Source organism: Butyrivibrio sp. FC2001 (assembly GCF_000424125.1).
Lineage (GTDB): Bacteria > Bacillota > Clostridia > Lachnospirales > Lachnospiraceae > Butyrivibrio.
Map to the genome: position 1 here is coordinate 297977 of NZ_KE384132.1, position 57671 is coordinate 355647.

Sequence of the window (57671 nt, forward strand, 5' to 3'; positions counted from 1 at the left end):
GTTACCAGAGGTCGTGGCGTGTCTATTCACAGAAAAGACTGTGTCAATGTACGCGCTATGCAAAACGAAGACAGAACAAGGCTCATAGAAGCCAAGTGGGAAAGCCACGCTCTTGGCGAGAAGTATGTAGCTACTATCAATATTTTTGCTAATAACAGACCGGGACTTCTTGCGGATGTTTCAAGAGCTCTTACTGAGAAAAACGTTGATATTCTTTCAATGAATACCCGTACCAGTAAGCAGGGACTTGCGACTATGGAAACATCCTTCCAGGTTTCAAGCAGAGAAGAGCTGGGGGAGATTGTTGATAAGATTAGAAATATTGACAGTGTCATCGATATCGAGAGAACTACAGGCTGATGCAGAATTCATTTTTATGAATTCTCATCCTGTTCTCGATACCGTGCTTTATGAAAGGTATTGAAAATGGCAAATAGGGAGATAGGAACTGCGGCAGTTGGATCCATGTGCCTGGGAATGGTACAGACTAACTGCTATTTTGTTTTTAAAGAAGATGGAAATGATCATGGCGTTGATACTGTGCCTGAAAGCGAGAGGGAATTTACGCCTGTGATATTTTTTGATCCGGCTGACCACGGTGCCATGATATATGATGAATTAAAAAAGCGTGGCTTTAAGGTTGAAGCCATATATCTGACCCATGGACATTTTGATCATATAAGCGGCGTGAAGGAACTGCAGAAGCTGTCCGGAGCAAAGGTATATGCCTATGAGAAAGAGGCTAAGCTCTGCGAGGATCTGGATTATAATCTTTCAAATATGTTTGGAACAAATGCCAGCGTAAAACCTGATGTACTTCTTACTGATGGGGAGATGTGTGAATGCGCAGGGCTGAAGTTCAAGGTTATTGCAACGCCCGGACATACACCGGGAAGCTGCTGCTATTATTTTGAGGATGACAGGATTCTTATTAGTGGAGACACCTTATTCGAAGGATCGGTTGGCCGAACGGACTTCCCCGGTGGATCAGCGGCAACTCTTGTAAGATCCTGTCATGAAAAGCTCTTTGTTCTTCCTGATGATACCGTTGTTTATCCGGGACATGGCGCTGAGACCACCATCGGCTTTGAGAAAGAAAATAATATGTATTTATAAAAAAGGTACCAATGCATGATCCAAGTAATACTGAATAAAGATAAGTTCAAATATGATATTCATTCGCTGGTTAAGGCGTTTTATCCCAAAGAGGATGTAAGTGTTCTTACTTATGCTGAAGCAAAGGATAAGGAACAGGAATACATTTTTAAAATCGAGATATGCTTAGAAGAGGAAAAGGGACAGATTTCCATGAAGATAATTCATGGAGACGGAAGTGAAGTGAGCGCCGTTACGGAATGCTCTGATGGTGAAACGGAGAGCTCAGGTTCTACCAACGGCTCTGCGGCATCCCTCTCAACTCCTAAGAATGCGTTAAAACAGATGATGTACAGGGAGCTTTCTAAGGAAATCGGGCATGACCTTCCCTGGGGATCACTTACAGGAATACGTCCCACCAGGATTCCTATGCAGATGCTGGAAGCCGGCAAGGAAGAAAAAGAGATAAAGGCCTATATGCAGGATACATTTTTTGTTTCCGATGAGAAGACGGATCTTGCTTATGATATAGCCCTTAGGGAAAAGAAAATTCTTGATGACATTAACTATGAAAACGGTTACAGCATATATCTTGGAATTCCGTTTTGTCCTACAACCTGCCTTTATTGTTCCTTTACATCCTTCCCAATCGTTACCTGGAAAAAGAAGGTAGATTCCTATATAGACTGTCTGTTAAAAGAAATAGACTATGTGGCAGATGCTTTTAAAGGAAAAGTGGTCAATTCTGTTTACATAGGAGGCGGAACGCCGACTACTCTTGAACCTGAGCAGATGACAAGACTTGTTACCTATCTCAGGGAAAAGATTGATATTTCTGAGTGCAGGGAGTTTACAGTTGAATCCGGAAGACCTGATTCCATAACAAGAGAAAAGCTTCATGACATGAAGGAATGCGGTGTTGACAGAATCTCAGTTAATCCGCAGACCATGAGTGATGAGACATTAAAGCGAATCGGAAGACAGCACACTGTAGCCCAGTTTATAGATGCCTATAATATGGCCAGGGAAGAGGGCTTTGATAATATCAATATGGATATTATCCTTGGACTCCCCGGTGAAACAGAGGAAGATGTTAAGCATACAATGCTTGAGATAGAAAAGCTAGGACCTGACGATCTTACTGTTCACAGCCTTTCCGTAAAGAGAGGTTCAAGACTGGCTGAGCATATAAGAAACAATGGTTTCTTTGTGGCAGGTGATACCGGGAGAATGATGGAGATAGCAAAAGAGGGCGCTTCAAAAATGGGGCTTACGCCATACTATCTCTACAGACAAAAGAATATCTCCGGAAACCTTGAGAACACAGGCTATGCCCGTGAAGGAAAGGCCGGAATATACAATATTCTTATGATGGAAGAGGTTCAGTCAATCGTTGCTCTTGGTGCAGGAACCGTAACAAAGCGTGTTTATGGTGATGGCAGGATTGAGCGCTGTGATAATGTTAAGGATGTCACTCTTTACATGAACAGTATCGATGAGATGATTGAACGAAAGAAGAGGTTATTTTCCTGAGGGGGAAAAGCAATTGGGGAAGTGAACTTAAATGGAAAATAATAAAAGATATGAAATGATGACTAAAACGCCGGTTCCGCAGCTCATATTAAAGTTGGCCGTGCCGACGATTATCAGTATGCTTGTAACCGGAATTTACAACACAGCTGATACATTCTTCGTTGGTAAGATTTCAACACAGGCTACTGCAGCGGTTGGCCTTGTGTTTACGATGATGGCTCTCATACAGGCTACAGGATTCTTCTGCGGACACGGCTCCGGTAATTTCCTGTCAAGAATGCTTGGCGCTGGAAAGACAAAGGAAGCGAACGAGATGGCTTCCACTGGCTTTGCCATTGCTATAATACTTGGTGTGATAATAGCGATTGTAGGCAATATATTTGTTGACGACATCGCCATGATGATAGGCTCGACACCTACAACACTTGCGGACACCAGGATATACATGAGAATAATACTGATAGGCGCTCCCTTTATGACCGGGCAGTTTGTTATAAACAATCAGCTGAGGTTCCAGGGAAGCGCAGTCTATGCCATGATCGGTCTTATGTGCGGCGCAGTTATGAATATGGGGCTGGATCCGCTTCTTATTTTCGTATTCCATATGGGCGTAGCAGGTGCTGCTATAGCGACCATAATGGGGCAGCTTACAAGCTTCATCGTTCTTCTTATTGGAAGTAGTAAGGGTGAAAATATCAGGCTTTCATTCTCTAACATCAGGATAAATACCTATTACATAAAAGAGATTATAAACGGCGGAGCACCGTCTCTTTTCAGGCAGGGACTTGCAGCTGTAGCATCACTTCTCATGAACAAGGCTGCAGGAAGCTTTGGAGGAGATGCAGCTATTGCAGGAATGTCTGTTAACACCAGGGTAATGATGATGATGTCCTCAGCACTTATTGGCTTTGGTCAGGGCTATCAGCCTGTATGCTCCTTTAACTATGGTGCGGGACTTAAAAAACGTGTTAAGGAAGGATATTTCTTCTGCCTTAAATACTCCACGATTTTCCTGTGTATCCTGGGAACTCTGTGCTTTTATTTTGCACCACAGATTATTTCTGTTTTCAGAAATGATCCTGAGGTTATTGCGGTTGGTACCGTGGCACTTAAATGGACATCTGCAACAATTCCGCTTAGCGGCTGCATAGTTATGACTAACATGATGCTTCAGTCCATAGGAAAGGGCTTTAAGGCATCTATAATGGCTTCCTGCAGAAACGGTATTTTCTTTATTCCGCTTATTCTGATCCTGCCTCAGATTTTCGGACTTTTCGGAGTTGAGATCACACAGGCAGTGGCAGATATGTTTTCAATAGCTGTGTCAATTCCGCTTGCCTATTCCGAGATAAGATATTTTAAGGAATGATGCAAATTTAGACTTTAGTTTGCTTTGTGCTATGAGAAGATTATATAGGAATCATATAATCTTAAAATTGTATAAAAAATTAACTATTAACTGAATATTCGATTTTTATATGATATTATATTGTATAGAGTTAACCACTGATTTACCCATGCTAAAAAGCAGGAGGAGGAATTATGCAAGGCTATACTAAGATTGAGTATTCAAGAAATACTGATGTAATTCTTCGTAACACAAAGGGACATTTTATTACTCCCAATGCACATGTTAATTATTTCATTGACCTTTGCGATACTAAGGCCAGAATGAAAGAGGCAAGGGCAGCCGGTGAGGCATTGGCTGAGTTTTATATTGCTTCAGAGGTTATTGATACGATTCTTTGCCTTAACGGTATGGAGGTTGTTGGTTCCTATTTGGCAGATGCGCTTACTCAGGCAGGAGTTATCTCCAAGAACGCTCATAAGACCATGTACATTACAGGTCCTGAGTACAATGTAAGCGGACAGATTATGTTCCGTGACAACAATAAGCACATGATAGCTGACAAGAAGGTGCTTATTTTATCTGATTCAGTTACTACAGGTGGAATGCTGAGAAACGCCATCGAGTCCGTCAGATTCTATAAGGGCGAGGTTGTGGGAGTTGCAGCTTTCTTTTCAGTAGCTACCCAGATTGAAGGATATCCTATCAGGTCACTTTTCTCCACAAGAGACCTTCCTGATTATGCTAACTATCCGCATGATAATTGCCCTCTTTGCAAAGAAGGAGTACCTGTGGATGCTATCTGTAACGGATTTGGATATTCTACACTTTAAAAGCAGTTTTATTTAAGTATATTCGTATATTTTGTATGCTTGATGAATCCCCTAAACGTTGATAGAATCAATGTTTAGGGGATTTTTCCCTTTATAAAAGAAAAGCATTGAAAGGGGAGTATCTTTTAGATACAGGTATGAAATGAATTGCAATCCAAACGATCAATTTAATTCCCGGAAAAAATCACCTTTTAAAAAGGTATTGCTGGCAATTGTCATAGCTCTTACATTAATTATCTATGGCACGGCATTTTTTGTATTTTTTAAATTTGTAAAGCCGATAATAATCGGTAATATCATTGCGGGTGAAGAAATTGCAGAGATAAAAGCTGATAATTCTGATGATACGAAAGGAAATCAGAATGATGCCAATACCTTTGTAGAGGTCCCTTCACTTAGTGATATAACTGTAGAATCAGATCCTGTAAACTTTGATGAAATATGGGATGAGGGTGATGCAGATACGGTTTTCTACAATGAGGAGAATACACCCACATATATATGGGCGACCCATGCAACTGCTATCTATGCAAAGCTTGAGTATGGTTATCAGGATAAACTGATAGGACATATTATTTCTGATAGTGATGTTGACGACTGGAAAAGCTTCCTTGATAATTCATGGAGCATTTATGACAGGGATTCCGCAAAAGAGACAATAGAGCGCATGACAAATCATGGGCACAAGGAAAGCTTCAGAGAGTATGTAAAATCAGACTCAGATGTCCAGGAAGCTATAAATGCAATAGCAAGTGATTTTGGAAGTCTTAATACAATAGAGGATGCGGATAATGTAACTGAGGACTATCTGAAATCAAAGGGCATAAGATCGTTTACTATGGGGAAGATAAGAGGAGCAGCTCTAGCCTATAGCAGATTTGGTGAAAAGGGTCTTGATGGCTATGATTACCTCAGACTTATGAGAGTTACCTATATAAGCTTTAAATGTGGATACCTTTCACAGAATGAATATATGAAGCTTGTTGAGATTTTCAATGACAGGCTTAGGGTAACATATAACGATTTCAAAGAAATACATGAGACATATTATTACGGCGAAATGTTCCGTAATGAATACAGCTCGGAAGATGAGAAGAATCAGGCAATCAGGGATGCAATTGCAGGGCTTGATAAGGATGGTTTCTACGAAACTGCAGATAAAGAATATGAAATGGTAGATAACCATGATGATGAATACTATAAAATGGTTGGAAAAGCCGATGGATCAAACAATGTTTATGAATCAGACATTGAGCTTTCGGATAATCTTGAGGACTATACTTTTTCAATAAATGGCAGAGTTTATAAGCTTCCGCTTTCATATGATGAGATAGTAGACGGAGGCTTTACCCCGGATACAGACGGTAACTACCTGGTTCCTGCGGGAGAATCCTATTACTTTAAGGGCAGCTATATGGGCAATGAGTATTCCAAGCTTGACTTTGCAGTTTTGAATAATACAGACCATGACCAAAAGCTTGCAGATATCCCGATTATTCTGGTAAATGGTAATCAGTTCAGATGGAATCAGTACAGAAAGTATCCCTATAAAATCGCTGGAGGCTTGGAAATCGAGTACTCTACAATTGATGATGTAGAGAAGATGTTTGGACCCTTAACTGTTCCGGAAGACAGCACAGAGGATGTTCTCGGAACTACAATGTATTATTATGAATACAATTTTGGCAGCGGCTGGTACAGATTCATCGTTCAACCAAACGGAGAACTTGCCGGAATAAGAATGTGTAAATATTTGGAGGAATAAAAAATGGATACTTTAAGCATTTTACAAGACCTGGCAATTATCATAATTTCTGCCAAGTTAATGGGCATTGTTGCCAGAAAATTCAAGGCGCCTCAGGTTGCCGGAGAGATTATTGCAGGTCTTTTGATCGGCCCTACACTTTTGAATGCTGTTACTACCAATGATTTTCTTTCAGGGATGGCTGAAATCGGTGTGATCTTACTGATGTTCAGTGCAGGTCTTGAAACTAACATCGACAACCTGAAAAAGTCAGGCATAAAGGCTACAATCCTTGCATGTGCCGGAGTTTTAATTCCGCTTGTACTGGGGACAATTCTGTATATGTGTTTCTACGGCTTTTCAGGCGTAGGAACCACCGGATTCATGCAGGCTCTGTTTATAGGTACTATTCTGACTGCCACATCAGTAAGTATCACCGTTCAGGTTCTTAAGGAGCTTGGAAAGGTTTCAACAGATGTCGGAACAACTATTATGAGCGCCGCCATCATTGATGATGTTATCGGTATTGTCGTTCTGACAGCGGTTCTTGGACTACAGGATCCAGGTTCAAATGTGGGAATGGTTTGTGTTAAGACAGTTCTTTTCTTTGCCCTTTCAGTTATTGTCGGAATCATTGTATTTAAGATTATGAAAATAATGGATACAAGATGGCCACATACAAGAAGAATCCCGATCATGGGCATGGCTATAGCATTTGTTTTTTCATATGTAGCCGACAGATATTTTGGTGTTGCGGATATTACAGGAGCATATGTTGCAGGAATTGTCCTTAGTTCACTTGAGGATTCGGAATACATAGACAGAAAAATGGACATCAATTCATATATGATCTTTGGACCTGTGTTTTTTGCCAGTGTAGGTCTTCAGACTAATCTCAAAGAAATAGATATGACTATAATGGCATTTTCACTTGCCTTCGTATTAGTCGGACTGCTTGGTAAGGTTCTTGGCTGCGGAACGGTAGCAAAGATTCTTGGCTACAACTTATCGGATAGTGCAAAGATCGGTGTGGGTATGATGACAAGAGGTGAGGTCGCTCTGATAGTTGCTCAAAGAGGCCTAAAGGCTGAGATCATAGACAGCAGATACTTTACAGCTGTAATTCTTCTGATTATCACCAGTTCAATACTTACACCTATTATACTGAAAGCGCTCTACTCACATGATGAAAAATCTATGGCCTGAATCTTGCAGATACCTTACGAATTCTATGTGGCTTTAACTGAGTTAATATTATTGCTATAAATACCAGAGTACATCCAAGGATTTCTCTTGCGGTTAATGTCTGGCTTAATATCAGCCATCCGAATAATGTGGCGAATACAGATTCCATGCTCATGATAAGAGAAGCGATGGTAGGGCTGAGATTCCTTTGGCCTACGGCTTGCAGAGTGTAACCTATAGCACTTGAGAAGATGCCGGTATAAAGGATGGGAATCCATGCCCTGAAGGTCGAAAGGGATAAAGCCCAGGTTGCAGGATTGGGAAGCAGCTCAAAAACAAAACCAAAGATGCAGGATAAAGCTCCGGCTACAAAGAACTGCGTGCAGGACAGTGCAACAGGACTCATGATCGGAGCATAGTGGTCAACACAGAGTATTTGCACCGAAAACATGAAGGCGCATCCAAGAAGCAGGATATCAGCCTTTGAAAGTAATGCTATACCGGACTGAGTTAGAGCGTCAAAGCTCGGAAAACAGAGATAGTAAAGCCCTACAAGTGCAACGATTACAGCGATATATACAAGCTTGGAGTTTTTCTTACCAAGGAATATCCCGAGTATCGGAACAAGAATGATATAAAAGGCTGTGATAAAGCCGGCTTCACCGCTTCCTGCACCGGCTGCAATTCCAGCCTGCTGGAAGGTGGACGCAAGAAATAAAGCCGCGCCGCAGATGATGCCGCCTATCAGTTTGCTCATTTGAAGCAAAGATCCCCTTTTCCTCTCGTGACCGATCATGGGCAGTAAACAGAAGCCGCCGATAATGAATCTGATTCCGTTAAAGGTATAAGTTCCGATGCTTTGTCCGGCAAGTGACTGCGCAACAAAGGCAGCACCCCATACGATAGATGCAAGGATAAGGAATCCTGCACTTATTAGTTTAGTTGTATTTCGTTCTGATTGTCTCATGACAATTACCTTATTACGTATGAATACATACGTCAATCTGATATTTATGTGTTATTTACAGAATGTAATAAGGGCTCCGGCGGTGCCCATATCGCATAATAATACATTCTCGGAAGGAATAATAACTTCCGAGACATACTCTGTTTTGTATTCTTCAAGAGTCATAGAAGCTTTGATATCAAAATCGGGGCAGGAGGCAGCGTAGCCCGGCTGGATCTTGTCTGCTTTCGGGATATAATCTTTGACGTAATGATTGTAGATATCATCAGGAGAAGAGCATAACCAAAGGCAGTGATTTAAATCCGGAGTAAGCTTTTTTACAACACGTTTTAGCTGCTCGCTTTTTTCAAGATCAATGATGGGAAAGCCTGTAGTTTTTATTTCATATACAAGATTAGTAAGCAGTCTGTAATCACTTCTGGATAAAAGAGCAGAATAGTGATTTATTAAAAAGTCGCATATTTCATATTTTCCACAGTACATTATCTCAGTTGAAACAACGCTTGTTGGATCATACTTACTGGTCGTAAGCGCATTTATTGAAGGGAAGAGAGTGTTATCGCGATAGCCCTTCCCGGTTTCTAATATTTTTCTTGCTTTTTCAGTTAAATACTTATATTCCACATTCTCCATACTTTTATTTTATCCCATATTTTTGTATTGACATAATCATTTTTCGGGTTTATATTTAAATCAACATATGAACAAATGCTCATATGTAATAATGAAAAGGAGAACTGATCAGATGACCAGACTTTCATGCAAACTGGATGAGCTTCCGGATGAGGAAGAGATGTATGACCTTGCAGAGCTTTTTAAGGTCTTCGGTGATTCCACCAGAATCAGAATATTGTTTGCGCTATTTGCATCTGAGTTTTGCGTAAATGATCTTGCTGAGACTCTTGGAATGACACAGTCTGCAGTATCTCACCAGCTTAAGATCCTGAAGGTGAATCAGCTTGTGAAGAGCAGACGTGAAGGGAAGCAGATGTATTATTACCTGGCTGATGATCACGTAAGAACCATAATTTCCATGGGACGTGAGCATATAGAAGAAAAATAAATCATTAAAAGAAAAGAGGAAAGAACTATGAAAAAGACCTACAAATGTGAAGTTGATTGCGCTAACTGTGCAGCAAAGATGGAAGAAGCTATTAACAAGATCGATGGTGTTAAGAATGCAAGAGTTAATTTCATGACTCAGAAGCTTACACTTGAGGCTGATGATGAGAGATATACAGAGATTCTTGATGCTGCAGTTAAGGCCTGCAAGAAGGTTGAACCTGATTGTGAGATTGAGATCTAAATTTATATAAATAGTTAACAGCATTACGAGGCAGACATTATGACTAAGAAAATGAAGAAAACCAGAAACAGAATAATAGCAGTACTGATTGCTTTTGCAGCTCTTTTGGTTGCAGAGCATACGGGCCTTTTAGATAAGCTTCCCTGGCCGGCAGTTTTTGTTATATATCTTATTCCCTATCTTGTGATAGGATACGATGTTTTAAGGAAGGCCTTTATCAATATATCTCATGGACAGGTATTTGATGAGAATTTCCTTATGATGATTGCGACCTTTGGAGCCTTTGCAATTGGTGAGTATTCAGAAGCACTGGCAGTTATGCTGTTCTATCAGATAGGCGAGCTTTTCCAGAGCTACGCTGTTGGTAAATCAAGGGCATCCATAACTGAGCTTATGAGTATTGCTCCTGAATATGCCAATGTGATTCAGGATAATGGCGATATCGAGGAGACAGATCCTGAGGATGTTCAGATTGGAACAATGCTGCTTATCAAGCCCGGTGAAAAGATTCCGATCGACGGTATCGTAACTGAGGGAGATTCCTTCGTTGATACATCAGCGATTACAGGAGAGTCTGTTCCAAGAAGAGCTTCTGAGGGAAGCGAAGTAATTAGTGGCTGCGTTAATAAGGACAGCGTTCTTAAGATCCGCACTACCAAGAACTACGAGGATTCAACAGTTTCCAAGATTCTTGAGCTTGTTGAAAATGCAAGCAACAAGAAATCAAGGATGGAAAATTTTATAACAAGGTTTGCGAAGTACTACACACCTGTTGTTACAATCGGCGCTGTTTTACTTGCGGTTATTCCGCCGCTCCTTGGTATGATGCCTCTTTCTGATTCAGTAAAAAGAGCATGTATTTTCCTTATAGTTTCATGTCCCTGTGCACTGGTTATATCCGTTCCTCTTGGATTCTTTGGAGGAATCGGAGCAAGCTCCAAAATGGGTATTCTTGTTAAGGGAAGTAATTATCTTGAAGCAATTGCCGAAGCAAGCACACTCGTTCTTGATAAGACAGGAACCATAACAAAGGGAGAGTTTAAGGTAACAGAGATTCTTCCTGTAAATGAAAACGTTACAAAGGAAGAGATAATATGCATTGCTGCAGGAGCTGAGAAGTTTTCAACTCATCCTATAGCAAGATCCGTGATGGAATATCACGAGGAGATGCATAAAAAAAACAACGAGAGCCTTGGAGACGATAATACTGTGCTTTCAGACATCAGGGAAGTTCCCGGGCACGGCATTACAGCAAGCCTTCAGAATGAGACCATCTATGTCGGTAATGCAAAGCTTCTTAGAGACAATAACATAGAATTTAGTGAATCCGATAAGCCCGGAACCATTATTTATGTGGCAAAGGGAAAACTTTTTCTTGGAACAATCATAATATCTGATACAATAAAAGAAGGTGCAGCAGAGTCTATTTCACTGGCTAAAAGAGCCGGAGTTTCAAAGGTCGTAATGCTGACCGGAGATAACGAGGATACTGCTAAGGCTGTAGCGGATAAGGTTGGAATAGATCAGGTTTATGCACAGCTGCTGCCCGCTGATAAGGTGGAAAGAGTAGAGAAGCTTCTTGAAGATAATAATAGCGGCAAGGTTGCATTTGTCGGTGACGGTGTTAACGATGCTCCTGTTTTGATGAGAGCCGATGTGGGAATTGCCATGGGAAGTATGGGTTCCGATGCTGCTATTGAAGCTGCGGATATTGTCCTTATGGATGATGACATCAGCAAGATTTCCGCAGTAATTCAGATCGCCAGGAAGACACTGAGAATAGTAAAAGAAAACATAGTCTTTGCTCTTTTCGTGAAAATATTGATACTGTTTCTTGGCGCAATTGGATTTGCTACCATGTGGATGGCAGTTTTCGGAGATGTTGGCGTAGCTGTAATAGCAATTCTCAATTCCATGAGGGCCATGAAATGGACGAAAGAGGACATGAATGGCAAAGTCAGAGCTTGAACTTATCCAGTATTTAATGAGAATTATCAGTCATAAGAGCGGTGATGTCTGCAAGGTTACTTACACTCCTCAGAAGATTGCATTCCCTAAGAGTGCAGAAGGAGAGACAACTCTTCCAAGATCCACACCGGAGGAGCAGGGCGTAGACAGCGCCTTTATTGAAAAGCTATTTAGGACTTTATATAACAACAACAGCTGCCATATGCATAAGATCATGGTAGTGAGGAACGGATATGTAATTGGTGAATGTGCCTTTAAGCCCTTTGATATGGATTACTGGCATGTTACCCATTCCATGTGCAAAAGTGTAACAGGAATGGCCATAGGTCTTCTTGTTTACGAAGGGAAAATTAAATTAGACGACAAAATTGAAGATATATTCGGAAAGAAAGGCCCTCTGCAGATCTTCTTTTCCAAGGGACTTACAGTCAGACATCTCCTTACAATGAGTAGCGGTGTCGAGTTTAATGAATCGGGATCAGTCCTTGTTAATGACTGGAGAAAACAGTTCCTTGAATCACAGACGAAGTTCACGCCGGGAACAGCCTTTGAGTATAATTCAATGAATTCATACATGCTCTCGGCAATAGTGACGGAAGTTACAGGCGAGAGCATGTTTGATTATCTAGAGCCAAGAATTTTCGAGCCTCTTGGAATAAAGAGGGTATATTGGGAGAGCTGCCCCCAGAATATCAATAAGGGCGGCTGGGGAATGTACCTTAGAGCAGAGGATATGGCTAAGCTTGGTCAGCTGTATCTGAATAAGGGCATGTATGATGGAAAGCGGATTCTTCCTGAAGAGTGGGTTGAGGAAGCAACACAGGCGCACATGGCAACCGGTGAAGTGACAGCTCCCGGTTATGGCTTCCAGCTATGGACCAGCAGCTCGAGACTTGGTGCTTACACCTTTAACGGAATGCTCGGACAGAATGTATACATATTCCCTGATGTAAACATGATGGTAGTTACAAATGCGGGAAATGAGGATTTGTTCCAGAAGGGCAATATGTCTCAGACAGTTCACAGGCTGATGTCAGAGCTTGAGGTTCAGGATGCACCTATACCTGTTACACAGGAGGTAAGATGTAAGCAAAGCAGCCTTGGAGAATTTATAAGGATGGCTGAGGACATACCTGAATGCAGAACTGTTATTGCAGGCGGAGGCTGGAATAAAAAGAAGAAAAGAAATACCTGTGGCATGAGCCCTAAATTTAGATATCATCTTATGAAGTGCATTGATGGCGTAACCTATGACATGGATGATAAGGGTGTTGGCTTTATGCCGATACTGCTACAGATTTTACACAATAATCACACCGATGGAATTAAATCAGTCGGCTTTAAACTGGATGAAAGATCCGGTTCGTTTTTCCTTCTTATCACAGAGGGCAAAACTGTTCATGAGATAAAGTGCGGCTTTGACGGCTTCAGGGCAGTTACAGAGATAGATGAGCATGGTGAGATATATGCGATTTCAACTGTGTCAGAGTTTTCTATAGATGAATACGGAAGACCTGTACTTAGAAACGAATTCTATATGCTCGAAGATTCTACCTGCAGAGTTATGAACATATACTTTGGGAAAAGAGAGCCGCTGGAGCATGATACCGGATTCACCCTGGAAAAAACAGATGTTCCGGAAAATATTGGTATTAGATTCGACGAGGTTCCGGGAAGCGGAATGCTCATGAGAATACTTAACCAGTTCGGACATTTAGAGCTGGGAAAGGGAATGAGCGGTTTTGTTTTAAACAGGCTTTCTGATTTTGGAGCGATAGATGCGTTGATGATGGCCATCACTGTTGCTGTAAGACCTAAACTGCATGGCAGAATACATGACAAAGACGGCAGTCTGGGGTATGATAATATAGATGAGCTTCCGGAGGAGGCTTATCTTATCGCAGATGAAGATGATGCAATTATGGAGGATGATTAAATATGGCAAATGAGATTTTTGAAAAAGTTAACAGCTGCGTAGAAGCAATCAGAAAGGTTACTGATTTTCAGCCCAGAGTTGCCATTACTCTTGGCTCAGGACTTGGCAACTATGCAGAGCAGATAGATGTTAAGTGTGAGATTTCCTATTCAGATATTCCGGGCTTTCCTGTTTCAACAGTTCCCGGCCATGCAGGAAAATTCATTTTCGGTTATGTAGGAAAGGTACCTGTAGTCTGCATGAAGGGCAGAGTACATTTTTATGAAGGCTACGATATCAGCGATGTAGTGCTTCCTGCAAGAGTTATGAGAAAGCTCGGCGCAGAAATACTGTTCCTTACAAATGCTGCCGGTGGCATAAACTACACATTTGATTGTGGTGACCTTATGCTCATTAACGATCATATTTCAGTGTTTGTAAGAAACCCTCTTATCGGACCTAATATCGAAGAGTTTGGAACAAGATTCCCGGATATGAGCTGTGTATATGATAAGGAGCTTCGTGAGATCATTCTTGAGACAGCACTTAAAAACAAGATTCCGCTCAAGCAGGGTATCTACGCTCAGCTGACAGGGCCTTCCTTTGAGTCTCCTGCCGAGATACGCATGCTCAGAACTCTCGGAGCTGATGCTGTCGGCATGAGCACGGTTGTAGAAGCCATCGCCGCAAGACATATGGGAATGAGAGTATGTGGTATTTCATGTATAAGTAACCTCGCTGCGGGTATGTTAAATGAACCCCTTTCTCATGAAGATGTGCAGAAGGCTGCAGACAAAACCGGACCTCTTTTTGAGAAGCTTGTAACCGAGTGCGTTAAGAAATTTTAATCAAAACCATGGAGAAGGATAGCGGGATGAGAATCAGATTTTACAATGCAAAAATACTTACAATGAAAGATGGACAGGATATCTTCGAGGGTGAGCTTTGGGTAAGCGGAGATAAGATCATCTACTGTGATACTAATGAACAGATAGAGAACTACTACAAGGAAAATCCCAACACAATGCTGGTGTTTGACAGAGAGATAGACTGTAAAGGTAATCTTCTTATGCCCGGCTTTAAAAATGCGCATACTCATTCCGGTATGACGCTGCTTAGGTCAAAGGCTGATGACCTGCCGCTTGCAGACTGGCTTAATAAGCAGATTTTCCCTGTAGAGGCCAAGCTTACTGCAGAGGATATTTATCACCTTACAAAGCTTGCAATACTTGAGTATTTGGATGGTGGTATTACATCCATTTTTGATATGTATCTTACACCTCAGTCAATAGCTGATGCCTGCAGAGATGCAGGTATGAGATGTGCTCAGGTCAGCGCCGTGAATAATTTCAGCCAGTCACCTGAGCTGGTTGAGGAGATGTATAACACTCTGAATGGAAGGGATGAGTACAACTCATATTTCATTGGCTTTCATGCAGAATATACCTGCTCTAAGGAGCTTCTTGAGAAAATAGCAGCGCTCTCACATAAGTACAAGGCACCTGTATTTACTCACATTTCAGAAACTGCAGGTGAGGTTGCAGGATGCAGGGAAAGATATGGTATGAGCCCTGTGGAGTTCCTTGACAGTCTTCAGATGTTTGATTACGGCGGAGGCGGATATCACCTTGTTCATACTGATGAGAAGGACATGGATATCCTGAAAAAGCGCGGACTTTATGTTGTAACAAATCCCGGTTCAAATACAAAGCTTGCAAGCGGAATTGCTCCTATTAACGATTACTTAAAGAGAGGAATTCCTGTAGCGATTGGTACTGACGGACCTGCAAGTAACAATGCTCTTAGCATGTTCAGAGAGATGTTCCTTGTAACAGGACTTGGTAAGCTTCGTGAAAATGATGCCGCATGTATTGATGCTATGGAAGTTCTTAAGATGGCTACAGTTAACGGCGCAAGAGCAATGGGACATAATAATGCAGATGCTCTTGAGCAGGGCAAGCTTGCTGACATTATCATGATTGATCTGCACAAGCCTAATATGCAGCCTGTTAACAATATCGCCAAGAACATTGTCTATAGCGGTGACACCTCAAATGTAATTCTTACAATGATCGGTGGAATTATCAGATACGAGAACGGTAATTATAATATCGGTGTAAGCCCTGATGAGATTTACGCAAAGGCAGAAGAAATCAAGCAGAGAATAAGTAAAGAACTATAAATATTATCGAGGAGAGTGTATGACAGCTGGGATGATTTTGGGTATTATAGGAGCATTTATCCTTATAATATTTCTTCTGGGGGTAAAAAATTCAAGAGATGAAGGCAGACGCTTTAGAAAGAAGTGCGCAGACGAATATGGTTCTGCGCCTTCGTCTTGTATAAAGAGGGAAAGAGACAGTTTAAGCGGTTTTTATAACGCTAACAAAAAGGATTTTTTCATTGATGATATAACCTGGAATGACCTTATGATGGATGAGGTTTACGACAGGATTAACTATTGTGAGACATCCTCGGGTGAGGAGTACCTTTACTATATGCTGAGGTGCCCGGAAATAGAAAATGAGGATGCCTTTTCAAATATGGAAAAGAGCCTTGGGGTTCTTAAAGGTAATGCTGATGAGCGGATACTCCTTAAGGAAAGCCTCCACAAGGTTGGAAGGATGGGCAGGTATTCAATCTGGGAATATCTAAAGCTTCTTGATAATGCAAAGACAGGCTATACCGGCCTGGAGATGGTTATTCTTTTCCTGTATGTATTTTCAATTGTTGTGATGGCAACGCTTAATTTCACAATGGGCTTTTGCCTGTTTACACTGCTTCTTTGTGTAAACATGATGGCCTACTTTAAGATCAAGGCATCTATCGACCCGTATCTTGCCACCTTTTCATACGTTCTAAGACTTATAAGAGGTGCAGGCGAGCTGAAGGGCATTAAGTCAGAGGCTTTCGGGGATGAGATTAAAAAGATAGCTGAATATGAGAATAACCTAAAGGGCTTTAAAAGAGGCTCCTGGATTCTCATGTCTGCAGGAAGAGCTACCGGCTCCTCAAATCCCTTTGATGTGATTCTTGATTATGTGAGAATGGCGACACATCTTGATCTTGTAAAATATCATTCAATGCTTAGAAAGCTTAAGAATGAAATAGAAAGCGTATATGGATTAACAACGCTTATAGGCTATATTGATGCCTGTGTGTCTATAGATTATTACAGAGCTTCCTTGAAGGATGGATACTGTATCCCGGAGTTCTCAAGGGATTCTGATTATGTTATTGCTGAGGGAAGACATCCTCTTATGGATGAGCCTGTTGCCAATTCATTTACCGCAAAAAGAGGATTTCTTATAACCGGTTCAAATGCATCAGGTAAATCTACATTTCTAAAGATGTGTGCGATAAACAGCGTTTTTGCACAGTCAATCCATACCTGCCTATGTAAGGAATACAGGGCTCCGCTTTACAGAGTTTATACCTCCATGGCACTTAAGGATGACCTTAAGCTTGGAGACAGCTATTACATGGTGGAGATAAAATCTCTTAAGCGTATCCTTGATGCGGCAGGCTTCTTTGATGCGCCGGTGCTCTCATTTATAGATGAGGTTTTACGCGGAACCAATACGGTTGAGCGTATTGCAGCTTCCTCAAAAATTCTGGAGTACTTCGCAGGTAACAAAGGCGGTATGATGTGCTTTGCGGCAACACATGATGGTGAGCTGTCCGAAATTTTGGGAGAGCTTTATGATGTTCATCATTTTGAGGGCGAGATGAAGGAAGGAGATGTCCTTTTCGATTACCTTCTTAAGGATGGTCCTGCCACCAAAAGAAATGCCATCAGTCTTTTAAGGACAATTGGCTACAACGAGAGCATAGTTGATGAGGCCGAGAAAATGGCTGCAAGATTTGAAGATAAAGGAATTTGGAATTTATGAATGTGACAATATATTCAGACGGATCAGCAAGAGGAAACCCGGATGGACCGGGCGGATACGGAACCGTTATACAGTTTGTTGATTCAAAGGGCGAGCTCCATGAAAAGGAATTAAGTGCTGGGTACGATAAGACAACAAATAACAGAATGGAGCTTATGGGAGCGATAATGGGGCTTGAAGCCTTAAACAGACCCTGCGTAGTGGATCTCTATTCAGACTCCAAGTATGTAATTAGTGCTTTTAATGAAAACTGGATAAACGGCTGGCTTAAGAAAAACTGGAAAAAGTCTGACGGAAAGCCTGTTAAAAATGTTGAGCTCTGGAAGAGACTTCTTGAAGCTGCAGGAAGACATCAGGTCACCTGGCACTGGGTTAAGGGACATGACGGACATCCGGAAAACGAGAGGTGCGACAGTCTTGCAACGACTGCTGCCGATGGCCCTTCTGATGAACTTCTCCATGATGATGGCGGAGATCTTAGATAGCGTAAAATGAACTAATTACCGTAAAAGGCAATTTTTGTCAAAAAGTTAGCATGATATGAATTGAAAATACTCCCTAAAATATGATATTATTTTAATAGTGTGAAAAATAGTTTAGAAAAAGCTTAAATAAAATTTTAAGCGGAATGGAGTGTATTATGAAATTCTTCTTGGATACTGCTAACGTTGAAGACATTAAAAAAGCAAATGACATGGGCGTTATCTGCGGTGTTACAACAAACCCTTCTCTTATCGCAAAAGAGGGCAGAGATTTTAATCAGGTTGTTGCAGAGATCGCTTCTATCGTAGATGGTCCTATAAGTGGCGAGGTTAAGGCTACAACAGTTGATGCTGAAGGCATGATCAAAGAGGGCCGCGAGATCGCTAAGATCCACAAGAACATGGTAGTTAAGATTCCTATGACAGAAGAGGGACTTAAGGCTTGCCACACACTTGCAGCTGAGGGTATCAAGGTCAACATGACTCTTATCTTCACAGCTAACCAGGCTCTTCTTGCAGCAAGAGCAGGCGCTGCATTCGTTAGTCCTTTCCTCGGAAGACTTGATGATATCAGCACAAGAGGAACAGACCTTATTTCTGAGGTTGCACAGATCTTTGACCTTCACGGTATCGATACAGAGATCATCGCTGCATCTGTTCGTCATCCTATGCACGTTACAGATTGCGCACTTGCAGGTGCACACATTGCTACAGTACCTTATGGCGTTATCGCTCAGATGGTTAATCATCCTCTTACAACTGCCGGAATTGATAAGTTCCAGAAGGATTATAAGGCAGTTTTTGGCTGAGAAAACCTGGCGAGGTATTGCCTGGCCTAGTTTGAACGTGTTCTGGCGAGCGAAGCGAGAGCTGAACTTCCTTAGAGAAGCACTTTTATGGTGCTTCTTTTTTTTAATAATTTTTTATATATGATTAATAGTTTTACAGCGTCCGTTTTGCTAACATTAATTGAGGTATTAAATCTAAATTAAGGCTGGTTATTTATGGCAGAAAGTGAAGAGAGAGGACCATCCAGGGTTCTTTATTCCAAAGAAGAATTTATTAGCTTGGTTAATGAAAAAGCAGAAAAAGGTGATTTCTCTGCTTCTTTTTGCTGTGTATATTTTGCTGTAAATAATTTCGTGCAGTATTACATGAAGTACGGCTTTGATGAAGGCTATCAGGTTATCATGTTTGTATCAAATAAGATAAGAGATGCCTTCCCGGTTGATATTGCCTGCAAATTGGAGGATTCTACCTTTGCGGTTATCACTGATATTGAGGATGTTGATACCTTCATTACAAGAATATGTAAGGATTTTGATGAAGTCTATATTCATACCGGTATGGAGCTGCATGCCGGTATTTATCCCATTGATCCCTATGATAGGAATGCAGAGGAAATAATACTGGATGCTAATATTGCCTGCTACAACGGTGAGTCCAAGGGAGAGGGAATAACTATATATGATAAGGAGCATGTTGATAACAGTATTCTGATGCAGCATTATGTTGTGCATCACCTGGAAACTGCTCTTGAAAACGGCGAGATCGAGGTATATTATCAGCCTATTTTCCATACATATTCAGGTAAGGTATGTGGTCATGAGGCTCTTGCAAGATGGAACAACCCTGAATATGGAGTTCTGATGCCCAAAGATTTTGTACCTGTCCTTGAAAATTCAAAGAAGATATATCTGCTTGATTCCTTTGTTATTAAAAAGGTCTGCGAGGATCAGAGTAAAATTAAGGAGACAACAGGGCTTGATCCTGTTCCTGTTTCCATTAACCTTACAAGAATGGACTTTGAGCTTTGCGATATGCTAAGTCTCCTTGAGGGTGAGATAAAGAAATATAAGCTGTCCAGAAATCTTATTCAGATAGAGATAAGTGAAGCAGAGATCACCATGGACAGAAAGGGCATAATGCGCGAGCTGAAGCGCTTTAAGGAAGCCGGCTTTACTATTATTTTTGATGATTTTGGAAGTGAATATTCATCACTTCATATATTGAATGATATGGCCTTTGATGCTGTTAAGATAAACAGCAGCTTCCTTGAGGGCTATAACTATGACAAGACACCAAGACTTATGATGAAAAATGTCATCAACCTGGTCAAGGAGCTTGGCATACGTACAATGATGGGTAGTGTTGAGGATGAGGAAATTCTTGAGTTCCTAAAGCAGGCAGGCTGTGAGATGACTCAGGGACATCTCTATAGTGAGGCAGTGCCGCTATGGTATTATCCACCCGGCGGATATCCCTTCGAGTATGAGACTGAAGCGGAGAGACATTTTTATAAGGAAATTGGTAATGTAAATATCCTTTCCCAGACTCCTATTGAAGAAAAGCATATTGATGAGGAGGAGTCGATTTTCCTTAATCAGCTTCCTCTTGCAATACTTGAGCTTGATAACAAGAAAAACTTCAAGGTACTTATGTACAGCAGGGACTTTAATAATATATTTGAGCCGCTGTTTATTGGTGATGTCAGATTTATCAATGATCTGCTTGACTCACCAAGGCATTCTCTTGCTAAAAACATTAAGCTCCTTGCACAACAGTGTGTGGATAATGATGAAATCCATGCGATGGAATTTGTTACCAGCAGAGGCTATAACAGACTAATGCTGAGGCAGATAACCACCAATAAGGAAATTGGTAAGACTGCGATTCTTGCGATTGCAGAGACCATGACGGACGATGATCCGGGAGCAAGAGCAGTTCAGCTCAATTCCCATATCAAGTTCCTGTATATGATCTACAACCGTGTTGATATTGTAAATATCGATATGGATACCTTTGAGACCGTATATGAGAATAATGCCAAGTACACCCACAAGATGGGTAAGGGTACATATTCAAGGGCTATTAAGGCCTTCGCAGATGAGGCTATCTATAACGAGGACAGAGAAGCATTCCTTGATTTCTATGATCTTACAACAATTAATGACCGTATCGAGGAATACAGCTTTGACCATCTGACTGACTACTTCAGAACTATAGATGCAGAGGGCGATTACAACTGGCTCATGTATCTGATCATTCCTATTGTCTCTGAGGGCAATAAGATGTTTATCATGTGCGCAAGAAGTATTGATGCGGAGCGCATGAGAAAGCTTCCTGACATAAGTCAGAGCGGATCAGAGTACTATGACATGCCAAGTGATCCTACATTCCTGCTTCTTGCAAGTGATGCCTTTACGCATACCCTTGGATATGGTTCCTTTGAGCAGTTCATCAGGAACACCTTCTATCTTGAGGCTAATCTCAGTACGAAGAAGACGGTGTATATGCATCTTGGACAGAGCGGTCTGATATCTGATTTTGGTGAGACCGGATATATTGAGCTTCCGTTTAAGGAAGTTATGATAAGCATGCTAAATGCCCAGGTTGTTGCCGAGGACAGAGAGAAAATGGTTGAGTTTTTTGATGATGAAAGACTCCTTAAAGCGTACAATGACGGAACAACCTCTGATCATATTGTCTGCCTTGAGATGACTGGTGCCAATGATATGCCAAGATATCAGAATTTCTGCTATCGCATGAGGAAGACAAGACAGGATAATAATATTCATATTTATATTCTTAAATATGATATCGATCAGTTTACGAGAACCAATGAAAGAATAAGATTCCTTGCTGAAAGAGATACCCTTACAGGTCTCTTTAACAGAATGACTATCGGAAGAATGTTTGATGCCTTTGTTAAGGATGAGGAGACGAAGAGCCTTGCGCTCATACTTCTTGACCTTGACTACTTCAAGCATATAAATGACGACTATGGACATGACTGCGGCGATATGGTACTAAAGGACGCAGCCAGAAGAATGCAGGAAAATCTTGGAGATGACTGCTATCCTTCAAGAATCGGTGGAGATGAGTTCCTGGTAGTAATAAGGAATCACTCGACAGAAGAAGTGGACAGGCTGCTTAAACAGTTTTCCGAAGATAATAAGATAGTTGATTACAATGGGGAAGAAGTAAAATTCACAATGTCTGTGGGATATGCTGTATACCCGGAAGACGGAAAAGCGTATAATGAATTATATAGAAACGCAGATAAAGCATTATACTATGTGAAAGAAAACGGAAAGAACAACTATTCAAAGTACGAAGGCTAGCGGAGGTAAGAAGATGTCTGGAAAGTATAATATCTGTCTTGATATTGGTGGAACAAAGATTCTTGGGGCAATTTTTGACGAAAAAAAGGATATAGTTTACAGACTTAAGAAAAAGACTAAGGAAGCCGGTGATGACACTGCCAATGTTGAAAAGATGATAATCAGCGTTGTGCAGGATATGATCGACGAGTCGGGTATCAAAAAGAAGGAAATCAAGGCGATAGCTGCGGGAGCACCCGGAGTTATAGACCAGGGCTCGGGAATCATTCTTACTTCTCCGAATCTTCCCTGGACTGATTATGATATAAAGTCCTCTATTGAAAAGAAGTTCGACATTCCCTTCTACATCGGAAATGATGTAAATGTAGGTGTTCTCGGTGAGTGGAAATACGGAGTTGCAAAGGGCTATAAGAACGTTGTTGGCTTCTTTGTAGGAACCGGAATGGGCGGCGGCCTCATACTTGATGGCAAGATGTTCACCGGTAATAAGTATAAAGCAGCTGAATACGGACACATGATCCTTGATCCCGAGGGACCGCTTTGCGGATGCGGACAGAGAGGATGTCTTGAAGCCTTCTCAAGTAAGAAGGGCATGAGCGCGTATATCCTTCAGCAGACAGCAAGAGGCCGCAAGAATATGCTGGCTGAATCTATTGAAAACGGCGTATTTAAGAGTAAGAACCTAAAGAAGGCTCTTGCTGCAAAAGATACAGTAACTCTTGAGGCTGTTGACAGAGCCTGCCACTATCTTGCAATTGCTACAGGTAACATGATAAATACCATAAGTCCTGACATTGTTGTTTATGGCGGCGGCGTTATGGAAGCGGTCGGCGATCTTTTCATGGAGAAGATACTTGCAGAGGTAGACAGATACTGCATGCCTTCCATCAGAAAAACCGTTGAACTTAAGAAGGCAGCCCTCGGAGATGATTCCAATATCTACGGAGCCCTTGCCATGATTGAGGATATGTGATACGGAATTTAAAAAATCGTGAATTTACAAGTATTTTTACGATGATATATTAGCTGATTTGTTATATAATAAGACTTGTTGCGGATCTGTGTATGCAGAATGACAACAAGTCTTTTTTATTCAAAGGAGAATCCTGATGAAAGTAAATATTAAAAAGCTGAGCGATACAGCTACATTGCCTACAAGAGGAAGTGCTGCAGCTGCCGGCTATGATCTTTATGCGAATGTCAGTGAGGATACAAAGATAGCACCTCACACAACACAGAAGATAGGAACAGGACTTGCAATGGAAATTCCGGATGGCTACTTTGGGGGAATTTATGCAAGAAGCGGTATTGCAACAAAGGAAGGACTTCGTCCTGCTAACTGCGTTGGTGTAGTGGATTCTGATTATCGCGGAGAGATAATTGTTGCAGTTCATAATGACTCAGATATTGAGAGAGTTATAACTCCTGCAGAGAGAATTGCGCAGATCATTATCCAGCCGTATTTATCAGTGGAATTTGAAGAAGCAGATGAGCTTGCAGAATCAGAAAGAGGAGCAGGCGGATTCGGTTCAACAGGTAAACAATAAGCACATTGTTACTGGCAAAAGTGCTATAATTAATTTTGGATGTTATTCATTATGCCATAGATGAGGAGGAATACTATGAACAACAAGCTTTACAAACTTATGAACTGGCCTGAGATTGAAGAAATAATATATTCTGACGGGGATGATCCTCATCGAATCCTTGGTGCTCATAAGGTGGGCTCCAATCTGTTAATTCAGACATTTTATCCAATGGCGGTTGAAATAGAAGTTGTTCCGGATTCAGGAACAAAGAAGTATAAGATGGAACTTGCTGATGAAGCAGGCTTTTATGCTGCTCTTGTTCCCTATAAGGAGAACTTCAAATATAAATACAGAATAAAACTTGAGAACGGCGACGTTAAGGAGATCATAGATCCTTACAATTTCTCTGCGAGAATGGATCGTGAGGACTTTATCAAGTTTAATAGCGGCATTCATTATTCTATTCATGAAAAGCTTGGCGCTCATATTATTGAGCTTGATGGCGTTAAGGGCTGCGCCTTTGCGGTTTGGGCTCCCGATGCTGCCAGAGTAAGCGTAATCGGCGATTTTAATGACTGGGATGGAAGAGTAAATCAGATGCAGCGTGTTGATCACGACGGCATTTTTGAGATATTCATTCCTGAGGCAAAGGCCGGTGACGGATATCAGTATGAGATCAAGACAAAGGGCGGCGTAATCTTTAAGAGACCCGATCCCTTTGGCTATGCATTTAAGGATAAGGAGAACGAGGTTTCACAGGTTACTCCTATAGACGATATCAAGTGGACTGATGCTGCATGGATAAAGAACCGTGCAAAGTTCAACAGAGATACGGATGCGCTTTCAATCTGCGAGCTTTCACTTGATTCCTTTGCTGCAAGACATCAGAATCATATTCCTGATTACGAGGAGCTCGCTCATGAAATTCTTCAGTATGTTCAGGATCATGGCTTTAATACAATCGAGCTTAAGCCCATTATGGAGCACATTCCGGGACATCCGTTCCATATAAATGGATTCTTCTCAATTCAGAAGAGATACGGTTCTCCTGCAGGCTTTAAGAAGTTCGTTAATATCATGCATGAAGCAGGCATAAGAGTAATCATGGACTTTGTTACAACCTTCTTCCCCAAGCTTCAGTGCGGACTTAATGCCTTTGACGGACAGGCTCTTTATGAGTATCCCGATCCGAGAATGGGCGTACATCCCAGAACCGGCGATCTGATATTTGACTTTGGAAGAAAACAGGTTACCAATTTCCTTATTTCAAGTGCTTTATTCTGGGTTGAGACATTCCACCTGGATGGTCTAAGGGTAGCTGATATTGCCAAGATCCTTTATCTTGATTACGACAGAAAGCCCGGACAGTGGGTTCCTAATATTTATGGCGGCAATGAAAATCTTGAGGCTAAGGATTTCCTTTGCAACTTCAACGCTGTTTTAAAGACAACCTATCCCGGCGTACTTACACTTACAAAGGAGACCTCCTGCTGGCCCAGGGTTACAGGAGAGCTTGATGATGGCGGTCTTGGATTTGACTATAAGTGGAACAATGGATGGACCAAGGACTTCCTTGATTATATCCAGAATGATCCGCTGTTTAGATCAGGTAACCACAACGAGCTTACATTCTCCCTTGTATATTGCTACACAGAGAGATTTGTTCTTGCATTTACCCATGAGGAAATCGGAAAAGGCTTAGAGGGACTTTATGACCTTATGCCCGGTGATTCAGCTCAGAAGATGGCTGGCGTAAGACTTGCAATTTCTTATCTTATGACACATCCCGGCAAGAAGATGATCTATATGGATCCCAATGAGCTCAGCATAGATAATGCTGTTTTCCTTGAGAACATGATCCATTCACTTAATGAGATATATTACAACAGACCTGCTCTTCATAAGATCGATGTAAATGACAGTGGCTTCGAGTGGATTAACAGTATGGCTGCTGAAGAGTGCATGATGTCCTTTATGAGAAAGGGCGAGAAGGATGAAGACCTTCTTGTAGTTGTTGTTAATATGGCCGGTGTGGACAGAACCTTTGAGGTTGGTGTTCCTGCCGATGGTAAATATTATGAGATATTTAACTCAGATGATACCTGCTATGGCGGAAGCGGAATAGTTAATCCCGGAAGGATTGAGGCCAGCTTTAACGAGGCTGACGGTAGACCTTATTCAATTCCGATCAAGGTTGCTTCATCATCCCTTGCAATCTTCTCATACACTCCTTACACAACACAGGAGAAGAAGATCAGAAAGATCCGCGAAGAGGAAGCAAACAACAAGATGCAGGAGCGCGAGAAGACCTTAAGAGAGCTGAAGAACAGACAGGAAAAGGAAGAGGCAGAGCTTTTAAGAGAGCTTCATGAGCGCTATGAGAAGGAGCTTGCAGCTCAGGAGGAGGCTATCGAAAAGAAGTACGAGCAGATTGAGGAAGAGCGTATTTCAAGCATAGTTTCTGAAGCAGCCCTTAAGTCTATTTCAGGTAAAAAGACTGTTGCTAAGAAGACTGCAACAAAGAAGGCTGCTGCTTCAAAGGCTTCCGGCAAAACAGGTACAGCTAAGAAGGCTGCAAAAACTACAACAAAAAAGACTACTGCGAAAAGGACAGTAAATAAGACAGAAAAGAAGGAAGACAATAAATAATGAATATGATGTTACCGCCCATGCTGCTTACTGCTACTGCTGAAACTGCTATCGAGACTTTGGCGGAGGTAACAGGAAACGAAAACTTAAAACCGGGAGTAATCCAGAATTATCTTAAGGACCTCCCGGATAAGGCTTTCGCCCTTTTGGTGAAGGTCGTTTTTGCCATCATTGTCATTGTAATAATGTGGCAGGCCATAAAGGCTATAACTAATCTGGTGGAGAAGTCCTTAAAGAAAACAAAGATTGAGGACGCAACAGCCAAGTTCCTGGCAAGTGTAGTCAAGGTATCGCTTGAGGTATTCCTTGCATTTTCAATAGCTGCCGGCTTTGGAATGGATACGGCAAGTATAGTAGCACTTCTTGGTTCTGCCGGTGTTGCTATCGGTCTTGCCGTACAGGGAACACTTTCAGATTTTGCAGGTGGTATTCTTATCCTTCTTGCAAAACCCTTCAGAGTAGGTGATTACATTGTTGTTAATGGGGCAGGAATTGAAGGCTCTGTCACTGAGATAGCTCTTATCAATACCAGAATGCTCACAGCTGATTACAGAAGAATCGTTGTTCCTAACGGCGCGCTGGCATCAGCTACCATAACCAACAACAACGGCAACACAATGAGAATCCTTGATACCATGGTAGGAATCTCCTACAGCGCTGATATTGATAAGGCAAGAGCTGTTGCAACAAGAGTTCTTGATGCAAATGAGTTCATCTCTGATAAGTATGAGAAGGTAGTTTACGTTGATGAGCTTGCTGACAGCAGCGTGAACCTCAGAATCAGAGGATGGGTTAAGCCTGCTGATTATGTAAAGGCGAAGTGGTCAATGAATGAGGCAATCAAAAAAGCCTTTGATAAGGAAGGTGTTGAGATACCTTTTCCTCAGATGGATGTGCACATGAGATGATAGTTTTTTTGCTTGTCAAAGTCTGATGTAATAAGTATAATGATATCTGTGCCTTTTGAAGGACACAGATATTTGCTGGAATAGCGCAGTCGGTAGCGCAACTGATTCGTAATCAGTAGGTCGAGGGTTCAAGTCCCTTTTCCAGCTTATAAGAAGAACCTCACAGTTTCATCTGTGGGGTTTTTGTTTTAACAAAATGAATTCAAAAATTGCTCGATTTCATTCTTGCCAACACTTTAATACTGTGATATGGTAAAGAATATTGTAAAAAATAAACAATAACGTTATAAGGAGAAAACTATGGCGCAGCTGTGGGGTGGAAGGTTTGAAGGAGAGATAAATGAGCTTGCATGGAAGTTCAATGCATCCATTTATTTCGATAAGAGACTTATTAAACAGGATGTTCAGGGCAGCAAGGCTCACGTTACCATGCTTGCCAAGCAGGGCATTATAACTGATGGCGAGAGAGACCAGATAATCAGCGGACTTGACTCCATTATTAAAGATGTAGAGGACGGAAAGCTTGAGATTACCGATAAATATGAGGATATTCACAGCTTCCTTGAGGCTAATCTGATCGACAGAATCGGTGATGCCGGTAAGAAGATGCACACAGGGAGATCCCGAAATGATCAGGTGGCACTTGATATGCGTCTTTATATCAGAGAGGAAGTAAAGAGTACTGCTGAAGCACTCTATGATATCCTTGATACATTAAATAAGATAATGAAGGATAATCTGGGTACATATATGCCCGGCTTTACACATCTTCAGAAGGCTCAGCCTGTTACTCTGGCTCACCATCTGGGAGCATATTTTGAGATGTTCTACAGAGACTCACAGCGTCTCATGGATGTGTTTACAAGACTGAATTTCTGTCCGCTTGGAAGCGGCGCTCTTGCAGGAACAACCTATCCTCTGGACAGAGACTATACCGCGGAGCTTCTTCATTTTACAGGTCCTACTGCCAACAGTATGGATTCTGTATCTGACAGGGATTATCTTATTGAATTCTTATCAGCCCTTTCAATTATTATGATGCATCTTTCAAGATTTTCAGAGGAAGTAATAATCTGGAATTCCAATGAATATAATTTTGTGACCATAGATGATGCATATTCCACAGGTAGCAGTATTATGCCTCAGAAAAAGAACCCTGATATCGCAGAGCTTGTAAGAGGTAAGACAGGAAGGGTATACGGAGCACTTAATTCTCTTCTTGTTACCATGAAGGGAATACCGCTTGCCTATGATAAGGATATGCAGGAGGATAAGGAGGTCAGCTTTGATGCTATCGATACCGTAAAGAACTGCCTTGTTCTTTTCACAGATATGCTTAGAACAATGAAGTTTAATAAGGATCAGATGGCTAAGAGTGCGATAAGAGGATTTACCGACGCAACTGACGCTGCAGATTATCTTGTTAATAAGGGTGTACCTTTTAGGGATGCTCATGGTATTATAGGTAGAATAGTTTTACATTGCCTTGAAAAGGAATGTGGAATTTCTGATATTACTATCGAAGAGCTTAAGGGATTTGCTCCTGAGTTCGATGAAGATATATATGACGCCATAAGTCTTAAGACCTGTGTTGAAAAGAGACTTACCGTTGGAGCTCCGGGACCTAAGGTTATGGAGAAATCCATCGCAAGAAACGATAAGAGACTAGGGGCTTACTGGACTGGAGTGGAAAGCTTTAAAACGGAGTAATAAAAAATTTATTTATCAAATATTAAAGAGGAGATTGAAAAAATGAGCGAGAAATTGAAAGTAGCAATTCTTGGTGCAACAGGTATGGTAGGTCAGAGATTTATTACAATCCTTGACAATCATCCGTGGTTTGAGGTAGCTGTTGTTGCAGCCAGCCCCAGAAGTGCAGGCCAGACCTATGAGGAATCTGTAGGTGACAGATGGAAGATGGAAGTTCCCATGCCTGAGTCTGTTAAGAAGCTTGTAATCAAGGATGTTACAAATGTAGAAGAAGTTACTAAGGATGTTGATTTTGTCCTTTCAGCAGTAAATATGTCTAAGGATGAGATTAAGGCTATCGAGGAAGAGTATGCTAAGACTGAGACTCCTGTAGTTTCAAACAACAGCGCTCACAGATGGACTCCTGATGTTCCTATGATCATTCCGGAGGTTAACCCTCATCACGCAGATGTAATTGAGTTCCAGAAGAAGAGACTTGGTACAACAAAGGGCTTCATTGCTGTTAAGCCTAACTGCTCAATCCAGAGCTATGCACCTGCTCTTTCAGCATGGAAAGAGTTTGAGCCCTACGAAGTAGTAGCTACAACCTACCAGGCTATATCCGGTGCAGGTAAAAACTTTAAGGAGTGGCCCGAAATGGAGGGCAACATCATTCCTTTCATCTCCGGTGAGGAAGAAAAGAGTGAAAAAGAGCCTCTCAGAATCTGGGGACACATTGAAAATGGCGTGATTGTACCTGCTGAAAGCCCGATTATTACATGTCAGTGCATAAGAGTTCCAGTTTTGTATGGACATACGGCCGCAGCTTTTGTAAAATTTAAGAAGAAAGCTACAAAAGAAGAACTTATTAAGTGTCTTGTGAATTTTAGTGGCAAGCCTCAGGAGCTTGGTTTACCCAGTGCTCCCAAGCAGTTTATTCAGTATCTTGAAGAGGATAACCGTCCGCAGGTTTCACTTGATGTCAACTACGAAGGTGGCATGGGTGTAAGCATCGGTCGTCTCCGCGAGGATACAGTATATGACTGGAAGTTTGTAGGCCTTTCTCACAATACACTTAGAGGAGCTGCAGGCGGTGCAGTAGAATGCGCTGAACTCCTCAAGGCACTTGGATACATTGGCAAGAAATAAGTTTACATGATTAGTAATCTGGGGTGAGGAAAATTTATATGGAAAAGACAAAGGTTCAGGAACTAGAAGTACTTAATGGTTACTATAACAGTGGGGACAATCAGATAGTTATAGTCTATGGCCATATTCGTACTGGCAGCGCAACCGTAATAACCACTTTTGCAGATGATAAAGAGTATCTTTATTATTGCGCATGTTCAGCTTCTGAAAGGCTGCAGCAGTATCTGATTGGCGAAATGATACGTAAGGATGGAAGAGAAATATCAGAGTATCCTTCGTATAAGGAGATAACCGAGGTTATTGAGAACTATGCAAAGGAACTGAACAAGCCGATTGTTGTTTTTATTGAGAATTTTGAGGATATTATAAAAGCTTCTCCAAACTTTATAGAGGAGATAAGCTCTGTGATCTACAGAAGCGGCCATCCTCAGATGATGGTTGTTCTCATGGGCTCTAATGCCGCATGGATTGAGAATAACATGGTTGAGAAGATTGGCGCACAGGCTGCCAATATTTCAGGCTTCCTCAAGATTAAATCCTATTCATTCCAGGAGATGAGAAGAAGATTCTCAAAAATGAGTGACAGGGATGTTGTTACTTCTTATGCTGTATTTGGAGGTAACGGAAGACTCTGGTCCTATTTTGATGAGAATAAGACCTTCAAACAGAATGTGTGTGAGAAATTCCTGGATGTGCTTAACAGCGTACTCCTTCGAGAGACCTTTAAGATTCTCGAAGAAAACCTCAGAGAGACAGCTGTTTACAATACCATCATGTATGGTCTTGCAAATGGCAAGAATAAGTTAAATGATATTCATCATGCAACCGGCTTCTCCAGAGCAAAGATAATGGTTTATCTAAAGAGCCTTATCGAGCTTGGAATGGTAGAAAAGGTTTATTCCTTTGCTACTACCGGACATGAAAATGTGCAGAAGGGTGTATACAGAATATGTGATCCATTGGCTCATTTCTTCTACAGATTCTTCTACGCACATCTTACTGAGATTATAAGAATGGATTCTGAAGAATTTTATGCTACATTTGTTGAGCCCGGATTGTCAGAATATGTTGCATCCGCTTTCAGAGCTGTCTGCAGGGAGTATGTTGTGAAGCTTTCAGAATACGGAAGATTACCCTTTGTAATTGATGAAGAGGGTGAATGGGTCGGCAAGGTTGATTCCCTTGATATTGTGGCTCAGAGTGAATCCGGTGATACACTTGTTGGTGTATGTTATTGGGATTCCAAGATGGATGTTGATGCGATTGAAAAGGTTAGAAGCTGCTGTAAGAGAGCAAGGGTTAATCCCGATTACTATTACCTCTTCTCTGCCGTAGGATTTGAGGACGGATTAAAGGAGCTCGCAAAAGAAGAAGCGTCCATCAAACTTATAGAATTGGAAGAAATGATGAATGCCTAAAAGCGTTTTTATTGCCGAAAAGCCCAGCGTTGCCAGGGCTTTCGGCGCTGCATTAAAATATAATTTTTCTAATAAAGACGGATATATGGAATCAGAAGAAGCTATCGTCACCTGGTGTGTAGGACACCTGGTGACGATGAGTTATCCTGAGGTGTATGATGAGAAAATGGCCAAATGGTCATTGAACACAATTCCATTTATTCCGTCTCAATTTAAGTACGAAATTATTCCACAGAGTGCTAAGCAGTTCAATATAGTTAAGGGGCTTCTTACACGTGATGATGTGGATACTATATATATTTGCACTGACTCGGGACGTGAAGGAGAATACATTTACAGACTTGTTGATCAGGAAGCCAAGGTAACAGGCAAGGTGAAAAAGAGAGTCTGGATCGATTCACAGACTGAGGACGAAATTCTTAGAGGAATACGTGAAGCCAAGGATGACAGTGAATACGATAACATCGGAGCAGCTGCATATCTGAGGGCTAAGGAAGATTATCTGATGGGTATTAACTTTTCAAGAGCACTGACTCTTAGGTATGGTTATTCCATCAGAACTTTTCTTGGTCTGGATAAATGTGTTGTTGCGGTTGGCCGTGTTATGACCTGCGTGCTCGGTATAGTTGTTGACAGAGAGAGGGAGATAAGGAACTTTGTCAAGACTCCCTTCTACAGAGTGCTTGGAGATTTTGCTATCGGTGATAAAAGTATATCTGCCGAATGGCGCGTCCAGGAAAAGAGTAAGTATAACGGTTCCTTCGAGCTATATAGTGAGAAGGGCTTTAAGAAAGAAAAATCAGCCAAGGCTCTTATAGAGTCCTTTGGACAGCTCCCTGTAAAAGGAAAGATACTTCTTCTTGAAAAGAAAAAGGAGACGAAAAATCCTCCGCTTTTATATAACCTTGCGGAGCTGCAAAATGACTGCTCCAAGTTTTTCAAGATAGATCCTAATCAGACACTGGCAATTGCCCAGGAGCTATACGAGAAAAAGCTTACTACTTATCCCAGAACGGACGCCAGAGTACTTAGTACGGCGATCTCTAAGGAGATAGATAAAAATATTAAGGGACTTACAGCCTACGAGCCTGCATCTATATTTGCAAAAGCAATTCTGCAGCATGAATCCTATAAGGATATCGCAAAGACAAGGTATGTAAATGACAAGGCAATTACTGACCACTATGCGATAATTCCTACCGGGCAGGGACTTGGTTCCATAAGCTCGCTTAGTCCAACTGCAGCTAAGGTATATGAGATAATAGTAAGAAGATTTCTTGCTGTATTTTATCCTGCTGCCCAGTATTCAAAGATTAAGATGGAGATGTTAGTGCCCACATTGGATCCTCAGTTTGAGGAGCATTTCTATGCGGGCTTTAAGCTTCTTAGCTCCAAGGGATATCTTCATGTTATGGATTACTCCTTTAGTAAAAAGAAGGAGGAGGAAAACAAGGAAGATACGAAGGACGAAAAGGCTGAAAATGATGCCGAGGATGCAGCAGCAGATGAAGGCCTCTTTGAGGCTCTTTCAAAGCTTAAGAAGGGTGATGAGATCGACCTGACAGCTGCTTCCATTAAGGAGGGTGAGACCACACCTCCTAAGCGATATAACTCAGGAACGCTTATACTTACAATGGAGAATGCAGGTCAGTTTATTGAGGACGAGGAATTAAGATCCCAGATCAAGGGCTCCGGAATAGGCACCAGCGCCACAAGAGCAGGTATCCTTGATAAGCTTGTTAAAAACAGATATTTGGAACTTAATAAAAAGACTCAGATAATCACGCCTACTCAGATGGGTGAGATGATATATGATACGGTTTTTGTGTCCATGAAGCCTATGCTCAATCCTTCTCTTACAGCAAGCTGGGAGAAGGGACTTACCCAGGTTGAGCAGGGTGAGATATCAGAAGATGAGTACATGAAAAAGCTCACGGATTTCATAACGAGAAGAACCAATTATGTTAAGCAGAACGATATGAGATCACATATGCAAAGATTCTTTATGGCATCTGCAGAGTATTACAAAAAGGCACCTGCCAAGAGTAAAGTGACAAAAAGCAAAAGTAAGAAATCATAAATCCTTCCACCGTAAAAGGTGATGCGACACATAGTGTTAAAAGAGGGAACGAAAGGAAATGATTATGGAAGAATACAGAATTGAAAACTTATATGATTTAAACGAGACAATTGCAGCAGATATTTTCAAGGGAGCTACTTACCCCTGGGAGGTTCTGCCCAAGATCAAGGAATTTATCGTAGAGCTTGGTAAGACACTGCCTGCTGATAAGTTTGATAAGATCGGTGATGATATCTGGATTGCCAAGAGCGTAAAGTTTTTATCAAGAGAGAACAACTACATTGCAGGTCCCTGCATCATCGATGAGGATGCTGAGATCCGTCCCGGTGCGTTTATCAGAGGAAGTGTTATTGTAGGTAAGGGAGCTGTTGTCGGTAATTCAACAGAGCTTAAGAATGTAATTCTGTTCAACAAGGTTCAGGTTCCTCACTACAACTATGTGGGCGATTCAATCCTTGGATTTAAGTCCCACATGGGAGCAGGCTCGATCACATCTAACGTTAAGTCAGATAAGAAGCTTGTTGTTGTAAAAAACGGCGCTGATGATAAGGTAGAGACCGGCCTTAAGAAGATGGGAGCAATGCTTGGGGATAACGTAGAGGTTGGCTGCGGAAGTATACTTAATCCGGGAACAGTAATCGGACGTGGGAGCAATATTTATCCGCTTTCTTCTGTAAGAGGCTGCGTTCCTGCAAAGCACATCTACAAGGAAAAGGGCGTTGTTGTTCCGAAGAACGAAGATTAAAAAAATAACTATAGAGGGTATAAAAGGGGAAATGAAAAGAGTAGTAGCATTTATAATGACGGGGGCTCTTGTAACATCTCTTACAGGATGCAGTAATATCGTTGACGATACGATAGGTAAGGTTACTAAGGGCATAGATACTATTGGGAGCTCTGTAAACAAGGGAGCTGATGCAATAGGAGAATTTGAAGAAGGACTCGAGGAAAAGCTGGCCGAGAATTCTAAAGAGGCTGAGCTCAAAAAGGAAGCCGAGGTAGATAAAGAAGATAAAGGAACAGATGGGGCTACTGATAATTCTTCGAAAAAAACTTTTTCAGATGATGAAGCAGATAAAAAGTCTGAGGAAAAGAAAAAGAATGATGGCATAATCTCCAAGGCCTATTCAGATGATTTTCAGCCCTATGTAAGGGCTTATGCCGAGATTATCAAAGCAGAGACTGATAAGAAGATACAGGATGAAGAAGCCGGTAAGGAAAATAAGTATCCCTATGACTCATATTATTTATATGACATAGATAAGGACGACATGCCGGAGCTTATTCTCAGCTACGGAGTTCTTGATGAAGCCTATATGGATAGTGACTACAAAGGCGTTATCTATACAATGGATGGCGACAATGCGGTTGTTCTCGATGATGACTTTGATCTCTCACTGACTGATCTGTACACAGACCCCGGTGAAAACGGAATGCTCTGTTACAGATATACAGCTAAGGAAGCTGTATGCTACAGAATCTCATATCAGAACGGACAGAGGATTGAGGAAGAGCTGCATAGAGAACATGCAGAAGGTACAGAGAGCTACTTTAAAAGAGCACGCTATAAAAGTCCCTGGGATATAGTTACGGGTTCATACGAATTAGCACACTGCAGATATAACATGACACTTCCTCTTGAGAAGTATGATGAGATAATGAGCTACATAAGTGGTAACAGGGGCGAGATTAAAGCTGCAAGTTACCCCTTCGATGATGTAAACTTTTTTGAAAAGGTCATTACTGATAATCAGGAGATATATCTTTATAAGGGCGACAAGTTTACACTGGATCAGGGACAGATTACCTTTAATAATATTTTTACAAGTGATGTATTAAAGAATTCTTCAGGTAGCAACATAAAGCTTGTTGATAAGAAATATGCTGATATAAATCAGGATGGTAAGTACGAATGCATATTATATATTAAAACAGAATTTGCATCTGGTAGCCGCGATATAAGGCTTGTACTTACTGAGCAGAATGGGGAAGTTTATGCATATTCCTTCTTTTATCCCTGTGAAGACAGTATAACGGAATATGGCGAATTTACTTACAGGCGTGATCAGAAGTCTTTATATACAAGAGCTATTTTTGAAGGTGATCAGGCTATGGAGTTTTATGTACCTGTTGTAGAAAACTAAATTTTAAGCATGTTTTGGCGTTCACTATTTGACGAATACTATATAACAGTATTATAATCATAAAAAAGTTTTATGAAATTTTTTGCGAGGAGGAAATTGTTATGGCAGCTATTAAGACAAAAATCGAGCTTCAGTATGCTGATAAGAGTATTTCTTCAGAGGATCTCGTAGAGAGAGCCAAGGCAGCTTATGAGGCAGAATATGGTGTTAAGGGTGCTAAGAATCTTGAGCTTTACGTTAAGCCTGAAGAGAACAAGGCTTATTATGTAGTAAATAACAAGATGACAGGCAGCATCGATCTTTAATTTTTGAATTATTTTAAAGGCCTCAGGTTTATGCCTGAGGTCTTTTCTTTGCAAAGGATTTTTTATATGAATAAGGCTTTATCAGCTCAGACTGATTTGAATAAACTTAAAAATTGCGAGCTTTTCCTTCTTGATATGGATGGAACACTCTATCTCGGAGATGATGTATTTGACGGGGCGATCGAGTTCATACATACCCTTGACAGACTTGGAAAAAAGTACATCTATATGACAAATAATTCCTCCAGGTCAGGAAGTGATTATGTTGCAAGACTTAAGGGCATGGGCTTTCCCTGCGAGGCGGAAAATATCTACACCTCAGGGATGGCAACTGCCGAATACTTAAGACTTAGATGCTCTGACAGATTAATCTTTGTTGTGGGAACAGAAACCTTCTATAACGAGCTTAAAGCTGCGGGGCTAAAGGTATTTAACTCTAAGGACTATGATGATAACGATTTTTATATAAATAATAACTATGGATTAAAGGGCATGGGCAGCGCTGAGGAGTTCAGGGAATACCTTGATGTAACAGATAATCTTCCGGTTGTATGCGTGGGCTTTGATACTGAGCTTGTATACAGAGATCTCGATCTGGCAGTTCATTATCTTAGAAAAAATGCGGCGTTTATTGCAGCTAACCCTGACTGGGTATGTCCTATGCCTAAGGGAGAGGTGCTTCCAGACTGCGGAAGTATATGTGCGCTTCTTACTGCTTCATCAGGAAAAGAGCCCAGATACATAGGTAAACCCAACAGAAAAATGGTGGATATCATTTCTCAGATGAAGAGGATCCCCAATGAAAAGATTTGCTGTGTTGGTGACAGGCTTTATACGGATATAGCTGTTGCCCAGAATGCAGGCGCTGTTTCTGTTTGTGTACTTTCCGGTGAATGTAATGAAGCAGAGATTGCAGAAATGAAAAAGAAACCGGATTATACACTTGATAACGTTGCAGAGCTTGGAAAAATACTATAAATATTCTAAAATATATGTACAAATTATAGGTCACATTAACTTATGGGGGTTAAAGTGGATAGGGAAGCAAAGAACAGAAAGAAGAATATTGGCGTATTTTTCAATTGCTCTGAAGTGAGATTTCAGAAGAGGTTCTGTCATTCTCTTTCGAGTGCGGCCAGAAAAAAGGATTATAACATCATTTTCTTTATGACCTTCGAAGTCATCGATGATGAGAGTGATTTCAACAAGATGAATGAGAAGATGATAAAGTTTGCTCCGATCGAGTACATGGATGCCATAATCGTGGCATTTGATACCTTTGACAGAGAATCAATAAGACAGGTCCTTGAGGACGAGCTAAGGAAAAGAGCCACCTGCCCTGTAATCAGCTTCAGGGAAAAATACAAGGACTTTTATAGTGTTACAAGTAATGCCAATGATGCGATCATTAATATGGTTAATCATCTTGCTGATTACCATCATTGCAAAAATATCGCTTTTATGGCAGGATATCCGCACCATTATGACAGTAATGAGAGACTCGCAATATACAAAAAGATAATGAAGTATAAAGAGCTTCCTATCTACGAGAACTCCATTTTCTATGGTGATATGTGGAGATTTAAGGGTGAAGAAGCCTTCAGATATTTCTTTGCTGACCCTGATCATATTCCGGATGCTATTATCTGCGCTAATGATCACATGGCCAGAGCGCTTTGTAATGCTGCCATAGAACACGGACTTGATATACCCGGCGACCTTATCGTTACAGGAGTTGATGATATAGCTGAGGCTGTTGAATATCATCCGACGCTTACTACGGTTAGCGTTGATATCGAGGCCATGAATATTCGCACCATAGAGCTTGTTGATAAGCTCATTAACAAGCAGTATATAAAGTCGGGCAATGCTGTACCTGCCAAGATCATGTACAGGGAAAGCTGCGGCTGTAATGGTGAAGAGGTTGTGATTCCTTATCAGCATCAGCTTAATCAGTACTATGAGAGGATGAGCCATCTTCTTGGGCAGCCTCACAATCAGACTATGTTCCAGATTGGACTTGATGGCTGTGATACCATGGAGGAGCTCCTCGAAACTATTCAGAAAAATATCAACCTGGTAATCAAGCATAAATCCTTCTTTATTTTCCTTTCCGGCCGTGATAATGAAAACGGAGGAAGAGATTTCAAGGAGGATATCACAGATGAGGTTGAGCAGGTTTTTGGCTACAGAGATGGGAAAAGACTTCCTGAAAATACAAGAAAGATCAGAACTGATACCGCTCAGCTTATAAATGAATTTGAAAATGAAAAGCCAAGGACAGTATATTTTTCACTGCTGCACGACAGCAATAACTGTATTGGATTTGTTGTGTCTGAGTTCCAGAGTCTTAACGATACTGTAGATCAGTATTATTTTGACTATTTATTAAAGATATCACTTGCGATAAATAAGCATTATATGGCATCTGAGCTGAAATATCTTCTTGAGCAGTCAAAGCAGAAGAGCCTAACAGACTTTATGACCAAGCTCAGCAACAGAAGAGGCTTTGATCAGTTTGTATCCCAGAACAGAAAAGAGTGGATAAAGACTGGAGAAGAGATAGCTTTCATGACTCTTGATCTGGACGGGCTAAAGAAGATAAATGATGTGCTTGGACATGAATCCGGTGATCTTGCCATTTCCGCTGCGGCTAAGATAATTAAGAAAAAATGCCCCGACAGCGGTCTTTGCGCAAGAACAGGCGGGGATGAATTTCTGATGGTATTTCCTGCAAAGAAGGCTTCCCCTGTAGATGTGGCCGCAAAGATCGAGAGCGGAATGAAGAAAAGAAATGCTTCAGGAGCATTTCCTTTTAAGCTCAGTATCTCGATCGGATGGCACACGACAGTCCTTGATAAGGCTACAAGAATAGAGGATTGTCTTGCGGAAAGTGACCAGAAAATGTACGAAATGAAAAAGAATCATCATAAAGAGGAAACTTAAATTTTAGTAATTGGCAATTGTGAAAACCGTCCCCAGGAAGTATAATAATATTTGTTGAAAATTATACTAATTGTTTTTGGGGACGGTACTATTATGGATATTGGTGGACTTTTAAAAGAGCTGTTGTTAGAGGATAAAGTGCTCATACACTTTGACTTTATGAACGGCTTTTTTGATATTAATAAGTCAATTGTTGTGACCTGGGGAGTTATAGCGGTGCTCACATTAGTGCTTTTGTGGCTTACCAGTAATATGAAGGTTCACAACATTAGTAACAAACAGCTTGTTGCGGAATTTATAGTTGACGGCTTAAGAGGAATAACGGGAGGAATGCTCGGCGAAGAGGGCTATATGTACAGGGATTTTATGGCAGTTGTCCTTGTATTTATAGGTGCATCTAACCTTGTAGGACTTGTAGGACAGGTACCTGCTACCATGGACCTCAATGTTACGGCAGGACTTGCGTTAATGAGTATAATCCTTGTTGAAGCAGCCGGAATACATCACAAGGGCTTTGGTAAATGGCTTAAATCCTTTTCAAAGCCCATGGCAGTTGTAACTCCCATGAATATTCTGGAGCTTGCTATCAGACCCTTATCATTGTGCATGCGACTTTTTGGTAATGTAATCGGTGCTACGGTAATCATGGAGCTTTTGAAAATGGCAGTTCCGGTAATTGTTCCGGCAGCGTTTTCAGTATATTTTGATATTTTTGATGGCCTGATCCAGGCATACGTTTTCGTATTCCTGACATCACTCTACATAAAAGAGGCCATTGAATAATAAAAAAAGAAATTTTTAAATTCACTTAAGGAGGAAAATATATATGGATTTAACAGCACTCGGTGCAGCAATTGCAGCTTTTACAGGTATTGGTGCAGGTATAGGTATCGGTGTGGCTACAGCGAAGGCGGTTGATGCAGTTGCCCGTCAGCCTGAGGCAGACGGTAAGATCATGAAGCTTTTGCTTCTCGGATGTGCTCTTGCTGAGGCTACCGCTATTTATGGTTTCGTTGTTTCAATCATGATTCTGTTTGCTAAGTAATTTTTATTACCTGATATTTTTTGAGAGGAGTACTTTACTGTGTTAAATATCAGCATTATGAACGTTGTATGGACAGTGATCAACTTACTGATTCTGTACGTGGTGTTCAGATTATTATTATTCAAAAGAGTTGATGCTGTTCTTCAAAAGAGAAGAGAAGAAATCGAGCACGCTACCGATGAGGCTGTAAAGAAGGAAAAAGAGGCAGAGGACTTAAAAGAGAGCTATGCCAAGAAGCTTCAGGAAGCCGGCAAGGAATGTGATGAGATGATCTCTAAGTCCAAGAAGGACGGTTATGACGAATATGATCGCATTATCAATGAGGCTAAGGAAAAGGCTGAACAGATAATTGTTGAGGCAAAGCATAACGCTCAGATTGAAGCTCAGCGCGAGAAGGATGCCTATGTATCCGAGCTCACAGATCTTGTTGTACATGCAGCTAACAAGATTGCAGTTTCCAAGCATGACGAGGAGACTGATAAGGAGCTTTATAACAAGTTTATCTTTGAGGCTATTGAGAAGAGCGAATAATTGATATCAGAGGTTTGATATTTATGATAAACGAAAATACTGCAAGGCTTCGCTATTCTTCTGTTGCGCCATCAGATTCACAGGCTGAGCAGATTAAGCAGGCACTTGCCAAAAAGTTCAATAATCCCGATCTTGAGCTTGAAATAGTTCATGATCCCAAGGTTGGCGGTGGTTTTGTAGTAAACTACGGTAACTTTGAGTATGACTGGAGTGATGAAGGTCGTACCAGGCAGCTTAAGGAGCTTATTGAGCTTACTAAAAAAGACAAAATACCAGTGCTGAAAACCTTGTTTCAATTATCAGAGACAGGGTGAATAGTTTTGACCTTAAGGCTGAAGGAAAAGAAGTCGGAAGAACCATCTGGGTCGGTGACGGAATTGCCAATGTTGTTGGTATCGATCACGCTTTTTATGGTGAGATCGTTCGTTTTGAAGACGGCACCAAGGGTATGGTTCAGGACATCAGAGATGACCATATCGGTGTAATCCTCTTTGGTGGTGACGAAGGAATCCGTCAGGGAAGCAGATGTGTCCGCACCTATAAGCAGGCAGGTATTCCTGTAGGCGAGGCCTTTATTGGAAGAGTAATCGATGCCCTCGGTAACCCTATCGACGGCAAGGAAGAGATTAAGACAGATGTTTACAGACCTGTTGAGGAGCCCGCTCCCGGTATCGTTGAGAGACGCTCTGTAAATGAGCCTATGGAGACAGGTATTCTTTCTATCGATACCATGTTCCCTATCGGAAGAGGACAGCGTGAGCTTATCATCGGTGACAGACAGACCGGTAAGACATCTATCGCAATGGATGCCATTCTTAACCAGAAGGGTAAGGATGTTATCTGTGTTTATGTTGCAATCGGACAGAAGGCCAGCACTATTGCGAAGCTTATAAATACATTAAGAGAAGCAGGTGCCATGGAGTATTCCATAATTGTTGCTTCAACAGCATCTGACAGTGCGCCGCTTCAGTATATCGCGCCTTACGCAGGAACAGCTATGGCAGAGTATTTCATGCTCATGGGTAAGGATGTTCTTATCGTATATGATGATCTTTCAAAGCATGCTGTGGCATACAGAGCGTTATCACTTCTTCTTGAGAGATCTCCCGGACGTGAGGCTTATCCCGGCGACGTATTCTATCTGCACTCAAGACTTCTTGAGAGATCAAGTAAATTATCAAGTGATCTGGGTGGAGGCTCCATAACAGCGCTTCCTATCATAGAGACACAGGCCGGAGACGTTTCCGCATATATTCCTACTAACGTTATCTCTATTACAGACGGTCAGATTTTCCTTGAGTCAGATCTGTTCTTCGAGGGTATGAGACCTGCCGTAAACGTAGGACTTTCTGTATCCCGTGTAGGTAGTGCGGCACAGACCAAGGCTATGAAAAAGGCTGCGGGTAGTATTCGTATTGACCTTGCTCAGTACAGAGAGATGGCAGTATTCACACAGTTTGCTTCTGATCTTGATGAGACTACCAAGAGTCAGCTTCGTCACGGAAGTGTTCTGATGGAGCTCTTAAAGCAGCCCCTCGGAAAGCCCTATGCGATGCATGAACAGGTAATCCTTCTTGTATGCGCAAACGCAGGAAAGCTTGATTTTGTACCTGTTAATCAGGTTAAGGACTATAAGACAAAGCTTCTTAAATATTTTGCTGATAATAAAAAGGACATCATTGAGGATATATCAAAATCTCTCGATCTTTCAGATGGTACAAAGAAGGCTATTCTGGAAGGTGCAGATGAATTTGAGAAGATCAACAATGAGGCGTTGAAGCAGGAACTTAAAAAGAAGAGAAAGAAACTAGTTTTAGATTAAGGTGATTTTCAGTGGCAAATATTAAAGAAATTCGCGACCGAATCGGAAGTATTCGCGACACAATGAAAATTACAAATGCGATGTATATGATCTCGTCGAACAAGCTCCGCAAGGCAAAGAAGCAGCTCACTGAGACAGAGCCGTATTTCTATGCTTTGCAGGCCATGATAGCCAGGGTTTCGAGACATATACCTGATGATGTGGATGATATTTTTCTTAAGACCACTGATGATATTCCCTTTAAGACAAGAGCGAAGGGGTATCTTGTACTTACGTCAGATAAGGGACTTGCCGGTGCCTTCAACCATAATGTTGTAAGACTTGCTGAAGAGCACATAAGAGAGAACAATCTGCTTGTAAACTACAAGCTGTATGTTGTAGGTGAGTTCGGAAGACATTATTTCACATCCCTTGGCTTAAAGATCGAGGAGAACTTCAGGTATACTGCGCAGAATCCCAATCTCGACAGAGCAAGAGACATAGGATCGATTCTTATTGATGATTATAAAAATGGCGTTATTGATGAGGTATATGTTGTCTATACTTCAATGAAGAATTCTCTTTCAAGTGAAGTAAAGATTGAGAAGATTCTTCCTCTTGATATCATTGAAAATGCCAGAAACAAATATAGAATCATCGATGCTTATAACGAGGAATTCATCTTTGATCCGAGCCCCAAGGCTATTTTGGATAACATAGTGCCTAACTTTATAAACGGCTTTATCTACGGTGCTTTGGTTGAGACCTTCTGCTCGGAGCAGAATTCGCGAATGATGGCAATGGATAATGCCAATAAAAATGCAACCTCAATGATAGGCGAGCTTACCAAGCAGTACAACAGGCAGAGGCAGGCCGCCATAACACAGGAGATCACAGAGGTTGCCAGTGGCGCCAAGGCTCTTAAGAGAGCTAAGGCAGCTAAAGCTGCAAAGCAGAAAAAATAATAAGAGGACAGACATGAGTAATGAAGGAAAAATCCTGCAGGTAATGGGACCTGTAGTGGATGTTTTATTTGAAAATGGTAATTTGCCCTACATAAGCGACTCTCTTAAGGTTATGGTCGGAGAGAAAAAAGGCGTCATGGAGGTTGCACAGCATATCGGTGATAACGTCGTAAGATGCATTATGCTGACAGCCAGTGAAGGACTTGCTAAGGACATGCCCGTTTATCAGACAGGTGGTCCTATAAGTGTTCCTGTAGGCAGGAAGAACCTTGGAAGACTTTTTAATGTTCTTGGTGACACCATTGATGGTGGCCCTGACCTTGAGGGTGAAAAGCACTGGTCCATTCACAGAGATCCTCCGAGGCTTGAGGATATGAGTCCTGTTGCTGAGATTCTCGAGACAGGTATAAAGGTTATCGATCTTCTTGCTCCCTATGCAAAGGGTGGTAAGATCGGTCTTTTCGGAGGTGCCGGTGTTGGTAAGACCGTGCTTATTCAGGAGCTTATCCAGAATATCGCAACAGAGCACGGCGGATATTCAATTTTCACAGGTGTCGGAGAGAGATCCCGCGAGGGTAACGATCTCTGGACAGAGATGAAGGAGTCCGGAGTTATTGAAAAGACAGCACTTGTTTTTGGACAGATGAATGAGCCTCCGGGAGCAAGAATGCGAGTTGCCGAGACCGGACTTACCATGGCTGAATACTTCAGAGACAGAGAAAGACAGGACGTTCTTCTTTTCATTGATAATATTTTCAGATTTGTACAGGCGGGTTCAGAGGTTTCATCACTTCTTGGACGTATGCCTTCAGCCGTAGGTTATCAGCCTACACTGGCAACTGATCTTGGTCAGCTTCAGGAGAGAATTGCTTCTACCAAGGCTGGTTCAGTTACATCTGTTCAGGCTGTTTATGTGCCTGCGGATGACCTTACTGACCCCGCCCCTGCAACAACCTTTGCTCACCTTGATGCTACAACGGTTCTTTCACGTAAGATCGTGGAACAGGGTATTTATCCAGCTGTTGATCCTTTGGAATCTTCCAGCAGAATCCTTGAAGCAGACGTTGTAGGTGAAGAGCATTACTATGTTGCAACCAAGGTTCAGGAGATGCTTCAGAAGTACAAGGAGCTTCAGGATATTATTGCTATTCTCGGTATGGATGAGCTTGGTGAAGAGGATAAGCTTACTGTTTACCGTGCTCGTAAGATACAGAGATTCCTGTCTCAGCCTTTCCATGTAGCTGAGAACTTTACAGGTGTTAAGGGTGTTTATGTTCCTCTTAAGGAAACCATAAGGGGCTTTAAGATGATCATCGAGGGTAAGATGGATGATTATCCGGAAGGCGCATTCTTCAACGTTGGAACTATTGAAGAAGTAAAAGAAAAAGCGAAGAAGCTTGAAAGTGCTGCAGGAGAACAGTAAGGCACACAGCTTAACACTTTAGGATTTAAGGAGATACGAAGTGCCACAGGATAGAAAGACCTTTCGCTTACAGGTTATGTCAATAAATGGCGTATTCTTTGATGATAGGGCTGCTGAGATCATTCTTCCCTGCATTGACGGTGAGTTTGCAATCCTTGCCAATCACGAGGAGATGGTGCTTGCCATATACAATGGTAAGATGACGATCAGAGATGCTATCGGAGATAAAATAGAAGCTATTGTGGGAATCGGCTCAGCGCAGATTGCCAACAATAGAGTTATTGTGCTTGTTGATACCTGTGAAAAACCTGAGGATATTGACAGAAGCAGGGCACAAAGAGCTCTTGAGAGAGCTGAGGAAGAGATGAGACAAAACAATTCCATCAAGGAATACTACAGCGCTCAGGCTGCCATGGCCAGAGCTCTAAGCAGACTTAAAAACTCTGCTGATTACGGTATAGACTGATCTGTTTGTTTCATAAAAAATAAAAACGACAGGATAACTTATGAGAAATAAGACATTTGATAAGATTAAAGCAGTTGCATGTATACTTGTAATTCTTATTCACTGTAAATTTCCCTCTGTTATCGGGGATTTATTTGAAGCATTGGCACGCTTTGGTGTGCCGATGTTTTTTGCTATTGCAGGTGTTTATCTTGCAAAGAAAAATGATGACATCACGCTTGTTCGAAAGGGCCTTTCAAAAAAGCTGAAAAAGACGAGCATAATTACACTTAAGATATGGGGAGTATATACGGTATATTCCTTTATATATGCTATGGCTGTGCACTATGGCGCAGCAGCCTGGTTTCATGAAAAATTCAATCTGTTTGAGTTTTCAAGACTTATTCTTTTTAATTCCGGCAAGTTTATCTATGACTTTACCTACGCGTTTGATCATTTGTGGTATCTGTTTGCCCTGATCTATGTATACGGGCTCTGCTACATTTTTGCTCCTGTGATGAAGACGCTGTCAAAGCCACTTACCTTCATTCTGATTTTATTCTTATATTTTGGAGAGTTTTTGCAGCTGTTTTATCCGATAAGACCTTTTGGAATAAGTGTTTCCGTGTGGTATGTGATAAGAAACTGGCTCTTTGTAGGTATTCCCTTTACGATGCTTGGCTATTGGATGAAGCAGGATGAGGTGACGCTTAAGCTGGAGCAGCCCCTTACACTTGGAAGCGCCCTGTCTGTTACGGGAGTATTTCTCACATTTGCTGAATATAAGATATTTGGTTCCGTTGAGGTTTACTTTGGTTCTCTTTTCCTGGTAGTAGGACTTTTGATAGTCGGATTAAATGCTGAGTACAGCACTCATGAAAAGAGACCTGATGTTGAAAAAGGAAGGCTTGCAAAATATCTGACCTTTACAGGTGAAAAACTCTCGTCAAATATATATTACTTTCATGTGATTGCAATTTCCTTCTTTGGCTTTGTGATCGACAGGACAGTGCCTTATGCATACGCAAATACACTTTTTATGTATTTGAGGCCGATTTTTGTGATAATCATTACAATATTAATATCACTCCTACTTTATATGGTGAAATTTATCACTGTTAATTCAAATAAGAATTTGAGAAAATAGGTAGCATATTGTTTTTGCAGGAGATTTAAATGACTAGACAAGAATTTTTGGATTTGATCAAAGAAAAAAAGATTATGTTTCTGGATGGCGCCACAGGAACCAACCTTATGAAGGAGGGACTTCCTGCAGGTGCCTGTACCGAGGAGTGGATCCTGGAGAACCCTGAAGTAATAAAGAAGCTTCAGAAGAGCTATGTGGATGCGGGAAGTGACATTATCTATGCGCCTACATTTACAGGTAACAGGATCAAGCTAAAGAACTTCGGACTGGAAGACAGAATTGAAGAGATAAATACAAAGCTTGTGGAGCTTGGAAAAGAAAGTGCAGGCTCCAAGGCTCTTGTAGCAGGTGATATCACCATGACTGGAAGACAGCTAAAGCCCATGGGAGACCTGGACTTTGAGGAGCTGATCGAGGTATACAAGGAACAGATAAAGATCCTCGATAAAGCAGGCTGCGATATTCTTGTTGTAGAAACCATGATGAGTCTTCAGGAGTGCAGAGCAGCACTCATCGCAGCTAAGGAAGTCTCTGATATAGCTGTTATTGTAACCCTTACCTTTGAAGGTGATGGGAGAACACTGTTTGGAACAGATGCAAAGACTGCTGCCATAGTTATGGAATCTCTCGGAGCTGCTGCCGTTGGCGCAAACTGTGGAACAGGTCCTGATAATATGGTAGATATTATCGCTGATATGGCCTCTGTAACCACGATTCCGATTATAGCTAAGCCCAATGCAGGACTTCCTGTAGTTACTGAGGACGGCTCTACAGAGTACGATATGGACTGTGATACCTTCGTAACTGAGATGGAGAAGCTCTTAAATGCAGGCGCTTCAATTATCGGAGGATGCTGCGGAACAACTCCTTCCTATATCAAAGGTATTCACGATAAGTATGTTGCAGCTTTTGATGCTGATAAGACACTTTCTAAGCCTGATGGCTCTACCTTCACAAGAAGACAGGACGGCGTGCGTTTCCTTACAAGTGAGAGAGAAACCGTAGCCTTTAAGCTTGATGATCCCTTCATGATCGTTGGAGAGAGAATAAACCCTACAGGTAAAAAGAAGCTTCAGGCTGAGCTCCGCGAGGGTAAGCTCGATATGGTCTGCGACTTTGTATCACAGCAGGAGGATGACGGAGCCGCAATTCTTGATGTCAATGTAGGTATGAGCGGAATTGATGAGAAGCAGATGATGAGCGATGTTCTCGATGAGATCATTCCTCTGACTTCACTTCCTCTATGTATAGATACCAGTGATGAGAGCACCATGGAGATGGCTCTTAGAAAGTACCCGGGCCGCGCTCTTATTAACTCCATCTCACTGGAAAAGGATAAGGCTGAGAGATTTTTACCTCTTGCAAAAAAATACGGTGCTATGTTTATAGCACTTCCTGTTGGACCCAAGGGACTTCCCGGAAGCCTTGAGGAAAAGCATGAGTTTATCGATGCTCTTTGTGAGAAGGCTTATGCACACGGTCTCAGAAAAGAAGATATAGTCGTAGACGGACTTGTTGCTACAATCGGAGCTAACCCGAATGCAGCCCTGGAGACCCTTTCTACAATAAGCTACTGTAAGGAAAACGGACTTGCTACAATCTGCGGTCTTTCCAATATATCCTTTGGACTTCCTCAGAGAGCTTTTATTAACACAGCATTTCTGACCATGGCCATTGCCAACGGTCTTACCATGGCTATATGCAATCCCTCCCAGGAGCTTCTTGTTAACAGCGCATTTGCATCTGACTTATTGAGACATAAGGAGGAGGCAGATCTTCGCTATATCGAGAGAATGGACAGATATGATGGCATGAATGTCCAGGTTGTGAGCGTTCCCAAGGGACAAAAGCTTGTGGCTGAAAATTCAGCAGCGGGCAGTGCTCTGGCAAATGCCGAAGGAAATAAAGAAAAAACAAAGGACGCTGCTCAGGGTAACAGTGAGCCTGTTGATGAAAAAACGGAGTTCTATAATAAGGTCAGAACCGATGTAATGAAGGGTTCAAAGCGTACCATTGAAAAGGATACCCTTGACGCCGTAGCTGCAGGCTGCGAGCCTAAGGTAATTTTGAATGAATACCTGATGCCTGCCATAAATGAGGTTGGAAATCTTTTTGATAAAGGAAAATACTTCCTTCCTCAGCTTATAGCAAGTGCTGAAGCCATGAAGCTCAGTATCGCCAGGCTGGAGCCCCTTCTTAACGAAGGAGACGAAGAGGGAGCAAAGGATAAGGACACCATTGTTATTGCCACTGTACACGGCGATATCCACGATATAGGTAAAAACCTTGTGGCTCTTATGCTTAAGAACCATGGCTTTAATGTGATTGACCTTGGTAAGGATGTACCAAGTGAGAAGATTGTAGACACAGCACTTTCTGAAAATGCAAAGATAATCTGTCTCTCTGCACTTATGACTACAACAATGCAGGAGATGAAGAATGTAGTTAAGCTTGCAAAAGAGAAAAGCTGCAATGCAAAAATTCTTATAGGCGGTGCGGTGGTAACCGAGGATTACGCATGGGAAATAGGTGCTGATGGCTATTCCTCCGATGCAGCTAACTGCGTTGTGGTGGTTAGAAAGATTATCGAAAATACATAACATTTTTGATATAATATTATAAAAGTTATTTATGGAGGCATACATTATGAATGGTGCTCAGGCTATTGTGAAATGTTTGCAGACTGAAAATGTTGAAGTTGTTTATGGTTATTCAGGGGTGGCTATAGCTCCCTTTTATGATGCGCTCGGCGAATTGCCTATAAAGCAGATACTTGTAAGAACCGAGCAGAACGCTGCTCATATGGCCAGCGGATATGCGAGAATCAGTGGAAAGGTTGGCGTCTGTGCCGTTACCAGTGGCCCAGGTGCTACTAACCTTATAACAGGTATTGCTACTGCTTATGCAGACAGCATTCCGCTTGTTTGTATTACCGGTCAGGTTAATAGTGAGCTTATAGGAAGTGATGTTTTCCAGGAGGCTGACATTACTGGTGCTGCTGAATCCTTTGTTAAGTACAGCTACCTGATCCGTGATGTTAATGATATTCCAAGGATATTCAAGGAGGCTTTTCATATTGCAAGTACAGGACGTAAAGGCCCTGTACTCATTGATATCCCGATAGATGTTCAACAGCAGATGATCTCTAAATTCTCATATCCTGAAAAGGTAAACATGAGAACCTACAAGCCTACAATCGAGGGTAATGCTGTGCAGATAAAGAAGGTCGTTAAGGAAGTTGCTAAGGCAAAGAGACCTATTATCTGTGTTGGTGGTGGTGTTCATTTATCAGATGCTGTACACGAGATAAGAAAATTTGTTAAGGACAACTGCATCCCTGTTGTATCCACAATGATGGGAATAGGTGTCATGGCCGCTGAAGATCCCTACTACTTTGGAATGGTCGGCAATAACGGACGTCCCTGTGCTAACAGAGCCCTCAATGAATCAGACCTTCTTCTTATGGTAGGCGCAAGAGTTGCTGACAGAGCTGTGAACAGACCTGACCTTATTACAGAGAATAAGGTTCTTATCCATATTGATGTAGATCCTGCTGAAATCGGTAAAAACGTAGGGCCTACGATTCCTCTTGTTGGTGATATTAAGCATATTTTCAAGAAGATAAATGATTTCGAGGATGAGGAAGATCTTATCCACGAGAGAAAAGAATGGATAAATACTCTTAATAAATATAAGAGTGAGATGCTGGAAAAAAGACCTGTTATCGATACTGAAAAGTATGTGGATCCCAAGGACTTTATAGAAAGCTTATCAAGAGCACTTCCTAATGATGCAATCTACATTGCAGATGTAGGTCAGAATCAGATATGGTCCTGCAGATGGCATCTTGTTCGCGAGGGAAGATTCCTTACCTCCGGCGGAATGGGAACCATGGGCTACTCGATACCTGCTGCCTTTGGCGCAAAATACGCAGCTCCGAAGAAAAAGGTAGTTGCTGTAATGGGTGACGGAGCATTCCAGATGTCCATGATGGAACTCTCAACCCTGCGTCAGTACGGCATGAATGTATCACTTATCGTGTTCAACAACGGATATCTTGGCATGGTTCGTGAGTATCAGCACTATGCATTAAATGACAGATATAACATGGTCGTACTTCATAACACTCCTAAGCTTGATAAGATAGCTGAAGCTTATGACATGAAGTATCTTCGCGCATCTTCCAAGGCGGAAGCGGATAAGCTTATTGAAGAACTTATGAATACAGATGAGTGTGTGCTTTGTGAAGTGGTTGTAGACCCTATGGATTTGGCAAAGTAATGCAGGAGGAACTATGAAAAGAATTTACTCAGTTCTTGTTGAAAACCATGCCGGCGTACTCTCTAAGGTGGCCGGACTGTTTTCCAGACGTAATTTTAATATTGATTCCCTGGTTGTTGGTGAGACCAACTCCAAGGACGTATCATGCATGACGATCGTATCAAGCGGCGATGAGCGCACAATCGAGCAGATTGAAAAGCAGCTCAACAAGAAGCTTGATGTCATAAAGGTTAAGACCTTTAAGGAGAGCATGAGTATCTGTCGTGAGCTCACCCTTATAAAGGTAAGGTATAACCGCGAAAACAGAAGAGATATCATGGAAAACTGTGACATCATGAAGGCTCATATCGTTGATATGAGTAAAAATATGATGATCATTCAGATCTGTGATACCCCTGAAAGGGTAGAAGTTTTTATTGAAATGCTCAGAACTGTTTCCATAGTTGAAATGGCAAGAACAGGAACGGTTGCGCTTACGAAATGCAGTGAGGGAGAGAAGTAAGACTTTCACATTAAAAAACATCAAGTAAGTATTTGGTAAAATATATCAATAATTTATCCCTTTAAAGTTTTAAATTTATAAAGTATTTCGTTGACTTTGCGCATAAAAGCGCATATAATCCATATTTAACAGTAACTTTTAAGTTATTTTATGGGAGGAGCATGAAGAGAAAAGTTTTTCAGCTGCTTGTAGATAATACATCCGGTGTTCTCACCAGAATCTCAGGTCTTTTCGCAAGACGAGGCTACAATATCGAGAGTATCACTGCCGGAACTACAGCAGATCCTAATTATACCAGAATTACAATTGTTACATCGGGCGATGATGTGATCCTTGATCAGATTGAGAAGCAGCTCAGTAAGCTGATAGACGTCAGGGACATTCATGAGCTTGAGCCCGAGGAGAGTGTTTACAGAGAGCTTGCTCTTGTAAAGGTTCGCGCAGGTGAGAAGGAGAGAGACAGCCTTATCACTATAGCTAATATTTTCAGAGCAAATATCATCGATGTTACACCGGAGTCTCTCATCATCGAGATCACTGGTAATCAGTCAAAGGTGGATGCACTTTTGAAGATGCTTGAGGGCAAGGAGATTCTCGAGCTTGCAAGAACAGGTATAGCAGGTCTTGGAAGAGGTACCGATAAGGTAATCTCTATCGAGGAGCTTGAGAATATGTAATGCAGCAATGACTGCAGCTAACTACAGTTAACTTCGAAAATTATAAATTTTCGCAGCTATATATTAAAACACATATTTACGGAGGTAAGAAACATGTCACAGGATGCACGTATTTTCTATCAGGAAGATTGTAATCTTTCACTTTTAGAGGGTAAGACAATTGCTATTATCGGTTATGGTTCCCAGGGACACGCTCACGCACTTAACCTTAAGGAGTCCGGATGCAACGTTATCGTAGGACTTTATGAGGGCTCAAAGAGCAAGGCTAAGGCTGAGGCACAGGGACTTAAGGTTTATAATACAGCGGAAGCTGCTAAGCTCGCAGATGTGATTATGATTCTTATTAACGATGAGAAGCAGGCTAAGATGTACAAGGAAGACATCGAGCCCAACCTTGAGGCAGGCAACATGCTTATGTTCGCTCATGGTTTCAATATTCACTTCGGTCTTATCCAGCCCCCGAAGGATGTCGATGTTACAATGATCGCTCCCAAGGCTCCCGGCCACACAGTAAGATCTGAGTATCAGGCTGGTAAAGGAACACCTTGTCTTGTAGCTGTATATCAGGATGCTACAGGTAAGGCACTTGATAAGGCACTTGCTTATGGTGCTGGTATTGGTGGTGCAAGAGCTGGTATTCTTGAGACCACATTCAGAACAGAGACAGAGACAGACCTCTTTGGTGAGCAGGCTGTACTTTGCGGCGGTGTTTGCGCACTTATGCAGGCAGGCTTTGAGACACTTGTTGAGGCTGGCTATGATCCGAGAAATGCATACTTCGAGTGTGTACACGAGATGAAGCTTATCGTTGACCTTATCTATCAGTCAGGCTTTGCAGGAATGAGATATTCAATCTCCAACACTGCTGAGTATGGTGATTACATCACAGGTCCTAAGCTTGTAACAGAGGAAACAAAGAAGACAATGAAGAAGATCCTTTCTGATATTCAGGATGGAACCTTCGCTAAGGAATTCCTCCTTGATATGAGCGAGGCAGGCGGACAGGTACACTTCCAGGCTATGAGAAAGCTTGCAGCTGAGCATCCCGCTGAGCAGGTTGGTGCTGAGATCAGAAAGCTTTACAGCTGGAACAACGAAAGTGATAAGCTTATCAATAACTAATTACGATGAACTTATTATAATTAGGAAAAGGGGAGCTGCCGCTTAGCGGCAGCTCATTTTGGGGATTATGGAATATTACAGTAAGAAGCCTGTGAGAAGAAGAGTGCTTTCTCTTCTGGTTCTTTCCTTTACTATGTATATGGTAGCGGTTTTGCCTTTATTTATAGCCAGAGGCATGCCGTTTTTCTATTATGGGGATTACAATGTTCAACAGATTCCTTTCTATACTGTTGCTCACAGAGCTATAAGAAGTGGGAACCTTTTATATCTATGGAACATGGATTTTGGAGGCTCACTCATAGGAAGCTTTTCATTTTATCTTCTGGGAAGTCCGTTTTTCTGGCTGACTGTTCCATTTCCTGAGGAAGCAATTCCGTATATGATGCCATTTTTGATGGCACTTAAATACGGTGTGTGCTCAATGACTGCATACGTTTATATCCGAAGAAAAGTAGTGCGCGATGATTCTGCAATGATCGGTGCACTTCTGTATGCATTTTCAGGCTTCAACGCCTGCAATATTGTATTTAACCATTTTACGGATGCAGTTGCCTTTTTCCCTTTGTATTTATTGTCCTTTGAGCTGCTGATGGAGGTTGATCATCACAAGGATCACTGGTTCTTTATTCCGGGCGGAAGGAAGTTTGTATTCTTTACGCTGATGACAACCCTTATGGCGGTTATAAATTACTATTTCTTCTTTGGAGAAGTGGTATTTCTGATCATCTACTTTGTTGTATGCTACGTTCCGGGAAACAGGACGAGACAGATACTCAGGATGTTTATGCGCTCCTTAGCGGGAGGAACCCTGGGCGTTCTTATCGGAGGCTTCTACATCCTTCAGGCTATTCTCGGAGTATCGGGTAACAGCAGGATTTCTAAGGTTATCCTTGGCTATGACACCGTGTCCTATAAGAGCATGAATATGCTCTGGGATATCATAAAGAGCATGGTCATGATACCGGATATAATCGGTAAGGGTACGGTATTTTATACGGATACTGTGAAAAACGCATCACTTGCGGTTTTCCTTCCACTGTTTGGTTTATCCGGAGTCATAGCGTATTGCTTAATGCATAAGACAAAGAAGAATGCTTATAAGAGACTGATCATAATATGCCTTATCATGGCATTTGTTCCTTTTCTTAATTCCGCGTTTTCTTTATTTAATGAAAGCTATTATGCGAGATGGTTTTATATGCCGATTCTCATAATGTCCATGATGACAGCAAGCGTAGTGGAACGAGGCGGATCTAAGGAATTAAAAAAGGGAGTCCTTATAACCTGCGGATTGTTCTTGCTGATAATTCTCATATCAGTGCTTCCTTCCTATAACGACCAGGATGAGGTTATTACCATGAAGCTTATCCTTAATGAGCATATCTATTGGAGGGATGTCATTGGAACAGCAATCATGATGGTGATGCTGATTGTTTCTGTGTTTGCAGTTCCGAAGTGTATTAGACAAATAAAGGTGCCCTTTAAAGGTAAGGTATTAGCAACCTTAAAAAAGCCAGTCATGAGAACGGATATCCTGTTTATCATGACTGCTATAGCATCAATAATATCTCTTCACATTGTGCTTCTAAACGGAAGCGGTCTTATCAATGATTTTGGTAAGGAGCAGTGGGAGAAGCAGATGCTGCAGTCAGCGCCTGTTCTTAATGATGATACTGAGTTTTACAGAACAGAGACAGACAGGACTGCTACCAACTACGATATGTACTGGGGATATGGATCTCTCCACAGCTTTATAAGTACCATCCCTTCAGAGTCCTTCGATTTTTTATATGGTGCAGATGATGTTGAGAGGACGGTGGAGACCAATATTCCTGCGGATCGAATCGGTTTAAGAGCGATACTTTCAAATAAATATTATTTTGAAAACTCGCTTATAAACGATGAGGGTTTTTTTGAAAGTGGCGATGGAATAGAAGGGTTCTTTAAGATTGATACGCAAAACGGAATAGATATTTTTCTTAATATGAATTATATTCCCATGGGCTTTACCTATGATTACTTCATAAGAGAGTCTGACTGGGAGAAAATTGATACTGAAATAAAGGACCGCCTGCTCACTGTGGCCCTGGTTTTATCCGATGAGGATGCTGATAAGTACAGCGATATTATAAGTGAGCTTCCGGCTGCATATTATGCGGATGAGCTTCCTATAGATGTTTTTCAAAACAACTGCATGGACCGCGCAGACACAGCCTGCCAGAAATTCGAGACAGATACAAAGGGCTTTTATGCCATGACAAGTAATCTCTTGGAAGATAAGTTGATGTTTTTCTCTGTTCCGAACATGAAGGACTTTAGCCTTACCGTTGATGGTAAAAAGACTGAAATAATAAATGCAGATTACGGAATGATGGCTGTAAAAATTCCCGCAGGAGTTCATGAGATAAGGACTGATTTCAGGCCCGGTGGTTTTTATCAGGGACTTGTCATGAGCATAGCCGGAATTGTGATTTTAAGCGCTTATTTACTGGTTCTTTGTTTTTACAAAAAGCGCTAAATATGGTATGTTTATTCAGTGAATATACAAAAGATGTAATGGTGTGAATGTTTATAAGAAAGGTGAGGAGTGATTGTAAATGGCAGGTATGACAATGAGCCAGAAAATTCTGGCGGCACATGCAGGACTTTCAGAGGTTAAGGCCGGACAGCTTATCGAGGCTGATCTTGATCTCGTACTTGGTAATGATATTACAAGTCCTGTTGCCATAAAAGAAATGGAAAAGTTTAATTCCAAGGGCGTTTTCAACAAGGATAAGATCGCACTTGTTCCGGATCATTTTGTTCCCAATAAGGATATTAAATCAGCTGAAAACTGCAAATGCGTTCGCGAATTTGCAAAGAGAAATTCCATTACCAACTACTTTGAGGTTGGTCAGATGGGAATAGAGCATGCTCTTTTACCTGAAAAAGGTCTTACAGTTCCCGGAGACCTTATAATCGGAGCTGATTCACACACATGTACTTACGGTGCTCTCGGTGCCTTCAGTACCGGTGTTGGTTCTACAGATATGGCTGCAGGTATGGCTACAGGTAAGGCGTGGTTCAAGGTTCCTTCAGCTATAAAGTTTAATCTTACAGGTAAGCTTAACGAATACGTAAGCGGTAAGGATGTAATTCTTCATATTATCGGTATGATTGGCGTTGACGGCGCTCTCTATAAATCCATGGAGTTTACAGGCGAAGGCGTTAAGGAGCTTTCAATGGATGACAGATTTACAATTGCCAACATGGCTATCGAGGCAGGTGGAAAGAACGGTATTTTCCCTGTTGATGAAAAGGCAATCGAGTATCTTAAGGAGCATGCACCGGGTAAGGAATACAAGGTGTTTGAAGCAGATCCCGATGCTGAGTATGATGAGGAGTACACTATTGACCTTTCTACACTTAAGTCAACAGTTGCTTTCCCGCATCTTCCCGAGAACACTCATACCTTTGATGATATCGATGACATTAAGATCGACCAGGTAGTTATCGGTTCCTGCACAAATGGTAGAATCGATGATATAAGAATGGCTGCCAGGATCCTTAAAGGCCGCAAGGTTGCAGAGGGAATGAGATGCATAATTATCCCTGCTACACAGGCAATCTACATGCAGGCTATGGACGAGGGACTTCTTAAGATCTTTATTGAAGCAGGCGCGGTTGTTTCTACTCCTACCTGTGGTCCCTGCCTTGGCGGATATATGGGAATTCTTGCATCAGGAGAGAGATGCGTTTCAACAACTAACAGAAACTTTGTAGGCAGAATGGGAGCTACTGACTCTGAGATTTATCTTGCTTCTCCGGCTGTTGCTGCAGCAAGTGCGATAACAGGTAAGCTTTCACAGCCTTCTGAATTATAAAAGGCTTTATATGAAAGAAAGGATAAGCGTATGAAAGAAGCAAGAGGAAATGTTTTTAAATTCGGTGACAACGTAGATACAGACGTTATCATTCCTGCAAGATATTTGAATACAGCTGACCCTTCAGAGCTGGCTGCTCACTGCATGGAGGATATCGATAAGACCTTCATTCAGAAGGTACAAAAGGGTGATATCATTGTTGCCAATAAGAATTTTGGCTGTGGCTCATCAAGAGAGCATGCACCTATTGCCATTAAGGCTGCAGGTGTTTCCTGCGTAATAGCAGAGACCTTTGCCAGAATTTTCTATAGAAACAGCATAAACATTGGTCTTCCCATTGTTGAGTGTGAGGAAGCCGCAAAGGAAATAAATCCCGGTGATGTGGTCAGCATCAATTTTGATACAGGTGTTATCACTGATGAGACTACAGGTAAATCCTATCAGGGACAGGCATTCCCTCCTTTTATGCAGAAAATAATAGACAGTGAAGGACTGGTAAATTATATAAATGCAAAGTGATATCAGACTTTTTATGGTTATTCCCTGTTATAACGAACAGGAAGTATTGCCTGAGACTTCCAGACGACTTGAGGAAAAGTTTGGAAAGCTCATAAATGACGGTGTAATTTCTGGGGACAGCAGAGCAGTGTTTGTAGATG

Annotated in this window: 50 protein-coding genes and 1 tRNA gene (2 of these 51 running past the window's edge); 49 read left to right on the forward strand and 2 right to left on the reverse strand. The window is 41.6% G+C overall.

The annotated features are described in order from the left end of the window. From G601_RS0114970 to G601_RS0115000, 7 genes are all read left to right on the forward strand, one after another. On the forward strand, positions 1-360 hold the 3' end of the coding sequence (locus G601_RS0114970; protein ID WP_026490587.1) for a RelA/SpoT family protein. 1920 nt of this gene lie to the left of the window's left edge; 360 of the gene's 2280 nt are visible here — the last part of the coding sequence; its start codon lies beyond the left edge, outside the window; its stop codon occupies positions 358-360. Between the two features lie 66 nt (positions 361-426). Beyond that, the gene (locus G601_RS0114975) at positions 427-1116 is read left to right on the forward strand and encodes an MBL fold metallo-hydrolase (protein WP_026665848.1); all 690 of its coding nucleotides are present in this window, start codon (positions 427-429) and stop codon (positions 1114-1116) included. Positions 1117-1131: 15 nt separating this feature from the next. Next, the gene (gene hemZ / locus G601_RS0114980) at positions 1132-2628 is read left to right on the forward strand and encodes a coproporphyrinogen dehydrogenase HemZ (RefSeq protein WP_026665849.1); all 1497 of its coding nucleotides are present in this window, start codon (positions 1132-1134) and stop codon (positions 2626-2628) included. Between the two features lie 31 nt (positions 2629-2659). Beyond that, entirely contained in the window at positions 2660-3997 is a 1338-nt protein-coding gene (locus tag G601_RS0114985; protein WP_026665850.1) for an MATE family efflux transporter, read from the forward strand. 173 nt (positions 3998-4170) lie between these two features. Continuing rightward, positions 4171-4809, forward strand: coding sequence for an orotate phosphoribosyltransferase (locus G601_RS0114990; protein ID WP_026665851.1), 639 nt, complete (start codon positions 4171-4173; stop codon positions 4807-4809). Between the two features lie 202 nt (positions 4810-5011). After that, a complete protein-coding gene (locus tag G601_RS0114995; protein ID WP_026665852.1) occupies positions 5012-6574 on the forward strand; it encodes a DUF1266 domain-containing protein in 1563 nt (520 codons plus the stop codon). Positions 6575-6577: 3 nt separating this feature from the next. Further along, a complete protein-coding gene (locus G601_RS0115000) occupies positions 6578-7759 on the forward strand; it encodes a cation:proton antiporter (RefSeq protein ID WP_026490593.1) in 1182 nt (393 codons plus the stop codon). Here the strand turns inward: G601_RS0115000 and G601_RS0115005 are convergent. Then, complete coding sequence (locus G601_RS0115005) at positions 7749-8705, reverse strand: DMT family transporter (protein ID WP_051200449.1); 957 nt, start codon at positions 8703-8705, stop codon at positions 7749-7751. The two genes, G601_RS0115000 and G601_RS0115005, sit on opposite strands and share 11 nt — an antisense overlap. A gap of 51 nt (positions 8706-8756) precedes the next feature. Further along, positions 8757-9338 carry a hypothetical protein gene (locus tag G601_RS0115010; RefSeq protein WP_026665853.1) on the reverse strand — a complete coding sequence of 194 codons (582 nt, stop codon included), beginning with the start codon at positions 9336-9338 and terminating at the stop codon, positions 8757-8759. Between the two features lie 112 nt (positions 9339-9450). Between G601_RS0115010 and G601_RS0115015 the strand changes: the two genes are divergently transcribed. The 42 genes from G601_RS0115015 to G601_RS23595 all read left to right on the forward strand — a co-directional run. Further along, on the forward strand, positions 9451-9768 hold the full coding sequence (locus tag G601_RS0115015; protein ID WP_196808902.1) for an ArsR/SmtB family transcription factor: 318 nt from the start codon (positions 9451-9453) through the stop codon (positions 9766-9768). Between the two features lie 27 nt (positions 9769-9795). Further along, positions 9796-10011, forward strand: coding sequence for a cation transporter (locus G601_RS0115020; protein WP_026490597.1), 216 nt, complete (start codon positions 9796-9798; stop codon positions 10009-10011). Between the two features lie 39 nt (positions 10012-10050). Then, on the forward strand, positions 10051-11979 hold the full coding sequence (locus tag G601_RS0115025) for a heavy metal translocating P-type ATPase (protein WP_026665855.1): 1929 nt from the start codon (positions 10051-10053) through the stop codon (positions 11977-11979). Beyond that, positions 11960-13915: a serine hydrolase domain-containing protein gene (locus tag G601_RS23555; protein WP_051205893.1), complete on the forward strand. Its 1956-nt coding sequence runs from the start codon at positions 11960-11962 to the stop codon at positions 13913-13915. The genes G601_RS0115025 and G601_RS23555 overlap by 20 nt, the downstream gene beginning before the upstream one ends. A gap of 2 nt (positions 13916-13917) precedes the next feature. Beyond that, positions 13918-14742: a purine-nucleoside phosphorylase gene (locus tag G601_RS0115035; protein WP_026665856.1), complete on the forward strand. Its 825-nt coding sequence runs from the start codon at positions 13918-13920 to the stop codon at positions 14740-14742. A 26-nt stretch (positions 14743-14768) separates the two neighbouring features. Next, on the forward strand, positions 14769-16076 hold the full coding sequence (locus G601_RS0115040; RefSeq protein WP_026665857.1) for an amidohydrolase family protein: 1308 nt from the start codon (positions 14769-14771) through the stop codon (positions 16074-16076). Between the two features lie 19 nt (positions 16077-16095). Beyond that, complete coding sequence (locus G601_RS23560; protein ID WP_051205895.1) at positions 16096-17787, forward strand: MutS-related protein; 1692 nt, start codon at positions 16096-16098, stop codon at positions 17785-17787. Then, positions 17784-18272, forward strand: coding sequence for a ribonuclease HI (gene rnhA, locus G601_RS0115050; protein WP_026665858.1), 489 nt, complete (start codon positions 17784-17786; stop codon positions 18270-18272). Before G601_RS23560 ends, rnhA begins: the two co-directional genes overlap by 4 nt. 155 nt (positions 18273-18427) lie before the next feature. Next, positions 18428-19078 (forward strand): fructose-6-phosphate aldolase, encoded by a 651-nt coding sequence (gene fsa, locus G601_RS0115055; protein WP_026665859.1) that lies wholly within the window; start codon positions 18428-18430, stop codon positions 19076-19078. Positions 19079-19273: 195 nt separating this feature from the next. Beyond that, positions 19274-22393, forward strand: a complete 3120-nt coding sequence (locus G601_RS0115060) for an EAL domain-containing protein (protein ID WP_026665860.1) — start codon at positions 19274-19276, stop codon at positions 22391-22393. A 13-nt stretch (positions 22394-22406) separates the two neighbouring features. Further along, the gene (locus tag G601_RS0115065; protein ID WP_026490605.1) at positions 22407-23366 is read left to right on the forward strand and encodes an ROK family protein; all 960 of its coding nucleotides are present in this window, start codon (positions 22407-22409) and stop codon (positions 23364-23366) included. A 136-nt stretch (positions 23367-23502) separates the two neighbouring features. Then, positions 23503-23940: a dUTP diphosphatase gene (dut, locus tag G601_RS0115070; RefSeq protein WP_026490606.1), complete on the forward strand. Its 438-nt coding sequence runs from the start codon at positions 23503-23505 to the stop codon at positions 23938-23940. Positions 23941-24015: 75 nt separating this feature from the next. Beyond that, a complete protein-coding gene (gene glgB / locus G601_RS23565) occupies positions 24016-26571 on the forward strand; it encodes a 1,4-alpha-glucan branching protein GlgB (RefSeq protein WP_051200453.1) in 2556 nt (851 codons plus the stop codon). Next, positions 26571-27479 carry a mechanosensitive ion channel family protein gene (locus G601_RS0115080; RefSeq protein WP_051200456.1) on the forward strand — a complete coding sequence of 303 codons (909 nt, stop codon included), beginning with the start codon at positions 26571-26573 and terminating at the stop codon, positions 27477-27479. Before glgB ends, G601_RS0115080 begins: the two co-directional genes overlap by 1 nt. Before the next feature lie 74 nt (positions 27480-27553). After that, positions 27554-27626: transfer RNA gene (locus G601_RS0115085), tRNA-Thr, on the forward strand. A gap of 153 nt (positions 27627-27779) precedes the next feature. Beyond that, positions 27780-29189, forward strand: a complete 1410-nt coding sequence (argH, locus tag G601_RS23570) for an argininosuccinate lyase (RefSeq protein WP_051205897.1) — start codon at positions 27780-27782, stop codon at positions 29187-29189. Positions 29190-29231: 42 nt separating this feature from the next. Next, a complete protein-coding gene (asd, locus tag G601_RS0115095; RefSeq protein ID WP_026490608.1) occupies positions 29232-30317 on the forward strand; it encodes an aspartate-semialdehyde dehydrogenase in 1086 nt (361 codons plus the stop codon). A gap of 38 nt (positions 30318-30355) precedes the next feature. Continuing rightward, on the forward strand, positions 30356-31735 hold the full coding sequence (locus G601_RS0115100; protein WP_026665861.1) for an ATP-binding protein: 1380 nt from the start codon (positions 30356-30358) through the stop codon (positions 31733-31735). Further along, positions 31728-33815 carry a DNA topoisomerase gene (locus G601_RS23575; RefSeq protein ID WP_035790822.1) on the forward strand — a complete coding sequence of 696 codons (2088 nt, stop codon included), beginning with the start codon at positions 31728-31730 and terminating at the stop codon, positions 33813-33815. The genes G601_RS0115100 and G601_RS23575 overlap by 8 nt, the downstream gene beginning before the upstream one ends. A 64-nt stretch (positions 33816-33879) precedes the next feature. Next, a complete protein-coding gene (locus G601_RS0115110; protein ID WP_035790943.1) occupies positions 33880-34560 on the forward strand; it encodes a UDP-N-acetylglucosamine pyrophosphorylase in 681 nt (226 codons plus the stop codon). A 31-nt stretch (positions 34561-34591) separates the two neighbouring features. Beyond that, on the forward strand, positions 34592-35959 hold the full coding sequence (locus G601_RS0115115) for a hypothetical protein (protein ID WP_026665863.1): 1368 nt from the start codon (positions 34592-34594) through the stop codon (positions 35957-35959). 101 nt (positions 35960-36060) lie between these two features. Then, a complete protein-coding gene (locus G601_RS23580) occupies positions 36061-36264 on the forward strand; it encodes a DUF6465 family protein (protein ID WP_049945310.1) in 204 nt (67 codons plus the stop codon). Positions 36265-36330: 66 nt separating this feature from the next. Then, the gene (locus tag G601_RS0115125) at positions 36331-37242 is read left to right on the forward strand and encodes an HAD-IIA family hydrolase (RefSeq protein ID WP_051205899.1); all 912 of its coding nucleotides are present in this window, start codon (positions 36331-36333) and stop codon (positions 37240-37242) included. A 54-nt stretch (positions 37243-37296) separates the two neighbouring features. Then, positions 37297-39210: a substrate-binding and GGDEF domain-containing protein gene (locus G601_RS0115130; RefSeq protein WP_026665865.1), complete on the forward strand. Its 1914-nt coding sequence runs from the start codon at positions 37297-37299 to the stop codon at positions 39208-39210. Between the two features lie 99 nt (positions 39211-39309). Then, complete coding sequence (locus G601_RS0115135) at positions 39310-39993, forward strand: F0F1 ATP synthase subunit A (protein WP_442852401.1); 684 nt, start codon at positions 39310-39312, stop codon at positions 39991-39993. 43 nt (positions 39994-40036) lie between these two features. Next, on the forward strand, positions 40037-40255 hold the full coding sequence (gene atpE / locus G601_RS0115140) for an ATP synthase F0 subunit C (RefSeq protein ID WP_026490616.1): 219 nt from the start codon (positions 40037-40039) through the stop codon (positions 40253-40255). Between the two features lie 39 nt (positions 40256-40294). Then, positions 40295-40786, forward strand: coding sequence for an ATP synthase F0 subunit B (locus tag G601_RS0115145; RefSeq protein ID WP_026665867.1), 492 nt, complete (start codon positions 40295-40297; stop codon positions 40784-40786). 23 nt (positions 40787-40809) lie between these two features. Next, positions 40810-41100, forward strand: coding sequence for a F0F1 ATP synthase subunit delta (locus tag G601_RS25820; protein ID WP_035790825.1), 291 nt, complete (start codon positions 40810-40812; stop codon positions 41098-41100). Further along, positions 41097-42608: a F0F1 ATP synthase subunit alpha gene (gene atpA / locus G601_RS23590; protein WP_242834431.1), complete on the forward strand. Its 1512-nt coding sequence runs from the start codon at positions 41097-41099 to the stop codon at positions 42606-42608. The genes G601_RS25820 and atpA overlap by 4 nt, the downstream gene beginning before the upstream one ends. Positions 42609-42619: 11 nt before the next feature. Next, positions 42620-43552 carry an ATP synthase F1 subunit gamma gene (atpG, locus tag G601_RS0115160; RefSeq protein ID WP_026665868.1) on the forward strand — a complete coding sequence of 311 codons (933 nt, stop codon included), beginning with the start codon at positions 42620-42622 and terminating at the stop codon, positions 43550-43552. 13 nt (positions 43553-43565) lie between these two features. After that, positions 43566-44975: a F0F1 ATP synthase subunit beta gene (gene atpD / locus G601_RS0115165; RefSeq protein WP_026665869.1), complete on the forward strand. Its 1410-nt coding sequence runs from the start codon at positions 43566-43568 to the stop codon at positions 44973-44975. 40 nt (positions 44976-45015) lie between these two features. Then, entirely contained in the window at positions 45016-45441 is a 426-nt protein-coding gene (atpC, locus tag G601_RS0115170; protein ID WP_026490620.1) for an ATP synthase F1 subunit epsilon, read from the forward strand. 40 nt (positions 45442-45481) lie between these two features. Continuing rightward, positions 45482-46567, forward strand: a complete 1086-nt coding sequence (locus G601_RS0115175) for an acyltransferase family protein (protein WP_026665870.1) — start codon at positions 45482-45484, stop codon at positions 46565-46567. Between the two features lie 29 nt (positions 46568-46596). Beyond that, complete coding sequence (locus G601_RS0115180) at positions 46597-49167, forward strand: homocysteine S-methyltransferase family protein (RefSeq protein ID WP_026665871.1); 2571 nt, start codon at positions 46597-46599, stop codon at positions 49165-49167. A 46-nt stretch (positions 49168-49213) separates the two neighbouring features. After that, on the forward strand, positions 49214-50848 hold the full coding sequence (gene ilvB, locus G601_RS0115185) for a biosynthetic-type acetolactate synthase large subunit (RefSeq protein ID WP_026490623.1): 1635 nt from the start codon (positions 49214-49216) through the stop codon (positions 50846-50848). 13 nt (positions 50849-50861) lie between these two features. Beyond that, positions 50862-51350, forward strand: coding sequence for an acetolactate synthase small subunit (ilvN, locus tag G601_RS0115190; RefSeq protein WP_026665872.1), 489 nt, complete (start codon positions 50862-50864; stop codon positions 51348-51350). Between the two features lie 161 nt (positions 51351-51511). Next, complete coding sequence (ilvN, locus tag G601_RS0115195; RefSeq protein ID WP_026490625.1) at positions 51512-52027, forward strand: acetolactate synthase small subunit; 516 nt, start codon at positions 51512-51514, stop codon at positions 52025-52027. A 93-nt stretch (positions 52028-52120) separates the two neighbouring features. Further along, complete coding sequence (gene ilvC, locus G601_RS0115200; protein WP_026490626.1) at positions 52121-53149, forward strand: ketol-acid reductoisomerase; 1029 nt, start codon at positions 52121-52123, stop codon at positions 53147-53149. 67 nt (positions 53150-53216) lie between these two features. Continuing rightward, a complete protein-coding gene (locus G601_RS0115205) occupies positions 53217-55667 on the forward strand; it encodes a YfhO family protein (RefSeq protein WP_026665873.1) in 2451 nt (816 codons plus the stop codon). A gap of 79 nt (positions 55668-55746) precedes the next feature. Beyond that, positions 55747-57012: a 3-isopropylmalate dehydratase large subunit gene (gene leuC / locus G601_RS0115210; protein WP_026665874.1), complete on the forward strand. Its 1266-nt coding sequence runs from the start codon at positions 55747-55749 to the stop codon at positions 57010-57012. Positions 57013-57042: 30 nt separating this feature from the next. Then, the gene (gene leuD, locus G601_RS0115215; protein ID WP_026490629.1) at positions 57043-57531 is read left to right on the forward strand and encodes a 3-isopropylmalate dehydratase small subunit; all 489 of its coding nucleotides are present in this window, start codon (positions 57043-57045) and stop codon (positions 57529-57531) included. Then, positions 57521-57671, forward strand: partial view of a glycosyltransferase family 2 protein gene (locus G601_RS23595; RefSeq protein WP_051205901.1) — the 5' portion only. It continues 863 nt past the right edge of the window; only the first 151 of its 1014 coding nucleotides appear in the window; its start codon is at positions 57521-57523; its stop codon lies beyond the right edge, outside the window. Before leuD ends, G601_RS23595 begins: the two co-directional genes overlap by 11 nt.

What these genes read in the sequence shown, in the direction of transcription:
- G601_RS0115015 (WP_196808902.1), top strand. Translation starts at nt 9,451, where the DNA reads ATGACCAGACTTTCATGCAAACTGGATGAGCTTCCGGATGAGGAAGAG.
- G601_RS0115175 (WP_026665870.1), top strand. Translation starts at nt 45,482, where the DNA reads ATGAGAAATAAGACATTTGATAAGATTAAAGCAGTTGCATGTATACTT.
- atpD (WP_026665869.1), top strand. Translation starts at nt 43,566, where the DNA reads ATGAGTAATGAAGGAAAAATCCTGCAGGTAATGGGACCTGTAGTGGAT.
- atpE (WP_026490616.1), top strand. Translation starts at nt 40,037, where the DNA reads ATGGATTTAACAGCACTCGGTGCAGCAATTGCAGCTTTTACAGGTATT.
- G601_RS0115025 (WP_026665855.1), top strand. Translation starts at nt 10,051, where the DNA reads ATGACTAAGAAAATGAAGAAAACCAGAAACAGAATAATAGCAGTACTG.
- argH (WP_051205897.1), top strand. Translation starts at nt 27,780, where the DNA reads ATGGCGCAGCTGTGGGGTGGAAGGTTTGAAGGAGAGATAAATGAGCTT.
- G601_RS0115180 (WP_026665871.1), top strand. Translation starts at nt 46,597, where the DNA reads ATGACTAGACAAGAATTTTTGGATTTGATCAAAGAAAAAAAGATTATG.
- G601_RS23580 (WP_049945310.1), top strand. Translation starts at nt 36,061, where the DNA reads ATGGCAGCTATTAAGACAAAAATCGAGCTTCAGTATGCTGATAAGAGT.
- dut (WP_026490606.1), top strand. Translation starts at nt 23,503, where the DNA reads ATGAAAGTAAATATTAAAAAGCTGAGCGATACAGCTACATTGCCTACA.
- G601_RS0115115 (WP_026665863.1), top strand. Translation starts at nt 34,592, where the DNA reads ATGAAAAGAGTAGTAGCATTTATAATGACGGGGGCTCTTGTAACATCT.
- leuD (WP_026490629.1), top strand. Translation starts at nt 57,043, where the DNA reads ATGAAAGAAGCAAGAGGAAATGTTTTTAAATTCGGTGACAACGTAGAT.
- ilvB (WP_026490623.1), top strand. Translation starts at nt 49,214, where the DNA reads ATGAATGGTGCTCAGGCTATTGTGAAATGTTTGCAGACTGAAAATGTT.
- G601_RS0115065 (WP_026490605.1), top strand. Translation starts at nt 22,407, where the DNA reads ATGTCTGGAAAGTATAATATCTGTCTTGATATTGGTGGAACAAAGATT.
- leuC (WP_026665874.1), top strand. Translation starts at nt 55,747, where the DNA reads ATGGCAGGTATGACAATGAGCCAGAAAATTCTGGCGGCACATGCAGGA.
- G601_RS0115125 (WP_051205899.1), top strand. Translation starts at nt 36,331, where the DNA reads ATGAATAAGGCTTTATCAGCTCAGACTGATTTGAATAAACTTAAAAAT.
- ilvN (WP_026665872.1), top strand. Translation starts at nt 50,862, where the DNA reads ATGAAAAGAATTTACTCAGTTCTTGTTGAAAACCATGCCGGCGTACTC.
- G601_RS0114990 (WP_026665851.1), top strand. Translation starts at nt 4,171, where the DNA reads ATGCAAGGCTATACTAAGATTGAGTATTCAAGAAATACTGATGTAATT.
- asd (WP_026490608.1), top strand. Translation starts at nt 29,232, where the DNA reads ATGAGCGAGAAATTGAAAGTAGCAATTCTTGGTGCAACAGGTATGGTA.
- G601_RS23575 (WP_035790822.1), top strand. Translation starts at nt 31,728, where the DNA reads ATGCCTAAAAGCGTTTTTATTGCCGAAAAGCCCAGCGTTGCCAGGGCT.
- G601_RS23560 (WP_051205895.1), top strand. Translation starts at nt 16,096, where the DNA reads ATGACAGCTGGGATGATTTTGGGTATTATAGGAGCATTTATCCTTATA.
- rnhA (WP_026665858.1), top strand. Translation starts at nt 17,784, where the DNA reads ATGAATGTGACAATATATTCAGACGGATCAGCAAGAGGAAACCCGGAT.
- G601_RS23555 (WP_051205893.1), top strand. Translation starts at nt 11,960, where the DNA reads ATGGCAAAGTCAGAGCTTGAACTTATCCAGTATTTAATGAGAATTATC.
- ilvC (WP_026490626.1), top strand. Translation starts at nt 52,121, where the DNA reads ATGTCACAGGATGCACGTATTTTCTATCAGGAAGATTGTAATCTTTCA.
- G601_RS0115020 (WP_026490597.1), top strand. Translation starts at nt 9,796, where the DNA reads ATGAAAAAGACCTACAAATGTGAAGTTGATTGCGCTAACTGTGCAGCA.
- G601_RS0115010 (WP_026665853.1), bottom strand. Translation starts at nt 9,338, where the DNA reads ATGGAGAATGTGGAATATAAGTATTTAACTGAAAAAGCAAGAAAAATA.
- hemZ (WP_026665849.1), top strand. Translation starts at nt 1,132, where the DNA reads ATGATCCAAGTAATACTGAATAAAGATAAGTTCAAATATGATATTCAT.
- G601_RS0115000 (WP_026490593.1), top strand. Translation starts at nt 6,578, where the DNA reads ATGGATACTTTAAGCATTTTACAAGACCTGGCAATTATCATAATTTCT.
- G601_RS0115060 (WP_026665860.1), top strand. Translation starts at nt 19,274, where the DNA reads ATGGCAGAAAGTGAAGAGAGAGGACCATCCAGGGTTCTTTATTCCAAA.
- fsa (WP_026665859.1), top strand. Translation starts at nt 18,428, where the DNA reads ATGAAATTCTTCTTGGATACTGCTAACGTTGAAGACATTAAAAAAGCA.
- G601_RS0114975 (WP_026665848.1), top strand. Translation starts at nt 427, where the DNA reads ATGGCAAATAGGGAGATAGGAACTGCGGCAGTTGGATCCATGTGCCTG.
- G601_RS0115035 (WP_026665856.1), top strand. Translation starts at nt 13,918, where the DNA reads ATGGCAAATGAGATTTTTGAAAAAGTTAACAGCTGCGTAGAAGCAATC.
- G601_RS0115005 (WP_051200449.1), bottom strand. Translation starts at nt 8,705, where the DNA reads ATGAGACAATCAGAACGAAATACAACTAAACTAATAAGTGCAGGATTC.
- G601_RS25820 (WP_035790825.1), top strand. Translation starts at nt 40,810, where the DNA reads ATGATAAACGAAAATACTGCAAGGCTTCGCTATTCTTCTGTTGCGCCA.
- G601_RS0115110 (WP_035790943.1), top strand. Translation starts at nt 33,880, where the DNA reads ATGGAAGAATACAGAATTGAAAACTTATATGATTTAAACGAGACAATT.
- glgB (WP_051200453.1), top strand. Translation starts at nt 24,016, where the DNA reads ATGAACAACAAGCTTTACAAACTTATGAACTGGCCTGAGATTGAAGAA.
- ilvN (WP_026490625.1), top strand. Translation starts at nt 51,512, where the DNA reads ATGAAGAGAAAAGTTTTTCAGCTGCTTGTAGATAATACATCCGGTGTT.
- G601_RS0115040 (WP_026665857.1), top strand. Translation starts at nt 14,769, where the DNA reads ATGAGAATCAGATTTTACAATGCAAAAATACTTACAATGAAAGATGGA.
- G601_RS0115205 (WP_026665873.1), top strand. Translation starts at nt 53,217, where the DNA reads ATGGAATATTACAGTAAGAAGCCTGTGAGAAGAAGAGTGCTTTCTCTT.
- G601_RS0115100 (WP_026665861.1), top strand. Translation starts at nt 30,356, where the DNA reads ATGGAAAAGACAAAGGTTCAGGAACTAGAAGTACTTAATGGTTACTAT.
- G601_RS0115080 (WP_051200456.1), top strand. Translation starts at nt 26,571, where the DNA reads ATGAATATGATGTTACCGCCCATGCTGCTTACTGCTACTGCTGAAACT.
- G601_RS0114985 (WP_026665850.1), top strand. Translation starts at nt 2,660, where the DNA reads ATGGAAAATAATAAAAGATATGAAATGATGACTAAAACGCCGGTTCCG.